The organism is Leifsonia sp. Y862, from assembly GCF_057669585.1.
In genome coordinates this window covers 512,524-555,083 of sequence record NZ_JBYHFR010000003.1, presented here as the reverse complement: position 1 = coordinate 555,083, position 42,560 = coordinate 512,524, and the positions used below count along the sequence as shown (strand labels likewise).

General features: G+C 64.2%; 36 protein-coding genes (1 of these 36 running past the window's edge). 11 read left to right on the top strand and 25 right to left on the bottom strand.

From position 1 onward, the window contains the following. Nucleotides 1-370: 370 nt before the first annotated feature. The 6 genes from AC25Z0_RS16850 to AC25Z0_RS16825 all read right to left on the bottom strand — a co-directional run bounded on the left by AC25Z0_RS16850 (nt 371) and on the right by AC25Z0_RS16825 (nt 8,727). Nucleotides 371-1,657 carry an adenylosuccinate synthase gene (locus AC25Z0_RS16850; protein ID WP_488121250.1) on the bottom strand — a complete coding sequence of 429 codons (1,287 nt, stop codon included), beginning with the start codon at nt 1,655-1,657 and terminating at the stop codon, nt 371-373. Between the two features lie 113 nt (nt 1,658-1,770). Further along, nucleotides 1,771-4,431: a M66 family metalloprotease gene (locus AC25Z0_RS16845; protein ID WP_488133916.1), complete on the bottom strand. Its 2,661-nt coding sequence runs from the start codon at nt 4,429-4,431 to the stop codon at nt 1,771-1,773. A 493-nt stretch (nt 4,432-4,924) separates the two neighbouring features. Beyond that, complete coding sequence (locus AC25Z0_RS16840) at nt 4,925-5,422, bottom strand: DUF3151 domain-containing protein (RefSeq protein WP_488121248.1); 498 nt, start codon at nt 5,420-5,422, stop codon at nt 4,925-4,927. Nucleotides 5,423-5,494: 72 nt separating this feature from the next. After that, nucleotides 5,495-6,067: a TetR/AcrR family transcriptional regulator gene (locus AC25Z0_RS16835; protein ID WP_488121247.1), complete on the bottom strand. Its 573-nt coding sequence runs from the start codon at nt 6,065-6,067 to the stop codon at nt 5,495-5,497. Between the two features lie 18 nt (nt 6,068-6,085). Next, nucleotides 6,086-8,050, bottom strand: a complete 1,965-nt coding sequence (locus tag AC25Z0_RS16830) for a YhgE/Pip family protein (protein ID WP_488133915.1) — start codon at nt 8,048-8,050, stop codon at nt 6,086-6,088. Between the two features lie 2 nt (nt 8,051-8,052). Continuing rightward, nucleotides 8,053-8,727: an ATP-binding cassette domain-containing protein gene (locus tag AC25Z0_RS16825; protein WP_488133914.1), complete on the bottom strand. Its 675-nt coding sequence runs from the start codon at nt 8,725-8,727 to the stop codon at nt 8,053-8,055. Nucleotides 8,728-8,856: 129 nt separating this feature from the next. Here AC25Z0_RS16825 and AC25Z0_RS16820 point away from each other — a divergent pair, with 129 nt between their 5' ends. Together AC25Z0_RS16820 and AC25Z0_RS16815 are read left to right on the top strand one after the other, a co-directional pair. Next, nucleotides 8,857-9,624, top strand: coding sequence for a hypothetical protein (locus tag AC25Z0_RS16820; protein ID WP_488133913.1), 768 nt, complete (start codon nt 8,857-8,859; stop codon nt 9,622-9,624). Nucleotides 9,625-9,651: 27 nt separating this feature from the next. Further along, nucleotides 9,652-11,550, top strand: coding sequence for a YhgE/Pip family protein (locus AC25Z0_RS16815; RefSeq protein WP_488121243.1), 1,899 nt, complete (start codon nt 9,652-9,654; stop codon nt 11,548-11,550). A gap of 23 nt (nt 11,551-11,573) precedes the next feature. Here the strand turns inward: AC25Z0_RS16815 and AC25Z0_RS16810 are convergent, their stop codons facing one another. The 3 genes from AC25Z0_RS16810 to AC25Z0_RS16800 all read right to left on the bottom strand — a co-directional run bounded on the left by AC25Z0_RS16810 (nt 11,574) and on the right by AC25Z0_RS16800 (nt 13,433). Further along, on the bottom strand, nt 11,574-11,942 hold the full coding sequence (locus AC25Z0_RS16810; RefSeq protein WP_488121242.1) for a nuclear transport factor 2 family protein: 369 nt from the start codon (nt 11,940-11,942) through the stop codon (nt 11,574-11,576). Between the two features lie 71 nt (nt 11,943-12,013). Further along, nucleotides 12,014-12,706 carry a TetR/AcrR family transcriptional regulator C-terminal domain-containing protein gene (locus AC25Z0_RS16805; protein ID WP_488121241.1) on the bottom strand — a complete coding sequence of 231 codons (693 nt, stop codon included), beginning with the start codon at nt 12,704-12,706 and terminating at the stop codon, nt 12,014-12,016. A gap of 67 nt (nt 12,707-12,773) precedes the next feature. After that, nucleotides 12,774-13,433, bottom strand: coding sequence for a TrmH family RNA methyltransferase (locus AC25Z0_RS16800; protein ID WP_488133928.1), 660 nt, complete (start codon nt 13,431-13,433; stop codon nt 12,774-12,776). 115 nt (nt 13,434-13,548) lie between these two features. Here AC25Z0_RS16800 and AC25Z0_RS16795 point away from each other — a divergent pair, with 115 nt between their 5' ends. The 4 genes from AC25Z0_RS16795 to AC25Z0_RS16780 are packed head-to-tail and all read left to right on the top strand — an operon-like array spanning nt 13,549 to nt 16,544. Further along, nucleotides 13,549-14,802 (top strand): Nramp family divalent metal transporter, encoded by a 1,254-nt coding sequence (locus tag AC25Z0_RS16795; RefSeq protein WP_488133927.1) that lies wholly within the window; start codon nt 13,549-13,551, stop codon nt 14,800-14,802. A 56-nt stretch (nt 14,803-14,858) separates the two neighbouring features. Continuing rightward, nucleotides 14,859-15,503: a metal-dependent transcriptional regulator gene (locus tag AC25Z0_RS16790; RefSeq protein ID WP_488121240.1), complete on the top strand. Its 645-nt coding sequence runs from the start codon at nt 14,859-14,861 to the stop codon at nt 15,501-15,503. 60 nt (nt 15,504-15,563) lie between these two features. After that, a complete protein-coding gene (locus tag AC25Z0_RS16785) occupies nt 15,564-16,364 on the top strand; it encodes an HAD-IIA family hydrolase (protein ID WP_488121239.1) in 801 nt (266 codons plus the stop codon). Nucleotides 16,365-16,409: 45 nt separating this feature from the next. Beyond that, nucleotides 16,410-16,544, top strand: a complete 135-nt coding sequence (locus AC25Z0_RS16780) for a hypothetical protein (protein WP_488121238.1) — start codon at nt 16,410-16,412, stop codon at nt 16,542-16,544. Between the two features lie 74 nt (nt 16,545-16,618). On the opposite strand, the gene AC25Z0_RS16775 is transcribed toward AC25Z0_RS16780, so the two are convergent. The 3 genes from AC25Z0_RS16775 to AC25Z0_RS16765 all read right to left on the bottom strand — a co-directional run bounded on the left by AC25Z0_RS16775 (nt 16,619) and on the right by AC25Z0_RS16765 (nt 19,259). Then, complete coding sequence (locus AC25Z0_RS16775) at nt 16,619-18,463, bottom strand: hypothetical protein (protein ID WP_488133912.1); 1,845 nt, start codon at nt 18,461-18,463, stop codon at nt 16,619-16,621. Then, nucleotides 18,463-19,011 carry an orotate phosphoribosyltransferase gene (pyrE, locus tag AC25Z0_RS16770; protein WP_488121235.1) on the bottom strand — a complete coding sequence of 183 codons (549 nt, stop codon included), beginning with the start codon at nt 19,009-19,011 and terminating at the stop codon, nt 18,463-18,465. Before pyrE ends, AC25Z0_RS16775 begins: the two co-directional genes overlap by 1 nt. A gap of 98 nt (nt 19,012-19,109) precedes the next feature. After that, nucleotides 19,110-19,259, bottom strand: coding sequence for a hypothetical protein (locus AC25Z0_RS16765; RefSeq protein ID WP_488133911.1), 150 nt, complete (start codon nt 19,257-19,259; stop codon nt 19,110-19,112). Between the two features lie 92 nt (nt 19,260-19,351). Here AC25Z0_RS16765 and AC25Z0_RS16760 point away from each other — a divergent pair, with 92 nt between their 5' ends. Both AC25Z0_RS16760 and AC25Z0_RS16755 read left to right on the top strand, forming a co-directional pair. Further along, complete coding sequence (locus tag AC25Z0_RS16760; RefSeq protein ID WP_488133910.1) at nt 19,352-20,278, top strand: LysR family transcriptional regulator; 927 nt, start codon at nt 19,352-19,354, stop codon at nt 20,276-20,278. A gap of 79 nt (nt 20,279-20,357) precedes the next feature. Beyond that, nucleotides 20,358-21,296, top strand: a complete 939-nt coding sequence (locus AC25Z0_RS16755; protein ID WP_488121232.1) for a hypothetical protein — start codon at nt 20,358-20,360, stop codon at nt 21,294-21,296. Nucleotides 21,297-21,315: 19 nt separating this feature from the next. On the opposite strand, the gene AC25Z0_RS16750 is transcribed toward AC25Z0_RS16755, so the two are convergent. Then, entirely contained in the window at nt 21,316-22,620 is a 1,305-nt protein-coding gene (locus tag AC25Z0_RS16750) for a glycosyltransferase family 2 protein (protein WP_488121231.1), read from the bottom strand. A 242-nt stretch (nt 22,621-22,862) separates the two neighbouring features. On the opposite strand from AC25Z0_RS16750, the gene AC25Z0_RS16745 reads away from it, so the two are divergent. The 3 genes from AC25Z0_RS16745 (at nt 22,863) to AC25Z0_RS16735 (ending at nt 28,252) form a co-directional block, all read left to right on the top strand. Beyond that, nucleotides 22,863-24,221: a nucleotide sugar dehydrogenase gene (locus tag AC25Z0_RS16745; RefSeq protein WP_488121230.1), complete on the top strand. Its 1,359-nt coding sequence runs from the start codon at nt 22,863-22,865 to the stop codon at nt 24,219-24,221. A gap of 91 nt (nt 24,222-24,312) precedes the next feature. After that, entirely contained in the window at nt 24,313-27,228 is a 2,916-nt protein-coding gene (locus AC25Z0_RS16740) for a cell wall-binding repeat-containing protein (RefSeq protein ID WP_488133909.1), read from the top strand. Between the two features lie 25 nt (nt 27,229-27,253). Next, nucleotides 27,254-28,252 carry an NAD-dependent epimerase/dehydratase family protein gene (locus AC25Z0_RS16735; RefSeq protein ID WP_488121228.1) on the top strand — a complete coding sequence of 333 codons (999 nt, stop codon included), beginning with the start codon at nt 27,254-27,256 and terminating at the stop codon, nt 28,250-28,252. Between the two features lie 77 nt (nt 28,253-28,329). Here AC25Z0_RS16735 and AC25Z0_RS16730 read toward each other — a convergent pair whose 3' ends face one another. The 12 genes from AC25Z0_RS16730 to hydA all read right to left on the bottom strand — a co-directional run. Then, on the bottom strand, nt 28,330-29,565 hold the full coding sequence (locus AC25Z0_RS16730; protein ID WP_488121227.1) for a trans-sulfuration enzyme family protein: 1,236 nt from the start codon (nt 29,563-29,565) through the stop codon (nt 28,330-28,332). 165 nt (nt 29,566-29,730) lie between these two features. After that, a complete protein-coding gene (locus tag AC25Z0_RS16725; protein WP_488133908.1) occupies nt 29,731-31,059 on the bottom strand; it encodes a sugar ABC transporter permease in 1,329 nt (442 codons plus the stop codon). After that, complete coding sequence (locus tag AC25Z0_RS16720) at nt 31,056-31,877, bottom strand: ATP-binding cassette domain-containing protein (RefSeq protein WP_488121225.1); 822 nt, start codon at nt 31,875-31,877, stop codon at nt 31,056-31,058. Before AC25Z0_RS16720 ends, AC25Z0_RS16725 begins: the two co-directional genes overlap by 4 nt. Before the next feature lie 94 nt (nt 31,878-31,971). Next, the gene (locus AC25Z0_RS16715) at nt 31,972-33,057 is read right to left on the bottom strand and encodes a sugar ABC transporter substrate-binding protein (RefSeq protein ID WP_488121224.1); all 1,086 of its coding nucleotides are present in this window, start codon (nt 33,055-33,057) and stop codon (nt 31,972-31,974) included. Between the two features lie 193 nt (nt 33,058-33,250). Next, complete coding sequence (locus tag AC25Z0_RS16710) at nt 33,251-34,750, bottom strand: CoA-acylating methylmalonate-semialdehyde dehydrogenase (RefSeq protein ID WP_488133907.1); 1,500 nt, start codon at nt 34,748-34,750, stop codon at nt 33,251-33,253. Between the two features lie 75 nt (nt 34,751-34,825). Continuing rightward, entirely contained in the window at nt 34,826-36,178 is a 1,353-nt protein-coding gene (locus tag AC25Z0_RS16705; RefSeq protein ID WP_488133906.1) for an aminotransferase class III-fold pyridoxal phosphate-dependent enzyme, read from the bottom strand. Nucleotides 36,179-36,356: 178 nt separating this feature from the next. Beyond that, nucleotides 36,357-37,511, bottom strand: coding sequence for an ABC transporter substrate-binding protein (locus AC25Z0_RS16700; protein ID WP_488133905.1), 1,155 nt, complete (start codon nt 37,509-37,511; stop codon nt 36,357-36,359). A 126-nt stretch (nt 37,512-37,637) separates the two neighbouring features. Beyond that, nucleotides 37,638-38,402 carry an ABC transporter permease gene (locus AC25Z0_RS16695; RefSeq protein WP_488133904.1) on the bottom strand — a complete coding sequence of 255 codons (765 nt, stop codon included), beginning with the start codon at nt 38,400-38,402 and terminating at the stop codon, nt 37,638-37,640. After that, nucleotides 38,399-39,250, bottom strand: coding sequence for an ABC transporter ATP-binding protein (locus AC25Z0_RS16690; protein WP_488133903.1), 852 nt, complete (start codon nt 39,248-39,250; stop codon nt 38,399-38,401). The genes AC25Z0_RS16695 and AC25Z0_RS16690 overlap by 4 nt, the downstream gene beginning before the upstream one ends. After that, nucleotides 39,247-40,131 carry an ABC transporter permease gene (locus tag AC25Z0_RS16685; RefSeq protein ID WP_488121218.1) on the bottom strand — a complete coding sequence of 295 codons (885 nt, stop codon included), beginning with the start codon at nt 40,129-40,131 and terminating at the stop codon, nt 39,247-39,249. The genes AC25Z0_RS16690 and AC25Z0_RS16685 overlap by 4 nt, the downstream gene beginning before the upstream one ends. Then, the gene (locus AC25Z0_RS16680; RefSeq protein WP_488133902.1) at nt 40,128-41,144 is read right to left on the bottom strand and encodes a TIGR03842 family LLM class F420-dependent oxidoreductase; all 1,017 of its coding nucleotides are present in this window, start codon (nt 41,142-41,144) and stop codon (nt 40,128-40,130) included. Before AC25Z0_RS16680 ends, AC25Z0_RS16685 begins: the two co-directional genes overlap by 4 nt. Before the next feature lie 11 nt (nt 41,145-41,155). Continuing rightward, a protein-coding gene (gene hydA / locus AC25Z0_RS16675) for a dihydropyrimidinase (RefSeq protein WP_488133901.1) crosses the window boundary here: on the bottom strand, nt 41,156-42,560 show its 3' portion. It continues 56 nt past the right edge of the window; 1,405 of the gene's 1,461 nt are visible here — the last part of the coding sequence; its start codon lies off the right edge, out of view; its stop codon occupies nt 41,156-41,158.

Genomic DNA, 42,560 nt, shown 5'->3' with positions numbered 1-42,560 from the left:
GGACGCACCCGACTTCAGGCCTTACGGCTGTCGCTCCGGGGCAACGATTTGTAACTTTTTCGTTCTGACTCCCAAGAGAGAAACTCTCTTGAAAAACCGAACTCATCAAGCAGCGAATGAACGAATTACTTCGTTTTGTTCTGCTTGGGATTGGCCCCGCTTGAGGCCGGTAAGCTTTCCGCTTTCCGAACCTTTGGGGTGACAAGAGAAAACAATACGCTGATCCCCCGATCCCTGCAAACCAGCGCCACATCCCGGGCGTGTCGACGTGTTCAACGTTGATTTTCCGCGGTTTAACGACCATCGCCCCCTGCCGGCATCTACAGATGACGACAGGGGGCGATTGGGGCTTTCGCGACGAACCGGGTGACTAGTCCACGAGGTCGTGGCGCACGACGATCTCGTCGCGGCCGGGGCCGACGCCGATCACGGAGATCCGGGCACCGCTCATCTTCTCCAGGGCCAGCACATAGTCCTTGGCCGTCTGCGGCAGATCCTCGAACGTCCGGGCTCCGGTGATGTCTTCGGTCCAGCCAGGGAACTCTTCATAGATAGGAGTCGCGTGGTGGAAGTCGGACTGCGAGACCGGCACCTCATCGAAGCGCACGCCGTCTACGTCATACGCGACACAGACAGGGATCTTCTCGATGCCCGTCAGCACGTCGAGCTTGGTGAGCACGAAGTCAGTCACGCCATTGATCCGCGCCGTGTAGCGCGCAACAGGAGCGTCGTACCATCCCGTGCGGCGAGGCCGGCCGGTGGTCGTACCGAATTCGAAGCCCTTGTTGCGCAGGAAGTCGCCTGACTCATCGAAGAGCTCTGTGGGGAACGGTCCGGCTCCGACGCGCGTCGTGTACGCCTTGACCACGGCGATGATGCGGTCGATACGGTTCGGCCCGATTCCCGAACCGGTGATCGCACCGCCCGACGTGGCGTTCGATGACGTGACGAATGGGTATGTGCCGTGGTCGACATCCAGCATCGTTGCCTGTCCACCCTCGAACAGCACGGTCTTGCCGTCGTTGAGTGCGTTGTGCAGCGTCAGCGCGGTGTCGTCGACCATGGGGCGCAGGCGCTCCGTGTAGCTCAGCAGGTCTTCCACGATCTCGTCGACCGTGATCGCACGACGGTTGAACATCTTGACGAGCATGTTGTTCTTCTGCTCGAGCGCGCCCTCGACCTTTTGGCGCAGGATGTTCTCGTCGAACAGGTCCTGGATGCGGATGCCGACGCGGTTGATCTTGTCGGCGTACGTTGGGCCGATGCCTCGGCCTGTCGTTCCGATCTGGCGCTTCCCAAGGAACCGCTCGGTGACCTTGTCGATCGTGCGGTGGTACTGGGTGATGACGTGAGCGTTTGCGCTCACCTTGAGCTTGGAGACGTCGACTCCGCGGGCGCTCAGCGCATCGAGCTCTTCGAAGAGAACTTCAATGTCGACCACCACGCCGTTTGCGATAACCGGCGTGACCCCGGGAGTCAGGATGCCGGAGGGCAGCAGGTGCAAGGCGTACTTTTCAGTGCCGACGACCACTGTGTGCCCGGCGTTATTGCCGCCGTTGAACTTCACAACGTAGTCGACGCGAGGACCGAGAAGGTCCGTCGCTTTTCCCTTGCCTTCGTCGCCCCACTGGGCTCCGATCAGAACGATCGCTGGCATGTGTCGTGCTCCTCCTGATGAACTCGCTGGCCGGCCCCCGAAGCGGCGCCGTGCAGCGCAGAATTCACCCCATCTTACCCGGGCGCTGCCCCCGGCCTGCTGGGGTGGCTCCGCTATGAAACAGGAAGCTTCAGGGAATGCAGCAGCGAAAGCGTGTCAGCGCTCAACAAGACCAGCGCGGGATGCGAGCTCGACGTCAGTCCCTTCCAGATCTGGTTGGCACCACTTTGCCTGCTGTACATCCCGGGCGTGCTCGGGGTCAGGTGCTTGTACAAATCGAGGTAACTCGACGTCGCACTCTTCAGGTGACCGTCGCTTTCCAGAGTCCAGACCTGCGACCCGGTCGTGACAGAGCACGACGTGAGTGTCGCCGGCGTGCCTGCGGTGAGGCACAGACCAGGTAGCGCAGCGTTGTGGATAGCGCCGCGCACGTCCGTGATCCAGCGCTGTTCCTCCACATCGGCACACAACTTACTCGTGGCCGTGGCAACGACGCTGTTCTTCCCGCCGACATCGTCGACGCTCAGGCACCGCCCGCCGTCCACGGTGAGCTGGGCACCCTGTGGCAGTCCAACGGATCCGTTCTCCGTCATGCGGTTGTTGACCAGCACCTCAACCAGCTTGTCCCTCGCTGCCGCATCGCCGGCCACCAGCGCCACCTTGTTCTTTTTCACGAACGATTCAACGTCGCTCGCTGCGACCTGCTGGGACATGTAGCGTACGACCACTTCTGCGGATGTCGCGCTCAAGCCGCTGAGATCGCTCGCCCAGCTGGAGAGCTGGAGAGCCGCTGGTGCGGGCAGGATAGGGACGGCTGCGCCGACCAGCTTCTGCAACGACGTCTCAAGTTCGACGATCTCGACCGCTCGGAGTGCGCTGTAGCCCTGGGCTTCGCCCACGATGACGGCCGGGCTTAGCGCCGCGAGGTCGGTAGCGATCGTGATCGAGTCGCCCAGCTGGGTGGTTACGCCATCCGTGCGGCAGTTGATTCCAGCACCGGTCGGCTTGTCGCCGTCTGCGATGTTGACGTTGAACTGTTTGACGCCATCGGTGGCCAGCAGTGCACTGTTCTCTACGTGTCCGTCGAGGAAGGACACGGAGATCCAGCACTGGCGCGTCGAATTCATCACGGTCGTGTCTACTGACCCTGCAGCCGGAGTGAAGACGTTTCCGTAGTTGCTGCGGAAGGCCGGGTACATCACGGTCTGGTCGTCCGTGGCCGGGTTGTATCCGCCGAGCAGGGTGAAGACGGGAACGCCGACCTTGCTGGGCTTCGGCGAGCTGAACGTCGGGTTCTGAACCTTGGCATCGACATACGTGCCGGTCGTGGTGTCCCAGTCGCGGTATCCGCTCGGGTAGGCAAGGTCGGGCACCACAGTCTTGAGCGAGCGCTGGATGATGTCAGCACTGTAACCCGTGTAGTGGGTGTACTCCGAGAGCGTGCTGGTGACCCAGCCACCGGCCATCGAGTCACGGTTGTAGTTGTAGGCGCCCAGGTAGTTCTGCAGGAACGGATCGCCATTCACGTCGAACCCACCGGGCAGGAATGCGCTGCTGCCCGCCAGATTGGACCGCATCCGATCGCGGTAGGCGATGTAACCCCAGCCGCTTTCGCTGTGGTGACTCGCGTTGATGACCTTGTCATCACCGGTCTTGGAACTGTCGACTCCGGGGAAGTGGCCGAGACCGTAGGAGTGGCCGAGTTCGTGGCTGAACTCGTTGCCCATGGAGTCGTAGAGCGTCGCCATGCCGTTGCCACCGCTCAGGCCATGCGTCTGCACACCGTTGGAGTATTTGCCAGCCGAGTGGTGGATGATCCGCTCATTGAACGTGCCCGGCTGCACCTGGTTCATGCTGGAGCTCGACGTGCCGAAGTTTGCGAGGTTGATGCCTGTGCTCACCTGGGCCTTGCCCACGTTCTCACGCAGGTCGCCGCTGTAGACGTCGCCCGTTCCTGTACTGGCATCGGTGTAGATCGCGCCGCTCGCCACGATGACCTTCGAGAGGCTCACTGGTTCGTACTTGGCGACGATCATCTTGGCGACGGGAACTGTCTGGAAGTAGTCTGACCCGGCTTCTTCCGGTTCGTTGAGCAGGTAGTGGCCACTGGACTTCGGCGCGTCAGTCAGCATTCCGAGTTCGATGGAGCTGAGGATGAGCTCAGTGGGAGCGGCGAACTCGAATTTGTCCGCAGCCAGCACGCCTGTCTCGCCGGTATCGGTTGTGAACTTCAGGGACAGGCCGGTCTTCATCACGTCCCACGGAAGCTCGGTTGTCCAGGCCATCCGCGTGTAGACGACGTCTTCCCTGTTACCCGTGATGTCCATGTCCGAGCGCGGAATCCTGGTGGGGTCGTCGAGTGCGATCGTGCGGGTGACGACACCACCGATACTGACCTCGACTTTCACTGAACGTGCAGCCTTCGCCGGGGAGAACAGCAACAGTGCAGCACGCTGCGTGACGAGGGTCGGCATGTTCTTCGCGCGATTGCCATTCGCGTCGATCGTGTGGCTTTGGGCGAACTGCACCTGGCCGCTCAGCGCCCCAGACAGGTCGTTGCGAAGCACTCGCTCAGCACCGGTGGCCGTGGTGTCGTAGAACCCAGTGGCAGCAAGCGTCGACAGGTCGTAGCCGTCAATCGGTGCAGGGGCCGGCGTCGGAGCCGGCGTCGGCGTCGGAGCCGGCGTCGGAGTCGGCGTCGGTGCTGGACTTGGAGCCGGCTCTGGAACAGCCGTCGCCGCAGGGCTCGGGGACGCACTCGGCGCCGGGCTCACCGTCGGTTGCGTTGTGGGTATCGCGGTCGGCGTGGTTGTGGGGCGTGGCGCTGGCTTCGCGTGTGGCCTCGATGGGGATTTCGGGGCCCCCGTCGGCCCCGGGCGCGATGCGGCCGAATTGGCGGCGGCCTGTGTCACCGATTCCGCGTTGGACGATGAGACGTCAGTGGCGCCATCCGATGCAATCCCCGAGCACGCGCTCATTCCGAGGAGAAGCGCTCCAGCACCGGCAATGGAGACGATCCGTCTGGTCAGACGGGTGTTGAGATGTGAGTGGCGGGGCATCGGTGTCCTCGGGGCTCGGATCCCTCGCACTCATGAACGCTGGGGAGTCAGTCATAACTGCTGCAGCAGCAGCACGGACGTTAGTATGACGTCAGACAATGGATGCCAACAATACCCCTACCCCGTATTTGGGGGGTGCTGCATTTTCGTCGGCCGGGTACACCGTAGTGGCCAGTCGCTACCGAAGCAGCCGGAGCCGGCGGGGCGCCTAGTTCGAGGAATCGGCCTGGTCGAGGGCGGAAGCCAGCTCTTCTGGCCTGATCACGGAGATCAGCTGCGTGCTGGTGTGCAGCGATTCAATGCGAGCGATCGCTGAATCGTCGGAATCATTGAGAAGAGCGGTCAGTCTCTCAACCTCATCGAGCTCACCAATTTCCCTGGCGGCCCTGCGAAGCGCGAAGAAGGCCCGCAGAACGCCACGGTTGGGCTCGTGGCTCCAGGGAATCGAGCCTGCTCCACGCCATCCGGCCTTGCGCAGCGCGTCGAGTCCGCGGTGGTACCCGACTCTGGCATACGCGTACGACTCGAGGTAGCGCCCCTCAGAGTGCGCGACATCGGCAAGCTCCGCCCATGCCATCGGTGACGTCGGATGCGCGATGACAACAGCCGCCACATCATCGCGGGTACCCGCGCTCAGCGCCGCTAGTACGTCAGCCTCAGCGGGAAGAAGGGTCTCTGGCTTGTCGAGCAGATTTTTGCCGGTCACCTGCTCAGGCTACCGCGCCACCCTGTGAATGCTGGCGGTTGATTCTTCGTGAGCGCTCGAACACGCGACAGATCAGGGTTTCAGGCTCCCGCTGAGTGAGCTCAGGATGATCGCAGCCACGTCGTCGCGTGACCGCTCCGATTCGAACACCAGCCATTCGAGTCCGCCCATCAGCACCGCACCGAAGACGCTGCTGGCCATCAGGTCACTCGTCGAGCGCGCCTCTGACTCCGGCAAAGCTTCCGCGATGGCTGACGCAAATTCACCCAGCGCGTTGTGGCGAAGGGCAAAGAGCGTTTCCTGCCAGGCCCGATCCGTTCGGAAGATCTCCGCGGCCATCAGTTTGGCCAGCGCCGTGTTCTCTGAGATACGGAGCAGCAGGGTGTCGACGAGTACTTCAATGGCTTCCCAGCCGTGCAGGCCGGAGCGGGCCTCGCGAAGAATCTCCGCGAGGGCACCGACTCCTTCCTCCAGCAACTCCTCGAACAGCTGGTCCTTGTTCGTGAAGTTGTAATACAGGCTGCCTTTGGCCACGCCGGCGAGCTCGGCGACCTCGTCCATGGTCGTTCCGGTGATGCCTTTCGACGCCGCAATCTGAAGGGCTGCGTCGAGGATGGCCTTCTTGGTTCCGCTCACCCGTGGCATGGCAGCACCTTTCCGCGCTTAGATCGTGAGTTCGGGGTGCAGGCGAGCGATCGTCCACATCCGCTGCCTGGCTGCACTCCACGAGCTGATGGCAAGTGAGGCGACCAGGAGCACGGCGAGTAATCCCACCGAAAGCCACAGCCTATAGTCGATCCCGCCGGTGATCAGTTCCCGCAGCCCACTGACGACCCATGACGCCGGCATGTACGGGTGCAGCACCTGGAAGAACGTCGGCGTCGTTTCGACAGGGTATGTGCCACCAGACGAGCTGAGCTGGAGCATCAGGAGCACCAGGCTCACCACACGGCCGGCCGCAGAGCCAAGCAGGATGATGAACATCTGCTGCAGGGCGAGGAACGCGAGCGTTGTCAGATAGATGAACGCGCTGGTCGCCAGCCAGTACACGGGTTCGAGGCCGACCCCGTAGACCAGCACGAGCACCATGATGATGACCTGGCCAAGGCCGATCGCCATGGCCGGGAGGAACCCGGTCATCACTGTGCGGAGTCCACTGGCGGATGTCGCCAGGGCGCGGGTGGGCAGCGCCCGCAGGATCAGCCACGAGATCAAGGCACCGACGAACGTGGCGAGTGCGATGAAGAACGGGGCGAAACCTTCACCAAAGGTCGATGACTCGTTGTCCCAGGTTTGGTCGAGGGTGACCGGGTCGGAGATGATCGACGACTTCTCGTTGATGAGCGATTCTGAGTCATTCGGAATCTGTGCTGCACCATCGGTGAGACCGTCGGCCAGGGTGTGACTGCCATCGACGAGTTGGGTGGCTCCGCTCTCCAGCTGGCTTCCGCCGTCGAGCAGGGCCTCGGAACCGTCGACGAGCGTCTCGGTTCCGGTGAGCAGGCTGTGGGCGCCTGTAGCCAGTGTTGCCGCACCAGACTGGGCGGTCGAGATTCCGGCCGATACCTGCTGTGCACCAGCGCTGAGCTGGCTCGCACCGGTCGCCAGCGTTCCGCTGCCGGCTGCCAGCTGTGCTGCGCCGGCATCCGCTTGCGCCGCGCCAGCCTCAACCTTCGCCGCGCCCTGCTGCAACTCGGTGAGCTTCGGCACGATCGCTGCCGCCGGAGTGCCAGCGGGGAGCGAGTTGATGGTGTCGATCATGGCCTGCACACTGCCCGCAACCTGGGCGGTTCCGGCAGCAACCTGTCCGGTGCCGTCCTTGAGCGTTTCCGCCCCGGACGCGAGGGTGCCCGCACCGGCAGCGAGCTCACCAGACTTGGCGGACAGAGTCGACGCGCCGGTCGACAACGTGCCAAGGCCATTCGACAGGGAATCTGCTCCCGTGGCGAGCTTGCCGGCGCCGTCGTTCAGGGACACGGTGCCATCAGCCAGGGTGGACAGGCCGACAACCAGGTCACCGGCGCCCGCCTTGGCCGTATCGAGGCCGTCGGCCAGCTGGAGCGCACCATCGGCTGCATCCTGGAGACCGGCTCCTGCATCGTGCAGCCCGACGAGAAGAGTGTTGACCGTCTGGTCACCGATGGTGAGGGCGACCGTGTCGCGCAGCTGCACCATGGCCTGCTTGCCGAGCGTGGAGGCCAGGAAGCTGTTGCTGTCGTTGTAGTTGACCTGCAAGACAGACTGCGTCGGACTGTCGGTGCCCGCAGAGATGGCGTTCTCGGAGAAGTTCTCCGGGATGGTCACCGAGAAGTAGTATCCGCCGTCTGACACACCAGCGGCCGCGTCGGCCGCATCCGTGACCTGCCAGTCGAGGTCGTGGCCGTCGAGCAGCTTGTCGACGAGGTCGTCGCCCGCAGTGAGAGGGTCACCCTCACGCTCGGCACCTGCGTCTTCGTTGACGAGGGCAACGGGCAGGTTCGTCAGCTCATCGGTTGGAGCCCAGAACGCCCAGAGATAGAGGGCGCCGTAAATGAGTGGGATAAAGAGGAGCACGGCCAGCGAGATCTTCGGCAGGGTGCCCTTGCGGAACCGTTGCAGTTCGGTGCCGGAGGAAAGGAAGGCAAACACGGTTAGTTCTCCTCGCTGATCGCGATGACGGTGGGGATGTCGCGCAGGGTGGTCCAGAGCTCTGGCTCTCCTGCGGTGGCCGCAACGACGACGACTGTGCCGCGTTCCGCGATGGCCGCGAGGCTCTCCCAGAGAATGCGGCGAGATGCGGATTCGTGGAGCTGCTCGATTTGGTCGACGAAGAGGACTTCGGGGTTCGACAGCATGGCCAGGGTGATGCGGAGCAGAAGGGACTGCAGCTCGGTGAGGTCCCAGATGGTGTCACTCACCTTCGGCAGCGGTGCTGAACCGAAGATCGGCGTGGCCATGGCGGCGAAACGCCGGTCACTCGGCTTCGATATGAACTTCCACCAGGGTGAGATCCAGGATTCGCGCTCACGCACGGCCGCGCCAACGCTCACGGACTCCTCGAGGGAGTCGATGCCGTCGAAACCGGCAATGGCAGTGCGTTTCTGCACGCCGCGGGCAGCACCCGGAAGTGAGTGGCCGAGAACCTCTGCTGAGCCAGACGACTGCTTCATTCGGCCGGCAAGGGTGAGCAGCAAGCTGGTGCGGCCACTGCCGGATGGACCGCAGAGGGCGGTGACGCCCGACCCGATGTCGAGGCTGACCGGCCCGAAAACGGCGCCACGTTTGGCTTGCACTGCAAGGCCATCCGTCCAAATAGTCGACTGCACGTCGAATCCTTCTTTCTTTTGTACTGACCAGTCAGTCTAACCCCACTACCACCAATGTCAATGCGGGACTACTCCTAACAAGTTCGACAACGCCCGCCTAGGCTGAGTGCACTGCAGGTGGGAGGGCGCATGATTATCACGCTCACCGGGGTGAGTAAGGGCCGCCGAGGATCCGCGCTGCCCGAAACCTCAATCGAGTTCAGCAGTGGGCGTGCGAGTCTCGCGGTGGCCGAGACCGCCCAGCGGCCCAGCGTCCTCGGCCTCCTCGCCTCTGGCCGCATGCGACCAGACACCGGCGAGGTGTCCATCGATGGTCAAACCGACTACGCCCAGATGCGCAGGCGAATCGCCCTGATTGACGCACCGGACGTCAACGACCCAGACGTCGACGTCACCGTCTACGCCATCGTTGCCGAGGAGCTGATGTTCGCAGGGCGACCGGCCGGACCTGTCTCTGTGCGTCGCGCCATCTCTGAACTCGGCTACCACGACTGGCAGAGCTGGACCATCGGTACCGTTCCCGCCATCGTGCGCATTCGACTGCTGACGGAACTGGCCACCATGCGCCAGGACGTCGACGCCCTCGTGATCACGGCCCCCGACAGGCACGGCGGAGACCCGGCAGATTGGTGGACACGGGCGACCGATCTTGCCGCCAGGGGCTTTGCCGTTCTTGCCATCGCCGGCGTGGCCTCCGCAACCGCTCTCGGACTGCCGACGATCGCGGGCGGGGTCTTTCATGCGCCGGCCCTGGGCGCGAGCAGCCCCCAAGCCATCGCGACACGCGAAGCCCAGCTCGCCCTTGAGCGCGATCGCGAAGTGGAACTCGAACACGAACGGCCAGGTCTGTCCGACCAGTCGGACTACACCGCCAGGGATGCAGATACCGAGCAGTAACGTCAGCAGCATCAGCAAGGAGGAGTCATGAAGATTCCAGCCATGATCGCGGCCGAATTTCGTCGCCTCACCCGCACCCCCATGGCCGTGCTTGCCCTGATCGCCCTCGGGATCGTGCCACTTCTGTATGGCGGTCTGTACCTCTGGGCCAACCAGGATCCCTATCAAAAACTCGACGAGATTCCTGTCGCCCTCGTCGTGGAGGACACGGGCGCATCCGTCAACGGCACCGAGACGAACTACGGCGATGAGATCGCCACCGAACTGCTGAAGGGCAAGGTCTTCGACTGGCATCGGGTGTCGGCCGAGGACGCCCAAAAGGGTGTCGACAACCAGAAGTACGAGTTCAGCCTCACGCTGCCAGCCGATTTCTCACAGGATATTGCGTCATCGTCCGGGGATTCCCCGACGCAGGCGCAGGTGATCCTCACCACTGACGATGCCAACAGCTATTTGGGCACCACTATCGGCGAACAGGCGGTGAAGACCATCGAGGCCGCCATCGTGGCGAAGGTCAACGAGGAGGCCGCCCTCCAATTCCTTGATGGACTCGCCACCATCAGGGTCAGCCTTGTCGAGGCAGCGGATGGCACGCAGAAGCTCGTGGACGGTGCCACGACAGCGGCAACCGGAGCAGCGAAGCTGGCCGCCGGCAACGCTGAACTGGCGACCGGATCGGCGACCCTGCGGAACGGACTGCAGACACTGGCGTCTGCAACCGCCACGCTTCCATCCGAATCCGCAGAGCTTGCCAGCGGGGCGGCCCAAGTCGCCGCCGGCGATGCGCGGATCGCCACGGTGGGGAACGACGTGGGTGCGGTGTCGCAGGATGTCGTCAATCGGCTTCCGCAGGCGCGCGCGGATATCGCGCAGCAACTGACCAATTCGGGAGTGCTGACGGCGGACCAGATCAACCAGGTCCTTGCAACCCTTGACGAGTTCGGCACGCGGGTGAAAGAGGGAAACTCCCGCGTGCAGGGGGTCGTCGGCCAACTCAATGAACTCTCCGGTGGGGCAGCAGAGGTGGCCTCTGGTGCTCGAGAACTCGCCAATGCTGCTCCAGCGCTGACCCGCGGCATAGCGACGGCGGCATCCGGTTCGAACACCCTGGCCACCGGTGCAGCCCAGGCGAGCTCTGGCGCCACCGAGCTGTCCAACGGCCTCCCTGAACTGGTCAGCGGACTGAATACGCTGCTGACGGGGCTGAACTCTGGGATCGAGAAGATTCCGGATTCATCGCCGGAGCTCCGCGCGGCGCAGGCCAAGAACATCGCGAACCCCGTCGACGTGCAGACCTCGACGATTGCGCAGGCCGGTACCTACGGCGCCGGCCTCGCGCCGTTCTTTGTGGCCCTGGCGGCGTGGATCGGAATCTATTCGCTGTTCCTCATCGTCAGGCCAGCATCACGTCGAGCGATCACCGCGCTGCACTCCCCCATCAAGATCACCCTGGCTGGCTGGCTGACCCCCGCCGGAATCGGGGCGCTGCAGATGGTCGCACTCTTCTTCGTCGTGTCGGCCGTACTCGGCTTCAAGGTCGAAAGTCCGTGGCAGACGTATCTGCTCATGGCGCTCTTCTCTGCCACCGCAGCTGCGATCATCCTTGCCCTCAATATCTGGCTGGGCAGTGTGGGCCAATTCCTGGGGCTGGTGTTCATGGTGGTGCAATTGGTGACAGCCGGCGGCACCTTCCCCTGGCAAACGCTGCCCACCCCGCTCGCAGACGTTCACCATTTCCTGCCGATGTCGTTCGCGGTCGACGGCCTTCGACAACTCATGTACGGCGGCAATATGGCCTACGCCATGAATGACATGGCGGTTCTGGCCATCTGGCTGGTCGGCGCCCTGGTCATCGCGGCTCTCGGCGTGGCACGGATGACGCACTTCCGCACCCTGCGAGACCTGGAGCCGAGCCTGATCGAGTAGGTCATGGCGAGCACCGCAGCGGGCTACAGGGGCGTCTGTTGGTGTGCCGCGACTTTCCAGCCACCGCCCTCGTACAGGTAAGTCGTCGACATCCGGAACTGGCGCGTGTCATCCCCGCGGCTGGCGATGGCGCGATAGACGACGACACCTGCGTGAGTTCCGAGGCGGATGATGGCGGGCTCCATGAGCTCGTAGCTATCCCATGGCACGAACGATTCGAATGCTTTTCCCACTCCCTCGCGGTCGTAGACGCCATCGGGGACGATGGTCAGGGCATCCTTCGTCATGAGGCGCTGGTAATAGTTGCCACCGCGACCGGCGAGAATCGCCTGCCATCCGGCATGTTCCTCGTTAAGAAGGCGGGCGGGCAGATCATCAGTGATCTCAGTCATAAATCCACGCTAGCGCAGCAGGTCGCCGTCGGCTCAGTTGATTCTCACAAACCTCAGGAAGGCTGCCGACTCTACTCCTGGGCGCGAGCCCCTGCAGCCGAAGCTTCAATGCCGTCGAAGATGACAGACAACGAATTCAGGAAGGTGCTGTGGTAGTCGAGCGCGATGAGTCGGGCCCACAGGGCAGTGGCGTTCGGATGCTCGTCACGACTGAGCATGGCCGCCGGCTGAACCCAACCAGGCACGCTGGCCTGCGTGCGTGGAGCCAGTAGATTGCGGGATGCTGTTGCACAGAACGCGAAGGTGAAGCTGGAGTACGCCGCGTAAAAGCGCAGCATTTCGCTGTCGTTCAGCCCGGCCGCCCTCAGAGCGCCAAGCACCGCTTCCATCATGTCGAGCTCGGCAGTACCGACGGTTCTTCCCGCAGCAGCTTCGGCGCCCAGGCACGGATACTCGAGAAAGACCTCAAGGCATGTCTCTGCGCCGGTCGTCAGCAGTTCTCGCCACCGTGCCGGGTCAACGGTGACTCGTTCAATGACGATGCGAATGAGACGGTCGAACAGGGCTGCCGTGAGATCGTCATGATCCCTGAACTGCTTGCTGACAGTGCCTGCATCCAAGCCGATTTCCGCGGCGATATCCCGAAAGCGCACTGCCTTGGTTCCCTGGCGCGCTGCAATGACCATCCCCGCGTCAATGAGCATCTCACGACCAACCGGTGCACTCGTCTTCACGAGTCGCCGCGTCCCCCAGCCAACAACCATGGTGCCTATTGTGCCCCACAGGAACGCACCCGTAGAACGACACGTCTAGGCGGCTCACGAACAACACTCAGAAGGTGACGTGCTGCATGACCCAACTGTGCATCGTCACTGCCGCAGCGGCCGATGCATTGATCGAGCGAGTGGAGCCGAACTGCGTGATTTCGACCACGGAATCAGACGCCGCGATTGCCTCGTCGGAGAGGCCAGGGCCTTCCTGTCCGAACACCAGGACGCACCGTTCAGGGAACGCGAATGTCTCGATCTTTACGCAACCGGGCACGTTGTCAATGGCGATGACCGGGAGGTCCTCACTCTTCGCCCAGGCCAGGAAGTCCGCGACATCCGGGTGGTGCAGCACGTGCTGGTAGCGGTCGGTGACCATGGCGCCACGCTTGTTCCAGCGCTTACGCCCGATGATGTGCACGGTGTCGGCTGCGAACGCATTGGCGCTGCGCACGATCGACCCGATATTCATGTCGTGCTGCCAGTTCTCAATGGCAACGTGAAACGGATGCCGGTGCTCGTCGAGATCCGCGACGATGGCCTCCATCGTCCAGTACCGATAACGGTCGATCACGTTCCGAGTGTCGCCCGTCCGGAGGAGTTCGGGGTCGTACTGCGGCTCGTCCGGCCATTCGCCTTGCCACGGGCCCACTCCATGGGTCGACAGTTCCGCGGTCGGGTTGGATTCGGCACTCGGATTCTGGGGCTGCTGCACGTCTGTGATTTCCACAGTTCAACCGTAGCTGGCCCAGCTGAGCCGCTGTACCGAGGCATCCTCACCCCTTTTCGGTGTCCCTAAATCAGGTTAGGCTTTCGGTATGCCTAAATCTGCCCAGACCATGGAAGAGTCTCCTGCCACGGGCTCGCCCGTCCGCAGCACGGCATCCGTGCGCCTCGTCTGGCTGCTTGGTCCTGCGCTGGTGGCCGGGGTCGCCTACCTCGACCCCGGTAACGTCGCCAGCAACATGACGGCGGGCGCGGCCTATGGCTACCTGCTGGTGTGGGTGGTCATTGCCGGAAACATCATGGCCTGGCTGATCCAGTACCTCTCGGCCAAGCTGGGCATCGTCACCGGCAAGAGCCTGCCCGAGATCCTCGGCCTGCGCATCCGTCGCCCAGCCGCCCGGCGGCTCTACTGGCTGCAGGCCGAACTCGTCGCGATGGCAACCGACCTCGCGGAGGTGATCGGCGGGGCCGTCGCTCTCAACCTGCTGTTCAACGTTCCGCTCCTGCTCGGCGGCGTAATCACGGGCACCATCTCCATGCTCGTGCTCACCGTGCAGAGTCGCCGGGGTCCCCACGTCTTCGAGCGCGTCATCATCGCGCTGCTTCTCATCATCGCCGTCGGCTTCACGGCCGGCGTCTTCGTCTCCCCACCGGATGTCGCTGGCGTGGCGTCAGGGCTCGTCCCCCGTTTCGAAGGCACCAACTCCGTGCTGCTCGCGGCGTCGATCCTCGGCGCGACAATCATGCCGCACGCCATCTACGCGCATTCCGCGCTGGCCCGCGACCGATTCCCCCAGTTCGTCGGGCGCTCTGACACGCGTCGACTGCTCTGGGCGACCAAGTGGGACGTCTCGATCGCCATGCTGATCGCGGGAACGGTGAACCTCGCCATCCTGCTGCTGGCCGCGTCGGCGCTCCAGGGGGTTGCGGGTACAGACACCCTCGAGGGCGCATACCAGGCGCTCTATACGACGCTCGGACCGGCCATTGCGACGATTTTCGCTGTCGGTCTGCTGGCATCCGGTCTCGCATCGACGTCTGTAGGCGCCTATGCAGGAGCCGAGATCATGCATGGGCTGCTGCGCATCCGGATTCCGCTGCTGCTCCGCCGCCTGGTCACACTGATCCCTGCACTGTTCATACTCGGTTCCGGCTTCGATCCCACTCAAGCCCTCGTGCTCAGCCAGGTGGTGCTGTCATTCGGCATACCGTTTGCCCTCATCCCGCTCGTGTGGATCACGGCCAAGCGGGGCATCCTCGGCGCGTTCCGCAATCGCTGGTACACGACAGCGGCCGGCGCCATCGCCGCGGTGCTGCTCGTTGCGCTGAACGTCATGCTGCTCGTCCTCGTATTCAGCGGCGCATAGCAAACCCGCGCGCCGAGCGCCCTAGCTAGTCTGAGAGTCAATGAAACCGAGGGCCAATGAAGCAGACCACCCCAGCCGCTGAGGATTACCTCAAGACCATCTACTCCCACACCGAGTGGCAGACCGAGCCGATCACGCCCTCAGCGCTGGCCACCCGACTGGGAGTCGCCCCGTCGTCGGTGACAGAAATGGTGAAGAAACTTGCAGCGGCGGGCCTCTTGACGCACGTGCCATACGGTCCGCTCACCCTGACAGCTGCCGGACGCCAGCAGGCGACAGCCGTCGTCCGTCGCCACCGCCTGATTGAAACCTGGCTGGTGAGCGAGATGGGCTATGCCTGGGACGAAGTCCACGACGAGGCCGAGGTTTTGGAGCACTCGATCTCAGACCGGCTCCTCGAATCGATGTCGGCCAGACTCGGGCATCCGTCGTCTGACCCGCACGGCGACCCGATCCCAGCGTCAGATGGCACGGTGCTGTTGCCGACAGCGATCGTGCTGACGGATGCCCCGCTCGGCCACTCCGGTACCGTCCTGCGGGTGAGCGACAGGGACCCAGCGGTGCTGCGGCTACTCGCTTCCGCGGGGGTCAGCCCCAGCACGCCCGTCACCGTGGCCGATGCCGGAACGCTGAGATTGGCATCCGGAACCACAGTGAACCTGCCCGCGGAGGCCTGCGCGGCTATCTGGGTTTCGGCCTAGCAAACGTCACAAGGGCGAAACCATCCGCCGATAGGCTGGGGACCGACGAGAGGAGCTCCCATGGCACGCCGTGACGAGATCGAATGCTGGCTCACCGACATGGACGGTGTACTGGTTCACGAGAACAGCCCACTGCCGGGAGCCGCAGCGCTACTGGCGCAGTGGACCGACTCCGGAACCCCGTTCCTGGTACTCACCAATAACTCAATTTTCACCCCACGCGACTTGAGTGCGCGCCTCCGGGCTTCAGGGCTGATCGTTCCAGAGGAACGCATCTGGACCTCTGCGCTCGCGACAGCCGATTTCCTGCGCTCGCAGAAGCCGGACGGCAGCGCCTTTGTCATCGGCGAGGCTGGGATCACGACTGCCCTGCACGAAGCCGGCTTCATCATGACGGAGACCAGCCCCGACTACGTGGTGGTTGGCGAAACGCGCAACTACTCGTTCGAGGCGATCACCAAGGCCATCCGCTTGATTCTTGGCGGCTCCCGATTCATCGTGACGAACCCGGATGCCACCGGCCCGAGCGCCGACGGCCCGCTGCCGGCGACCGGCGCGATTGCCGCACTCATCACGAAGGCCACCGGCATGGAGCCGTACGTGGTCGGCAAGCCGAACCCGATGATGTTCAGGTCGGCCATGAACCGTATCGGCGCGCACTCCGAGAACACCGGCATGATCGGTGACCGGATGGACACCGACATTGTGGCCGGAATTGAAGCCGGCCTCCACACCATCCTGGTGATGACCGGAATCAGCGACGAAGCAGAGATCAACCGTTACCCGTTCCGCCCAGACGAGATTCTGGACGGCGTTCACGTGCTGGTTGCCAAAGAGCCCGTAGAGTCAGACGAAATCTGAGTCTGACGAAATCTGGGCCAGAGATAACTTACGAAGGGCGACGCCATGAGCAGCGATGACGACACCACGATTTACAGCGACAAGCGCAAGCGACGCCAGCGCGTCATTGTCTGGACGATCGTGATCGTGCTGGTGCTCGGCAGCGGCGGCGCGACCGTGCTCAGCCTCATTTTCAACTAGCCACACGCACGTACTGAAACGCCCCCGTCTCCATCGGAGATCGGGGGCGTTTTGTGTCAGACGGATGCCGTGGGTCAGGCCGTGGGGCCAGGACCGGCAACACTCCCGGTCAGCGGCTCACCAGATGAACGGGTGATGAAGCAGTAGTAGCTTCGCTCGCCATTCGCCCACTGCTCGGCTGTGATGGGGTAGGTGCCCTGCAACTGCAGGTCGGGGAAGGCACCTGCCGCGCTCATGTCGATGATGCCTGGCACGGTGCAGAGCACATTGATCTGGGCGGCCAGGGCTGCGTCGCCCGGGAACTCGGCTGCCGGGTCTTCGCCGAATGAACCACGGGATACCAGCTGGGCCGAGTGCGATTCTGCACAGTCGACGACCGTGAACTCTTCGTCCCACGGCGATCCGAATGGCTGCAGGCACTCTGTGCCGAACATGGTGTTCCACGCGTGCACGCCAGGTGCCTGCGGCGCGGTGACCGCCGGCGTCTGGGTGGGTGTCGGTGTGGGAGTCGCGGTCTGAGTCGCTGGCGCAGTGGGCGTCGACTCCGCGATCGGGTCGCCGACCACGCGTTGCCCCAAGAAGAAGAGCCCGACCAGAACGAGCACGCCGACGAGCGCAGCCGCAACGCTCAACAACAGAACGGTGTGTTTTGCGGCTGGCGGCTTCTGGCCCCCACTTCCGGAATCGCCCGCAGGAATACCGGGACCTGATGCGCCTGCGCCGTTACCAATGCCGCTGCCGTTGCTGCCCACCGGCGTCAGGGGTGTGGGCGTCATGAGCTTCGTGGCAACCGGCATGGCGTCGACGGTGGCCGACGTGACTACGGGAACGGCGGGCATGACCGTGGTCGCCGCCGCAGGTCGCTCAGGGGTCAGTCCGAACGGTGAGAACGTAATGGGCGCCTCTGCTGTGCCAGCGGCCGAGGCATCATTGCTCGCCGCGGTGTCGATCGCACCGAACTCGACGGCCGGCCCTGCCAGCAGCGCGCTGAACGGGTCCAGGTCATCCGTGCGTTGGTTGCTCTGCGGGGAGTCAGCCGCGATCTGTGCGGCAGCAGGAACCGCATCGAGGATTTTGGTCTTCTCGGCCTCAGCGTCGGCCTCAGCCTCGATCCCCGCCGTCAGTGCGGTCTCGGCGGTTGCATCTGGAGTGGCGTCGTCAACAACCTCGGCCTGCGCTTCGGCCTCGATCCCCGTCTCAATCGCGGCCTCGGCCTCGATCTCGATCTCGGTCTCTGCCTCGATCTCAGCTGCTGGCTCGAGTGGACGGCGTCGTCCGAAAAGCCCGACCTTGGCAGCGGGGGCAACCGCGGCAACAGGCGCGACGTAGAGCGGTGGCACCGGTGCGCCACCGCGACGGGCAGCCTCCTCCTCAGGGGTGAGAACCAGTGGGGCCCTGGCGGCAGTGGTCCACCACGGCTCTGGGTCAGCCGCGACGGCACGGATGCCGGGTGCCGGCTGGTCAGCCACCTCGAAAACAGGAGCGGTCGCTTCGACCGACACGGCTACGTCGGCGGGCACAGGCATGTCAGCGGGCGGAGTGACCGGAGGCTGAGTGAGAGAAGACGCAGCGGGAGCAGATGCAGCGGGAGTCGACGCTACGGGAGCAGATGCAGCAGGAGCGGGGATCTGTCGCGGCACGGCGATCTGCCCTGGGCCCCACGGCTGAGGCGCCGCGGCGCTCGGCGATGGGGCCGCTGCCGGGACATGAGGAGGAGCAGGAACAACTGGAACAACCGGGGCTGCGACTGCCTCGACAGGTGCAACGGTCTCTGCACCGTCATCAGCCTGAGCTACCTCTGCTGCATCTGCTGCGCCTGCAACATCGGCCGCGTCGTCGACGCCGTCGCCTGCGCCTGCGCCCAGCTGAGCTTGCAGCCAGGCGAGGTCGCCGGGCTCCCGTTCATGCCCCTCCGGCACTAGCTGAGCCCCAGGTCTTCCAACCCGATCGCAGCGTAGTACGGGTAGCCGGCTGCTTCGATGATCTCCTTGGCGCCCGTGTTGCGGTCAACGACCACGGCGACGCCGGCAATTATCGCTCCGACCTTCAGCAGCGCTTCGATGGCCGCAAGCGGCGACCCACCGGTGGTCGAGGTGTCCTCGAGCACGATGACGCGCTTCCCGTTCAAGTCAGGTCCTTCGACCTGCTTGCCGCGGCCGTGGTCCTTGGGCTCCTTGCGTACGACGAAAGCGTCATAGCTCGCACCGCGGGCTGCGCCCTGGTGCAGCACGGCGGCGGCAACGGGATCTGCGCCCATCGTCATGCCGCCGACGGCGGCGACATCCGGAATATCGGCGATCAGGTCGAGCATGACCTGGCCGATCAAGGGTGCCACTTCGTGGTCAAGGCTTACTCGACGCAGATCTACGTAGTAGGTGGCCTTCTTGCCGCTGGTGAGCGTGAAGTCACCATGGAAGACTGCCTTGTTCGAGATGTGGTCGATGAGCTGGGTGCGTGCGTCTGTCACGTCCACAACTTTAGAGTACGAAGCAGCGAGATGCGCCGCGTTACGCGGGCATGCGACACGCGCATCGCCACAGAATCGAAGACCCGGCGCAATCTCGGCTAGTAGATGCGAACGAGGGGACGCTCAGGGGCAGCTCGGTAGCCGTCTTTGCTCACTTCAATGACGCTGAGAACGATTGCTGCAACAGCGATGAGGCCGAGGGCCGAGAAGAAAACAACCACGAGAATGCCTTTCAGAAGTCTGCGCATGTCGAGGGTTCTCGGCGCATCCCTCTTATTTGAGCAGCAACAACTGTTTACGACAATCGAATTATTTTGCACTCATTGTGTAGCTTGGCTACATGGATGTACAACGCCTCGAGCTACTGCGTGAGCTCTCTGAGCGCGGCACGGTCACCGAGGTCGCCCGCGCTACCCACCGCACGGTGTCAGCGGTGTCGCAGCAGCTCAAGGTGCTTGAGCGCGAGGCCGGTGTTCCCCTTACAGAGCGGGCAGGTCGAGGCCTCGTTCTCACGGATGCCGGTCGCGCGCTGGCCAGGAGCGCGACCGATGTGGCCGTTGCCCGCGAACGCGCAACGGCACTGTGGGACGAGTTCCGCAACCATGCCACCGGCGAAGTCAGTCTCGTCACCTTTCCGACCGCAGGGCAGATGCTGCTTCCCGGCGTCCTGAACGACCTGGCAGCGACCTCTGACCTGATCGTCCACTGCACAGACCAGGATCCGGAACTCGCCGACTTCCCCGCCCTCACCTCCGACTTCGACATCGTGCTCGCGCACAGCATGAGCGGACATCTGAGCTGGGGCGGGAGGGGGCTGGCCGTCATCCCGCTCATGACAGAGCCACTCGACGTTGGACTGCCGGCCGATCACAGGCTGGCCGCTCGCGCCTGGGTGAATTCAGCGGATGTAGCGGGCGAAACCTGGATCGGTGTCCCCGACGGGTTCCCCTTCCAGCGAATCCTGCACGAGGTCGAGCAACTGGCAGGCACACGCGTCACCGTGTCGCAACGGTTCTCCGACATGCGCATCATCGAGGCCTTCATCATGGCCGGGCTCGGCATCGCGCTGGTCCCTCGGTACACGTCGGGCGGGAGCCAGCCAGGCAAGATCGTGCTGAAGCCGTTGCGCGGGGTCAGTTCAGAGCGCCAGATCGTCGCCTTGATGCGACCAGACAAGGCCGAGCGTCTGGCGGTGCGCACTGTCGTGCGCGCCCTCCAGGCCCGCGCCGCCGCGGTCCAGGCTGAACATACGGTGCCAGCGCCCTGAGCGGCCATTGCCACTCCACGCGGAAGAACCTAGATTCATCAGCGAAGCCGGATGGCTGCCAACAGGATGAGGTAGGTGCATGGGACCGCTCTTTGGTTGGCTGCGTCGGCATCCGCTGCCCGCCATCGCTGGCGCGGTGCTTGCTGTTGCGATGGTCGTCGCTCTCACGCTCGGCATCACGTCTGCCTTGACGAGGAGTGCCACGACGCCAGAAGCGGAGACAGAGGCTCCGACCGCGTCACCCAGCGAGACTCTGCCGCAGACGAGCGCCAGCCCCGCTCCGCCCCAGAGCCCCACCCAGACCCCGACCCCCGGCACTGCCACACCGAACCAGCCAACCCCTGAGCCCGCAGTGAGCGCGAGCCGCATCTACCCGGTGCACACCGGCATCGTGGCCACCACATTCTGGGTGGGCGAGATCTTCGACCCGAGCGCCAGCGATGGCAGCCAGATGCTGTCCACCTACGACGGCTCATGGTTCGCGAATTACGGCGGCTGCGATGGGATCACCACGGCCGGCGGATGCCAGACAGAGGCCAGGACAGCAGCCAATGGCTACTTTCCAACGGCCATGACGCCCCGGCAGAACCCGTTCTACCTCGACCTGCCGTATGACGACCTGAACAATGCGGCGGCCTTCGCGAGCCGGAGCACCACCATCCCCTGGGCCGGCGACCCCGGCTATGCGGGGCACGAAACCGACAGCTCATTTTCGTACATGAAGAACCGCTGGGTTCGCATTACCCTCGGCAACCAGACGTGTTACGGACAGATACAGGACGCGGGTCCCGGCCAGTACAACGACGTCGCGTACGTGTTCGGCAGCACCGACGCGCGGCCGGCCAATACCGAGTTCAACGGCGCCGGCATGGATGTCTCCCCGGCTTTGAACGGATGCCTTGGCTTCCGTGACCTCAATGGCGAGAATGACGTCGTCAGCTGGCAGTTCGTTGAGGCGTCCGACGTGCCCCCAGGCCCCTGGCTCAACGTCGTCACGACGAGTGGAATCACGAACTAGCCGAGCCTCGACGCCTCGGCTACGACGATGCCCGCCGCACCGGGCTCGTCCACACCCCAGACGAGCGGGCGTACCACGCACGCGGCAGCGACCGCAGGCAGATCCACGCGTCAACGACTCGCATGAGCGGGAAGAAGATGCCATACAAGAGGTAGAGGGGCCGCTTCAGAATGAGTGCGGTGACGGCGGTGAGGATGTAGTCGGGCAGGATCACCCCGATCAACACATGCTCAGGCTTCAACACGTGCGAGAACCACACCAGCGTCTCACTGGGATTGGCCGCGACATCCGCCAGTATTCCGGCGGTCAGCGTGAGCAGCAGCAGCGGAACCAGCAGAATCAACATGACGCTGCTCGTGATCAGTTCGACGATGTGCAGCCCCAGCGCCACCCAGAAGGTGCGAGCCCGAAAGTGGTGCCGGCGCACGGTCTGCCAGAAGCCCAGCGTCCACCGATTCACCTGCTTCACGTATTCGGGCAGCTGATCTGGATCCTGGGTGTACGCCACAGCCGACTGCGGATGAAAGGCAATGCGACCGAGCTGCTTGTCGTGGATCTCAAACGTCATGTTGAAGTCTTCGATCACGAGGCCAGGTGCTCCGATGTCGATCTTCGACAGCACGTTCGCCCGATACATGCTGGCGAAGCCGGGCACGATCGAGATGGCGTTGACGCGCTTGGCGGCTTGTCCGTATTTCAGCATGAGCTGCACGATGACGTAGAGACGCTCCCGGTAGGCCACCAGAAAACGGCCGAGCAGGGTCGACGGATGCGGCCTTTCCATCGTGCTCACCCTCCCGGCAACGGCCACCACGGTCGGATCGGCGAACGACGGCAGGCCTGTGGTCAGGTAATTGGGAGAGAGCCGGGTATCCGCGTCCAGCAGGAGCACGACTTCAAACCGGGTACCGAGTTCGAAATGCTCGATACCGGCAACCAGCGCTCCCGCCTTGCCCCTGTTTGGGTTGAGCTCAAGCACCTGCGCGCCGGCCTCCCGCGCGACCTCTGCCGTATCGTCGCTCGATCCATCCGAGATGACATGGATGTTCTCCAGCGGAACCAGGGCGACTGCCGAGCGAATAGTGTCCCCGATCACCAGAGCTTCGTTGTGCGCGGCAACGATGACGGCGACCTCCGCCGGCGTCGGAATCGCGCCCTGGATCGCATGAGCGGCGTGGGCGCCGTGGACAGCATCCGCTTCACCCGGAATCGCTGCGCTCGGCCCCCCGAGGAACGTGTGCTCTGCGAGGAAACGGAGCCCCCCAACGACCAACCAGAAGGTGGTGCTCACCCCCAGGGTCAGCACCAGCAGGAGAACGGTCATTGTCTGCCCCTCATGGCCTGTTACTCCCGGTCGGACCGCCGAAACTCCGTGGGGGCCGGGGTCATGTTTGACCAGCTTAAGACCAGTACCGCCTACCCCAACCCCCCGTTGTGGGGGTAATTTTCCCACTGGGTGGCCGTGGTGGCCGGTGGTACTTTTCATCGCACAACTAAGGATTGCTCATTTATCTGGAACCCGAATCCCGGTGTGACATGAGCACTCCTAGACAAGGTAGATCCCCCATGGTCATTCAGACTTCGGAATTCACCACAGTGCGCCCGCGCAATTGGTTCCCCACAACAGAGACCCGGTTCGCGGGCGATTCCGATGCCACGGAAACCCCGTTCGCCTTCGACGTTGCCATCCTCGGACTGGGATATGTCGGCCTTCCAACCTCCCTTGCATTCAGCGAACGCGGCTCACGCGTTCTCGGTCTCGACGTGAGCGAGAAACGCCTCGCGACCATCAGGGAAGACCGCGCCGACCTGCTGAGCGAAGACAGGGAGCGACTGGCTCGCGCCCTCGACGATCCGTCGTTCGAGATGTCGAGCGACCTGTCCATGCTGCGCAATGCCGCGGCCGTGATCGTGTGTGTGCCGACCCCGGTTGACACGTATCTGGTGCCGGACCTGGCGATCCTGCGGGCAGCATGCGCGAGCGTTGTCGAGCACGCCGTCCCCGGCCAGACCATCATCCTGACCTCCACGACGTACGTCGGGAGCACCAGGGACATGATCCTCGGCCCGCTCGCAGACCGCGGCCTCATCGCCGGCGTCGACCTCTTCGTTGCCTTCAGCCCCGAGCGCATCAACCCTGGGAGCGACGGATTCGCGCATGAAGACGTCCCACGTGTCGTGGGAGGCGCAACACCAGCCTGTTCCGAATCAGCCGGCGCGGTACTCGGCGCATACGTCAAGCTCGTGCACACCGTTGGCTCGATGGAGGCCGCGGAGATGACAAAGCTCACCGAGAACATCTTCAGGGCCGTCAACATCGCCCTGGCCAATGAGCTGGCCGACGTCTGCCGGGCCCTCGGGCTCGACGTCGTCGACGTCATCGACGCGGCGGCCACCAAGCCCTATGGGTTCATGCCGTTCTATCCGGGGCCCGGCGTCGGCGGCCACTGCATTCCGTGCGACCCGCACTACCTGCTGTGGCAGCTTCACAAGGCACGACTGGGCGCCCCGATCATCGAACAGGCTATGACGGCGATCGCCGCGCGGCCACGTCGAGTTGTGGATCGGGTGCGACAGGTTCTCTCCGGCCACAGCAGGGGCATAGCGGGAATACGCGTGCTGGTTGTGGGCGTCGCCTACAAGCCAAACGTTGAGGACGTTCGGGAATCCCCCGCGTTGGAGATCATCGAGGAGCTCATCGACGAGGCGGCAATTGTCGGGTACTACGACCCGCTGTGCCCCGCGATCACGCTCCCGAACGGTAGGGGCCTCGACAGCGTCGGCGATCCGCAGAGCTTTAACGCCGACGTTGTCGTGCTCCACACCGACCATGACTCCGTTGACCTGTCGTGGCTGCATCGTGTGCCTGAGGTCATCGACACGACGTTCCGCCTCACCGGTGTCCCTCAGGCCGTACGCCTCTGAGTGAGCGGCGCCTGTCGCCGTGTGTTTTCTTGCTACACCTGTGCGTTCCCTGCTCCACTTCCCGCCCCACCCGAATTCGACGGAGAGCCCGATGAAACTCGTCCACAACCACCCCGCTGCAGGTTCAACCTCGACAGAGGTGGTCGGCCATCATTCGGCCAGACGAGCCAAACGTCGGCTGAGGCTCCTCGCCTCTGGAACAGTGCTTGCCGTCGTGGCATCCCTCTGCGCGGCAGTCGGATTCGCCTTGCCGGCCCAGGCAGCTGCCGGCGACACCGTCGTCTCGCTGACCTTCGACGACGCCAACGCAGATCAGCTGGCCGCCGCCCAGACCATGAAGGCGAAGGCGCTCCCCGGCACGTTCTTCATTCCCACCGGGTTTGTTGGATCGGCGGGGCATCTCACCCAAGCGGATGTCGCCACGATCGCCGGTCTCGGAAACGAGATCGGCGGACACTCGGTCACCCACCCAAATCTGCCCACGCTGCCCACAGCCGACGCCAAACGTGAGATCTGCAACGACCGGGTAGCACTGACGGAGTGGGGCTACAGCGTCACGAGCTTCGCGTATCCGTTCGCAGAAGTGAACCCCGCGGTCGAGACCCTTGCCGCAGAATGCGGCTACAACAGCGCGCGTGGCCTCGGCGACTTGCGAACCGCAGCCGGCGGAACCTGCGCTGACTGCGCGTTCGGCGAGAGCGTACCTCCGGCAGACCCCTTCCTCACGAAGGCAGCTGACCAGGTCGACTCCACATGGACACTGGCCGACCTGCAGCGCTACGTGACGCAGGCATCAGACAACAACACAACGGCTGGCAATTGGGTCCAGTTGACCTTCCACCACGTCTGCGAGAACCAGTGCGACGGTGCCACGCCGTCGCTGGCGATCACACCCGCCCTGTTCGGTGAGTTCACCACCTGGCTTGCAGAGTGGGAGAACGGAACCAACCACACCGTGAAGACGGTCAACGCGGTGGTCGGCGGAGCCGTCAAGCCGACGGTCACCGGCCCTCCGCTCGTACTTCTTCCGGCACCCGGCGCCGGAGTCAACGGCGTGCAGAACCCGAGCCTCGAAACAGCAGGAACCGCCGGGTTCCCCCAGTGCTGGAGCAGCTACCCCTCAGGAAACAACACGTCCACGCTCGCGCCAGTGACGCCGGGTCACACCGGCTCCGTCGCGGTCACAGCTACAGTCGCCAACCGAGTGGACGGGGACGCGAAGGCAATGCAAACGTCACCGTCCTGCTCGCCAGGTGTGACGGCCGGCGCAACCTATTCACTCCGTGCCTGGTACAAGTCTGACGTGCCAACCCAGTTCGCCCTGTACTACATCGATATCAACGGTCGCCTCGTCTACGCCACGGCCAGCCCATGGTTCGCGGCATCCGCTACGTACACGCAAGCGGAGTGGATCACACCAGCTATCCCGGCAGGCACCGCGGCCATCAGCTTCGGTCTCAGCCTGTTCAGCAATGGCACGCTCACGACCGACGATTACGCGATGTACAACACGGTTGGCGCTCCCGTTATTGGCCTTCCGTTTACGACCACATCGGCGCCCACCATCACCGGAACCGCACAGGTCGGATCCGTCCTCACCGCCGCGACCGCGCCCTGGGTCCCTGCAGCGGACAACGTCGCGTACCAGTGGTTTGCCGGCGGCGCTCCCATCACGGGTGCGACCGCAACGACATACACACTGACTGCGGCAGAGGTTGGTAAGACCATCACGGTGACAGCGACCGAAACCAAGGTCGGATACGACACGGCGACGACGACCAGCGCCGCAACTGCCGCCGTCACCGCCGCCGCGATTCCCACCGTGGTGCCTGCCATCCCGACGATCAGCGGAACCGCGAAAGTGGGTTCAGTGCTGACGGCCGAGCCTGGGGCCTGGGGACCGGCACCGGTTATATTCGCCTATCAATGGTGGGTCGGCGGCGCACCAGTGGCCGGAGCAACGGCCGTTACGTACACCCCGACACCGGCCGACATCGGCCAGCCCGTCGCCGTCGCCGTCACCGGCACCAAGGCCGACTACACCGGCGCGACAGCATCGAGCGTGAACACAGCTGCAGTAGTTGCGGCCACCACGACTCCCCCGCCAACGCCAACGGCGTCGCGACTGTCCGGCTCTGACCGCTTCGGCACGTCAGCCGCCATCTCGGCCGCGAACTTCGCGACAGGGGTTGCGGTGGCGTACATCGCATCCGGCACTGATTTCCCCGATGCCCTCTCAGGGTCTGCCGTCGCCGGCAGGGAGAAGGGACCGGTGCTCCTCGTCACGAAGACGTCGATCCCGCCCGTCATCGCTGCCGAACTGAACAGGCTCAAGCCCCAGAAGATCGTGCTCCTTGGGGGGCCGGAAGCAGTGTCGAACGCGGTCCAGTCAGCACTGACAGCAGTTGCGCCCACAAGCAGGGTGTCAGGGGCTGACCGGTACGCCACATCGGCGGCAGTGTCGGCGGCGAACTACACGACGGGAGTTGAGGTCGCCTACGTGGCATCCGGCACGAACTTCCCCGACGCCCTCTCTGGGTCGGCCGCGGCGAGCGCCAACAAGGGACCGGTGCTTCTCGTCACTGGCTCGTCGGTTCCACCCGTCATCGTCGCTGAGCTGAACAGGCTGAAGCCGAAGAAGATTGTTGTCCTCGGTGGTCCTGACGCCATCAGCAACGCCGTCCAGTCCGCGCTGACCGCCATTGCTCCCACGAGCAGGACATCGGGATCTGACCGGTATGGGACATCGGCGGCGGTCTCCGGCTCAATGTCCAGCACCGGCGGGGTCGTCTACATCGCTTCAGGGGGCGACTTCCCCGATGCGCTGTCAGGCGGCGCCGTAGCCGGCACCCACGGCGGCACGGTCCTGCTCGTCACGAGCACGAGTATCCCGCCCGTCATTGCCGCTGAACTGACCAGGCTCAAGCCAACGAAGATCGTGATCCTCGGTGGACCGAATGCCATCAGTAGCGGCGTGCAGACACAACTCGACGGCTATGTCCGTTGAGTCGATTCGACAGGAGAACCACGACATGCACACTGTAGTAACCGGAGGGGCCGGCTTCATTGGCGGGCACCTCGTCGAGCACCTGCTGGAGCGCGGCGACTATGTGACCGTCCTCGATGACCTCTCCACCGGTTCCCTCGACAACCTCCGCGCCGTGAATGGCCACCTTCGGCTGCACGTGGTGATCGGGTCCATCCGTGATCGCGCAACGGTCAGACAGGTCATGCACGGTGCCGACCGGGTGTTCCACCTCGCCGCAGCAGTCGGCGTCCGGAACATCGTCGACCATCCGCTCGAGAGCCTGCGCACCAACATTCATGGCACAGAGGTTGTTCTCGACGCGACGTTGGAAGTCGGCGCCAGCCTGCTGCTCACGTCGACCAGTGAGATCTACGGGAAGAACACCTCCGACAGCCTCTCAGAGGATGCCGACCGCATTCTGGGCTCACCGTTGAAGTCGCGGTGGACGTATGCGGCGGCCAAGGGGATCGATGAGGCATTCGCGCATGCGTATTGGCGCGAGCTCGGGTTGCGGGTTGCGATTGTGCGGCTCTTCAACACCGTGGGGCCCCGCCAGACCGGGCGGTATGGCATGGTTGTGCCCAACCTGGTCGCTCAAGCACTGCGCGGTGATCCGTTGACCGTCTTCGGGGATGGCCAGCAGACCAGATGCTTCTCGTTCGTGACTGATGTGGTGCCGGCCATGGTGCGCATCGCAGAGGAGCCGTCAGCGATTGGACAGGCATACAACCTGGGCGGCACCTTCGAGGTATCGATTCTCGACCTCGCCAGCCGAATCATCGAAGTACTCGGCAGTCGGAGCAGCATCCAGTTGATTCCATACGACCAGGCATACGGCGACGGCTACGAAGACATGCGTCGCCGGGTGCCAGACAACTCGCGTGCACGCGCTCTCGTCGGCTTCCACCCGAACACAACGCTCGATGAGCTCATCCTGAGCGTGGCGTCCGGTCTGCCGCGCGAAGACCTGGCTGAAACCGGGTTACTGGTGGAGCACGCATAGTCGGGTCACCCGAAAGGAGGACGGCCGCGCCCTCGGCGCGGCCGTCCTTGTGTGTGGACTGCGCCGCAACGGTGCGGCTAGCCCATGTGGTTGAGCATGGGGAGGATGCCGCTGTCCTGGGCATTCTCCGACGAGCGTGCCGCCTGCTCGAGTGCGAAGAGAATGTCGTCGGCCAGGTCGTCGACGTGTTCGAGGCCGATCGACAGCCGGACGATGCCGGCTCCTGGCCTGGCGTCGGGGGCGACGGGCCTGTGCGTGAGTGAGGCCGGGTGTTGCACCAGCGAATCCACCCCGCCGAGTGAGACGGCGTGGGTGATGAGCGTGCACGACTCGGCGAACCGACTGGCAGACTCGTAGCCGCCCGCGAGCTCAAGGGTGATGAGTGAACCGGGGCCGTCGAGTTGTCGCCCCAGCAATCCCCTGGGGTCCTGGCCCTCCAGCCCCGGATAGAGAACTCGCGTGAGAGCTGGGTGCCCCTCCAGCCGACGGGCGAGCTCGAAAGCGGTGGCTTGCTGCGCCCGGACGCGCACGGGCAGCGTCCGCAGCCCCCTGTGCAGCAGGTATGCCGCAAACGGATGCAGCAATCCACCCGTCAGGGCGCGAATCCCGCGCAGGCGCCGCGTCCATTCCATATCGGTGGCGATCACGCCGCCCATGACGTCTCCGTGCCCGCCGATGTACTTCGTCGCGCTGTGCAGCACGAGTGTGGCCCCGTGTTCGATCGGGCGCTGCATGATGGGCGTGGCGAACGTGTTGTCGACCAAAACCGGTACACCATTCGCCTGCGCGACGACCCTGCTGATGTCGATGAGTTCAAGCGTCGGGTTGGCAGGGGTCTCGAAGATCACGAGTCCGGTGTCCGGACGAATCGCGGCAGCGACGCCATCTTCATCGACCCAGGTCACCTCTGTGCCGAGCAGCGATGAGTCGAGCACGTGGTCCGTCCCGCCGTAGATCGGTCGCAGCGCGACGATGTGTGGTTTGCCAGCAGAAACGGATGCGATGAGGCAGGCACTGAGCGCCGCCATCCCTGTCGCGAATGCCACTGCCCGCTCGCTGCCCTCGAGTGCCGCGATGCCGTCTTCGAGGCGCGCAACCCCTGGCTGCCACAGTCGCTGATAGACGGCGGAGTCTCCCGGCCCGAGGTCGCCGCCTGTCGCCAGGTTCTCGTACGAGTCACCGCCGCGCTCGACGTCGGGAAGCGGATTGGTCGTCGACAGGTCGATCGTCGGAACGTGGGATCCGGATTCGCCGACCCCCGCCATTCCGGCGTGCACGGCAACAGTCTCAATTCGAAGGTTCGGTGACTTCATTCGGTCAATCAAGCAGATGCTGCGAGTTTGGTCAACTGGTCGTGAAGCTCCTGCATAAGTAGCGGCTCAGGCCACACACCCTGCGCTCGATTGCCGGTGGTAACCCGCGAGCTGCAGGATCTTTCGCGCTGTCGCGGGCAGGGCGTTGCGCTCGTGCGTCGACAGCTAGGCGCGGCCGTGCGAGACGCGCGTTCGCCGTGAGAGCGAGTCGATGATCACGGCGAGCAGCAGGACGACACCGGTGACCATGTACCGCACCGACGAATCGAGGTTCATCAGGGTCAATCCGCTGGAGATGGACTGGATGACGAGGATGCCGAGCAGCGCGGAGAACGCGCTGCCGCGACCACCGAACAGGCTCGCACCGCCGATGACCGCAGCCGCGATCGCGTTGAGGTTGGTGTCGCCACCACCGCTGCCCTGATTGGCGGCCGCCAGCCGCGCAGCGGCCAGGATGCCGCCGACTGCCGCGAAGGTGGAACAGAGCACGAATACCGATACATAGATCCGGTTGACGCGGATACCCGCGCGCCTGGCGGCCTCGACATTCCCGCCGACCGCGAAGACTGACCGCCCCCATTTGGTGCGCGTCAGGAAGAAGTTCATGATCACCACAAGCGCCAGGAAGAACAGGAACATCACCCCGACGCCGCGGGCCTGGTTGAGATACCAAGCCGGCACACCGAGCAGGATCAGCAGGCCAACGCACCGCACGATGATCGATGTCATCGTCATCTCAGAGAGGTCTGCCCGCCCCCGGCTCCTCGCGGTGACGAACAGCTGCGCCCCGTACGCCACGACGACGACCACGACGATCACATAGGACAACCAGGCTGGGAGGAACCACTGCTGCGCGAACTGGACGATCCAGGAATCAAACGGGATGTTGATGGAGCCGGTGTCGCCGAGAACCCAGAGCTGCAACCCCAGGAAGCCGAGCAAACCGGCCAATGTGATCACGAAGCTCGGCACCCCGAACCGGGTATAGAGGAAGCCGTAAAGCAGTCCGACCAGGATTCCAGCGATGACGGCTGACAGGAGGGCGATGGCCAGCGGCCAGCCAAGGGTGACGAATCCGACGGCGAGGATTGCGGAGGCCAGCCCGCTGACGGAGCCGACCGACAGGTCGATTTCACCGAGCAGCAGGACAAGGACAACCCCAATGGCGATCGTGCCTGTCGCGGCGGACTGCAGAGTGAGGTTCACCAGGTTGATACTGGAGAGGAACGTTGGGTTGATCAGCTGGAAGACGATCCAGATGACGACGAGCCCGACGATGACGGGAAGCGATCCGAGGTCACCGCTTCGGATGCGGGTCCGGAAGGCCGCGAGCGATCCGCGAATACCGTGAGACTGGACGAGTCGCTCGTCCTGAAGATCGGCGGCGACCGCGGCCGGCGGCTCTTCCTCATTGACGCTGGACACCTTGTTGACACTGGATGGATTCGGCCCTTCTGGAGCGTCTGGAGCGCCAGGTGCTGTCGGGATCGTCATGGTTTCGGCTCCTCTGCGGCTCGTGCGCTGGCCCGCCTGCTGACTGCGTTGTCTGTTGCCCCTGTAATGGCAGCAATGATCTCTTCTGAGCTGACCTCACCGACCTTGAACTCACCGTTGTTCCGACCAAGTCGCAACACGACTACCCGGTCGGCAACAGCCTGGACATCCGCCATGTTGTGGCTGATCAGCACCACGGCGAGCCCGCGCTCCCGCAGGCGTTCGATGAGGTTCAATACCTCAGCGGTTTGTGCGACGCCGAGGGCGGCCGTTGGTTCGTCGAGGATCACGATTTTCGGTTCGCCGATGAGCGACCTGGCGATCGCCACGGTCTGGCGTTGCCCACCAGACAGCGAGGCAACCGCGATGCGCACAGAGGGGATCTTGGCCGAGAGCTGCTTGAGCAGGCTCCAGGAGCGCTTCTCCATCTCGACCTCGTTGAGAGTAGCGCCCCTTAACTCGTGGCCGAGGTAGAGATTGGCGACCACGTCGAGGTTGTCGCACAGCGCGAGGTCCTGGTAGACGGTGGCAATGCCAAGAGCGCCGGACTCGGCCGGATTGGCGATCGTCACCTGCTTCTCACTGGTGCGGATTTCACCACCGTCCTGCGGGTGCACGCCAGCCAGGATCTTGACGAGCGTCGACTTGCCTGCACCGTTGTCGCCTACGATCGCGACGACTTCACCGCTGTAGATGTCAAAGTCGATGTCGGTCAGCGCCTGGACGGCACCGAAGTTCTTATCGATGCCACGAAGCGAGAGCACCAGCTCGCCACGCGGCACAGCGACTGGGGGAACGGGGACTGGCATGCTCATCATGACTCCTGGAAGCCTGTTCGGACCGGAGTCCACCATGTCGGTGGACTCCGGCCCGTTATCTCATGCTGCGTGGTGTGCTTGTTGTGCGCCTGGGCTACTCAAGCCCGGCGGTCTTGCAGGCTTCGGCGTAGTCCGGGGTGCAGATCTGCTCCACGGTGTAGAAGCCGTCCTTGATGACAGTGTCCTTGATGTTGTCGACGGTGACCACGACCGGTGTCAGCAGGGTGGCCTGAACGCCGTCCACCGTGGTGTCCCCTGTCAGGGTCTTGCCATTGGCGAGATCTGCGGCAAGCTGCGCAGCCTGTTCAGCCTCAGCCTTGATCGCTTTGTACACGGTCATGTATTGCGTACCGGCGACAATGCGCTGAATACCGGCCAGCTCCGCGTCCTGCCCCGTGACGGGCGGGATGGGGGTGACGCCCGACGCCTGGTAGGCGGCAATCGCGCCACCTGCTGTGCCATCGTTTGCCGCGTAGACCCCCTGGATCTCCGTGCCGAACTGGGTGATCTGGCCAGCAGCCCAGTCCTGGGCCTTGTCCGGGCTCCAGTCTGGGGTGTCATACGACGCCAGAATCGGGATTCCGCTCGGCTCGATCACCGACAGCGCGCCCTTCTTGAAGAGAGCGGCGTTCCCGTCGGTGGGTGAGCCGTTGATCATGATGAGCCCACTGACCGTGTTGTCGGCCTTCATCTTCTCGACCAGCGCGGTGCCCTGCAGCACGCCCACCTCCTCATTGTCGAAGGAGATGTAGTACGCGAGGTCTTTGCTGGTGACCAGGCGGTCATAGGAGATGACGGGCACGTTCTGCGCCGTGGCTTCAGCGACGATACTGGCTGCGGCGGCCGCATCGACCGGGTCGAGCACGAGAACCTTCACACCCTGGGTGAGGGCGGATTCAGCCTGCTGTTGCTGCTTGGCGGCATCCTGGTCTGCGTTGGCGTAGATGACCTCAAAGTTTCCGAGGGAGGTGAGCTTCGACTCGAAGAGTGGCCGGTCAAAAGCCTCGTATCGCGCAGTCTTGGTCTCGGGCAGGAGAAGCCCGATCTTGATGGCATCGCCGGAGGAGCTCGACGTCGATTCGCTCGAGCCGCCGGACGTGCACCCTGTCAATAGTGTGGCAGTTGCGATCAACGCGACTGCCAGGACGGCAAATCGTCCCTGTGGTCTTCTCATTGCCATGCCTCCACTCTGAGCGCCCAATCAGCGTGGTACGAGCCTGCTCTCGGGGCTGAAAGTGGTCAAGGCGTTGGCAACAAGAACGTTATCGGGCCGACATCCCGCGGCTCGCCGGGCTCCTGCGCCCTGCCGGCCAACCGCGTTTGCACGGTTGGCCGGCGGGCCTCGCGGGTCACGACTGCGAGCGGATGCCGCGCTAGTGGTTCTGCGGGAAACCGAGGTTGATTCCGCCGTGGCTCGGGTCGAGCCAGCGGCTGGTCACAGCCTTCTCGCGGGTGAAGAAGGCGACGCCGCTTGGACCGTATGCCTTGGCGTCACCGAAGGAGGAATCCTTCCAGCCACCGAACGAGTGGTATGCGACGGGCACGGGAATCGGAACGTTGATGCCGACCATGCCGACCTGCACCTCGTTCTGGAACCGCCGTGCGGCGCCGCCGTCGTTGGTGAAGATGGCCGTGCCGTTGCCATACCGGCCGTTGTTGATGATGTCGAGGCCCTCTGTGTAGCTCTCCACTCGCACGACGGAGAGCACAGGGCCGAAGATCTCGTCCTGGTACACCGCGGAGTCGAGGCTCACCCTGTCGAACAGCGTCGGGCCGAGCCAGAAGCCTGTCTCCTCGCCGTCCACCGCGATGCCGCGGCCGTCGACGACGACATCGGCGCCGTCCTCGAGGGCGATGTCGATGTACGTGGCGACCTTGTCGCGGTGTGCCTCTGTGATGAGCGGGCCCATGTCGCAGCCGCGCATGCCGTCGCCGACCTTGAGGCCGCTCATCCGCTCGGTGATCTTGGCGACGAGTTCGTCGGCAACAGGCTCAACGGCCAGGATGACGCTGATGGCCATGCAGCGCTCGCCGGCGGATCCGAAGCCGGCGTTGACTGCGGCATCCGCTGCCAGGTCGAGGTCGGCATCCGGCAGCACCAGCATGTGGTTCTTGGCACCGCCGAGGGCCTGCACGCGCTTGCCGTGGCTCGATGCGGCCTCGTAGATGTAACGCGCGATCGGGGTGGAGCCGACGAAGGAGATCGACTGCACGTCTGGGTGCACGAGCAGGGCGTCGACGGCTTCCTTGTCGCCGTGCACGACGTTGAAGACGCCGTCGGGCAGACCGGCCTCTGCAAAGAGCTCAGCCATCCAGTTCGAGGCCGACGGGTCCTTCTCGCTGGGCTTCAGCACGACGGTGTTGCCGGCGGCGATAGCGATGGGGAAGAACCACATGGGCACCATGGCGGGGAAGTTGAACGGGCTGATGATGCCGACAACGCCGAGCGGCTGGCGCAGCGTGTACACGTCGACGCCGGTCGAGACGTTCTCGGAGAACTCGCCCTTCGACAGGTGCGGCATGCCGAGCGCGAACTCGACGACCTCGATACCGCGAGCGATCTCGCCGAGCGCGTCTGAGGTCACCTTGCCGTGTTCGGCGGTGAGGATGTCGGCGAGCTCGCCCTTGCGGGCATTCAACAGTTCGCGGAAGTTGAACATGATGCTCTGGCGCTTGGCCTGTGAGGTGTCGCGCCAGCCGGGGAACGCGGCATGGGCTGCGGCGACAGCAGTGTCGACGTCGCCGGTGCTGGCCAGGCGGACATTCTTGGCAACACGGCCAGTGGCCGGGTTGAACACGGGAGAGGTGCGAGTGGACGCGCCATCGTGTGAGGCGCCATTGACCCAGTGGCTGAGGGTGGGGATGTCGTTCATGGGAGTGCTTCTTTCGTTACGTTCGGCGTGTTGTGGTCTTACGTGGAGTGGTTTCGAGACGGCCTGGCGGCCTCCTCAACCAGCGAGGGTGAGGAGATCGAGGCTCAGAACCTCGTCGTAGATCGCCAGGGCCTCAGCGACCTCTGCGTCGGTGACGACGCACGGCGGCACGACATGGATTCGGTTGTCCTGGAGAAATGGCAACAGGTTGCGCGACAGCAGTTCAGCCTTGATCCGGCCCATCACCGCGGCGCTCACCGGTTCCCGGGTGACACGGTCGGCGACGAGTTCCAGAGCCCAGAAGACACCGAGGCCCCGTACGTCGCCGATGATCTCGTGCTTCTCCTGCAGGGCGGCGAGCCCCGGCGCGAGCACGTCACGGCCGATGCGGGCCGCGTTCTCGACGATGCCCTCGCTCTCCATGGCGTCGAGCGCGCCGACGATGGACGCCATGGCGAGCGGATGCCCGCTGTACGTCAGTCCGCCGGGGAACACGGTGCTGTCGAAGTCGGCGGCGATGGCGTCAGAGATGATGACGCCACCCGTCGGCACGTATCCGGAGTTCACACCCTTGGCAAAGGTGATGAGGTCGGGGGTGACCCCGAATTCCTCGAAGGCGAACCAGTGGCCCGTGCGGCCGAAACCGGCCATCACCTCGTCGAAGATGAGGATGATGCCGTAGCGGTCGCAGAGCTCACGCACTCCGGCCAGGTAGCCGGGCGGCGGCACCATGATGCCAGCCGTTCCCGGAATCGATTCCAGCAGCACGGCAGCGATGGAGGTAGCTCCTTCGCTCTGGATCACTCGTTCGAGGTGATGCAGCGCGCGCTCGGACTCCTGCTCTGGAGTCTCAGCCCAGAATTCGCTGCGGTAGAGGTATGGACCGAAGAAGTGCACGTGGCCGCGAGCGAACTCGTTGGGGATCCGGCGCCAGTCCCCGGTGGCGACAATCGCCGCACCGGTGTTGCCGTGGTACGACCGGTACGTTGACAGCACCGTGTCGCGCCCGGTGTGGAGTCTGGCCATCCTGATCGCGTTCTCGTTGGCATCCGCACCGCCGTTGGTGAAGAAGACCTTGTTGAAGCCGTCAGGGGCGCGGTCAACGATGCGCTTGGCTGCTTCGCCGCGCACGAGGTTGGCCGTTGCAGGTGCGACCGTGGTCAGCGTCTTCGCTTGTTCGGTGATCGCATTGATGACGGCAGGATGCTGGTGACCGATGTTCACGTTGACCAGCTGGCTGGAGAAGTCGAGGTAGGTGCGGCCGGCGTGGTCCCAGACACGGCATCCACTGCCGCCTGCGATGACGAGCGGGTTCTGCACCGCGGCCGCTGCCTGCGCGGACCAGGAGTGGAAGACATGAGCCCGATCGAGCTCAACTGTTCGTGCATCGAGAGCCTGGCCAGAGCCAGAGGCCGGGGATTCTGGCATGGTGTCATTCACAAATATCGTGGTCCTTTTCTCAGATGGTTCATGGTGCGGATGGTGCGGATGGTGCGGATGGTGCACTGAGCATGATGCTGGTTGTTCGGTTTCGAGCCGGTCGTGCGATCGTGCTGGTGGTGCAGGGTGGGCGGCCGCGTGGCCGCCCACCCATGGGTGAGACTGATTACTCGCCGCCCTCCTTCAGGGTGACGGTGAGCGGCGTGAAGTCGGCGCCGGTGACGTCGACTCCGTCTGCGGTGAGCTCGTCGAGCGCCTTCTGCACATACTCGTTGGAGTATGCGGTTGCGGGCGGGTCTGCGGTGATGATCGTTGCGCCGGTCTCGTTCTTGGTGTTCATGGCGATGTCGACCGTATTGACCCATGCAGCCTCGTCGATCAGGCCGATGCCGTTGGTGGACGGCCAGATCAGCTTGTTGACCTCGTTGGTCATCCACAGCTGGTGGCCGGCTGGGAGCGTTGAACCGGCGCCAGCGACGATGTCGGCTGACTCCTGCGCGTTGTCCCTGGCGTAGATCCAGCCCAGGATGGAGGCCTTGATGAACTTCACCGTCTGGTCGGCGTATGCCTCATCCTCGGCGAGCTTGTCTGCGTTGGCCCAGATGGCATCCTGCAGCATGGCCGTTCCGACGTCGTTCCAGTTGATGACGTTGAGTTCATCGGGCTGGTACAGCTCGCCCGTTGCCGGGTTGATGGTCTCAAGCACCTGCGCGTACTCGTTGTACGTCATGGCCTGCGCTGCATCGATGTCGCCGGAGAGGAACCCGTTCATGTCGAATGCCTGCTGGACCAGCGAGATGTCGTCTACTGCGACACCCTCCTTCTGCATGCCGGCGAAGAGCTCCCACTCGTTGCCGTAGCCCCAGCTGCCGACGTTCTTGCCCTTAAGGTCGGCCGGCGTCGTGATGTTCTTGTCCTTGAACGAGATCTGCGTGGTGGCGCTGCGCTCGAAGATCTGGGCGACATCGGTGATGTTGGCGCCCTGCTCGATCGAGCCGAGCACCTTCGGCACCCAGGAGATCGCGTAGTCGACGTCGCCGGCCGCCAGAGCATCCTGCGGGACGATGTCGGCGCCACCCTCGACGATGGTGACGTCGAGGCCCTCGTCTTCGTAGAAGCCCTGGTCAACGGCGGCGTAATAGCCGGCGAACTGGGCCTGTGCGACCCACTGCAGCTGCAGCTTCACCGGGGTGAGCTCGCCGGAGGCGCTGGTTGACGTGTCGTCGCCGCCGCTGTCACCGCTGGTGCAGCCGGTGAGGGCGAGGGCGCTGATTGCTGCCATGGCGCCGAATGTTGTGAGCCATCGTGTGCTGTGTTTCATGACTTCCTCCAGGTGAGAGATCGTGGGAAATGCTGCTCGTGGTGGTGCGATTCATGATGGTGCGTGTGTTGGTGCAGTGGATTGATGCAGTGGATTGGTGCGGTGGTGCGTACCGGCACAGGCCGTTTAACCGCCAGATCGGCGGCTTACCAGCTTCTCCAGGCCGAGGGCGGCCGAGTAGAAGAGGAGTCCGAGCAGGATGGAACCGAGCACGTATGCCCAGGCCAACCCGTAGTTGCTGCTGGATGCGGATGAGGTGATGGAGCGGCCGAGGCCGCCGACAGGTCCGCCGAAATACTCGGCGACGAGCGAGGAGATGACGGCCAGCGACGACGCGATGCGGAGGCCGGTGAAGACATACGGCACCGCGGTCGGCAACGTCACCGTGCGAGTGGCCTGCCAGCGGGTGGCTGCATAGGAGCGCATCAGGTCGCGATGCACCGGACGCACCTGGCGGAGGCCCTTCAGCGTGTTGAAGAACACCGGCACGAAGACGGCGAGCGCAGCCACGATCTGACGTGCGGTCTCGGCTCCTGCCCCGAACATCGTGTACAGCACGGGTGCGAGTGCCACGATTGGCACGACGGCGAGAGCGGCGACGATCGGGGCGAACATGGCGTCGGCGACCCTGACCAGCGCGGCGATGATCGCGAAGGAGACGCCGAGGATCGACCCGATCACGAGACCGACGAACGCATTCCAGCCCGTCACCGCAACACCGGTCAGCACGCTGGCGAAGTTGTTCACGAACTCAGTGGAGATCTGGAATGGGCCAGGCAGGATGAACGGCTTGATGGCGAACGCCGTCACCGCGCCCTGCCAGAGCAGCACGGCAAGGACGCCCAGGATGATGGGCGGCCAGATCGTGCGACCGAACGCTCCCTGCCTCATCGCGTCTCTACCCCACGGATGCCGGTGGGCGCTTCCCCATGCAGCAGCTCGCGCACCTGGCTGACGCCCTCGAAGAAGCCAGCCTCTTCGCGCAGGTTCTCGCCGCGCTGGCCGGTGTCACCGAGTTTCACGCTCAGGATGTCGCGGATGCGGCCGGGGCGCGGTGACATGACGACTACGCGGTCTGAGAGGAATACCGCCTCAGGGATCGAGTGGGTCACGAAGACCACGGCGGCTCCCGTCTCGCCGCAGATTCGGACGAGCTCGTTCTGCATCCGCTCGCGCGTCATCTCGTCGAGGGCGCCGAACGGCTCATCCATCAGCAGCAGGCTGGGGCGCTCTGCGAGCGACCTGGCGATGGCCACGCGCTGCTGCATTCCGCCAGACAGCTGGTCTGGGTAGTGGTTCGCGAAGTCGGTGAGGCCGACAAGCTCCAACAGCTCGACTGCTCTGGCCTTGCGGGCCGCCTTCCCCACCCCGTGCAGCTCGAGCGGCAGCTCGATGTTGCCGGTGACCGTGCGCCACGGCAGCAATCCGGCCTGCTGGAAGGCGATGCCATATGCCTGGTCGAGGCGGGCCTGGCGAGCGGACGTGCCGAACACCTCGATGCTGCCCATCGTGGGGGTGTCGAGATCGGCGATGAGGCGCAGCAGGGTTGACTTGCCGCATCCGCTCGGCCCGATGAGCGAGACGAACTCGCCGGGAGAAACGGTGAGGCTCACGTTGTCGAGGGCGGTGACCGCCCCACGCTTGCCGGGGAAGACTCGGCTGACGCCGGTGACCTGCACGGCGAACGTGGCCTTGGGGGTGGCCGAAGCCGCCGCCGTTGTCGGTGTCTGCACGCTCATGCTGCAACCTCTCCCCTACGGAATCGACGAAGGAACAAACCAATCAGCCCGACGAAGCCGGCCGCGACCAGTCCGACCAGGATGGAACCGAAGATGGGCGCCCATGGCTTGCCAGGGTCGCCGCCCGCCGCTCCGGCGTACTCGATGATGAGCCGGCCGATGCCGCCCCGCAGCCCGATGGACACCTCGGCGACGACAGCGCCGATCACGGCGCTAGCCGCGGCGAGCCTCAGGGCCGGCAGCAGGTAGCCGACGCTGGCCGGGAGCCTCAGCCGCCACAGCGTCTTCCACCAGCCGACCGCGTAGCAGCGCATCAGGTCTTCGTGGGCAGCCTCTGGTGAGGCCAGGCCTCGCAATGCGCCGACGGAGACCGGGAAGAAGGCGAGGTAGCTCGCGATGAGAGCGACCGACATCCAGTTCTCCCAGGAGAACTCGCCGAAGTGGATCTGCGCACCCCAGCGGCGAACAAGCGGGGCGATCGCGATGAGCGGCACGGTCTGGCTGAGGATGATCCACGGCAGGATCGCCGCTTCGGCAACCTTGAACCGCTGCATCAGCAGCGCGAGGGCGAGTCCAACCGTCACGCCGACCAGCCAGCCGACGGCCGCGATGCCCAAGGTAAATAAGGACGCGGACAGTACCGCCTGCCACATCGGCACCGCGTTGGCGGCGCCGGTGACGGGTTCGAGCACGCGCTCCCACATCGTCCAGAGGTGCGGCATGGCGATGTCGCTCGTGCGCGGCAGGATGGTCAGCCCGCCGACGACGACGCCATCCGCTGGGCCGAGGAACTTGTAGAGCTCCCAGATCACGCCGAGCAGCACAATGCCGAGCGCGCCCCAGAGGAGACGCCCGCCCCATGCACGCTGGCGCTCTGTCATGCCTTGGCCACGATGTGGTTGGCGAGTGCCGGGATCACCGTTTCCCCGTACACGCGCAGGGTTTCCTCCTTGTTGTCGTGCTGGAGGTAGCCTGCGAACTGGTCGACGCCGATGTCCTTGAGCGCCTTCAACTTTTCGATGTGCTGCTCTGCAGTGCCGAGCAGGCAGAACCTGTCGACGATCTCATCTGGCACGAAGTCAGCGTGCGAGTTACCCGCACGGCCATGCTCGTTGTAGTCGTAGCCTTCGCGACCCTTGATGTAGTCGGTCAGGGCTGTGGGCACCTCTGAATCGGCACCGTACTTCGCCACGATGTCGGCCACGTGATTGCCAACCATCCCGCCAAACCAACGGCACTGGTCGCGCATGTGCTCCCAGTCATCGCCGATGTACATCGGAGCTGCGACGCAGAATTTCACGGACATGGGGTCACGGCCGACGTTGGCTGCGGCATCCCGAACCGTCTTGATCATCCACTCGGCCACGTCGAGGTCGGCCATCTGCAGGATGAACCCGTCGCCGACCTCACCCGCCAGCTTCAGGGCGAGCGGACCGTATGCCGCCACCCACATGTCGAGGGTTGAGCCGGTGCTCCAGGGGAACTGCAGTGTGGCGCCGTTGTACTCGACGGGGCGGGAGTTGGCCAGCTCGCGGATGACGTGGATCGACTCCCGCAACGTCTTCAGCGTGGTCGGTGCGCCGTTGGTGACGCGCACCGCAGAGTCGCCACGGCCGATGCCGCAGATGGTGCGGTTGCCATACATCTCGTTGAGCGTCGCGTACGTGGATGCCGTGACGGTCCAGTCGCGGGTGGCAGGGTTGGTCACCATCGGCCCGACGATCACCTTGCGCGTCTGGGCGAGAATCGCGCTGTAGATCACATAGGGCTCCTGCCACAGCAGGTGTGAATCGAAGGTCCAGACATGGCTGAATCCGTGGTTCTCCGCCAGCTGGGCCAACTGAACTGTCCTGGCCGACGGTGGATTGGTTTGGAGCACTGCGCCGAAATCCATCTGGTTCCGTCCTAGATCAGGTACTGGCTCAGACCGCGCTTGACGTACTTGCCGTCGCCCGTGGTGCCGAGGTACTGGTTGTTGTCGATGATGACCTTGCCGCGGGAGAGCACGGTGTCGACGTGGCCGTCGATCTCGAAGCCCTCCCAGGCCGAGTAGTCCATGTTCATGTGGTGCGTGCGGCCGGTTGGCTGACCATTGGCATCGACGGGCAGGCCGATGGAGGTGTGCCCGTTCGGGTCGTAGATCACCACGTCGCCGTCTGCACCTGGCTGGATGACGCCCTTCTTGCCGTACATGCCGAACATGCGCGCCGGGGTGGTCGAGGTGACTTCCACCCAGCGTTCCAGGGAGATCTTCTTGTCGACGACGCCCTGGTAGAGCAGGTCCATCCGGTGTTCGACGGAGCCGATGCCGTTGGGGATCTTGGAGAAGTTGCCCAGGCCCATGTCTTTCTGGCCCTTCATGCAGAACGGACAGTGGTCGGTGGAAACCATCTGGATGTCGTTCGTGCGGAGGCTCTGCCACATGTGGTGCTGGTGGCCCTCTGCCTTGGAGCGGAGCGGCGTTGAGCACACCCACTTCGCGCCTTCGAAGCTGCCCCATTCCTCACTCTGGGCGCCGAGCTGGTCTTCGAGGGAGAGATAGAGGTACTGCGGGCACGTCTCGCCGAAGACGTTCTGGCCGTTGTCGCGGGCGATGGCGATCTGGTCGACGGCCTGTTTGGCCGAGACGTGCACGATGTAGAGCGGGGCACCGGTGAGGTTGGCCAGCATGATCGCGCGGTGGGTGGCCTCCTCCTCTGCCTGCCACGGACGCGTCACGCCGTGGTAATAGGGAGAGGTGTTGCCCGCCTCGAGCGCCTGCTGCACGAGCAGGTCGATCACGCTGCCATTCTCGGCGTGCATCATGATCATGCTGCCGTTCTGGCTCGCTCGCTGCATGGCCTTGACGATCTGGCCGTCGTCAGAGAGGAACACGCCCTTGTATGCCATGAACAGTTTGAAGCTCGAGACGCCTTCTTTGACCAGCTCATCCATCGCCGTGAGGGAGGAGTCCTGCACGTCGGAGAGGATCTGGTGGAAGCCGTAGTCGATCGCGCAGTTGCTCCGCGCCTTCTCGTGCCACAGGTGGTACTGGTCGAGCACGTTCTCCCCGGCGTACTGCACGACGAAGTCGACGATGCTCGTGGTGCCGCCGTGCGCCGCGGCCCGGGTGCCCGTCTCGAAGGTGTCTGAGGCCTCTGTGCCACCGAACGGCATCTGCATGTGGGTGTGCGCGTCGATGCCGCCGGGGATCACGTATTTGCCGCGAGCGTCGATGACGGTGTCAACGTTGTTCTCGATGTCGAACCCGAGCAGCGTCGACCCCGGCGCCAGCACGGCCGCGATGGTTTCGCCGTCGATGAGCACATCG

Bases quoted from the DNA above. Each gene is read 5' to 3' on its own strand.
- AC25Z0_RS16695 (WP_488133904.1), bottom strand. From the start codon at position 38,402: ATGAGGCAGGGAGCGTTCGGTCGCACGATCTGGCCGCCCATCATCCTG.
- AC25Z0_RS16755 (WP_488121232.1), top strand. From the start codon at position 20,358: ATGGGACCGCTCTTTGGTTGGCTGCGTCGGCATCCGCTGCCCGCCATC.
- AC25Z0_RS16835 (WP_488121247.1), bottom strand. From the start codon at position 6,067: ATGCCACGGGTGAGCGGAACCAAGAAGGCCATCCTCGACGCAGCCCTT.
- AC25Z0_RS16715 (WP_488121224.1), bottom strand. From the start codon at position 33,057: ATGGCAATGAGAAGACCACAGGGACGATTTGCCGTCCTGGCAGTCGCG.
- AC25Z0_RS16785 (WP_488121239.1), top strand. From the start codon at position 15,564: ATGGCACGCCGTGACGAGATCGAATGCTGGCTCACCGACATGGACGGT.
- AC25Z0_RS16705 (WP_488133906.1), bottom strand. From the start codon at position 36,178: ATGCCAGAATCCCCGGCCTCTGGCTCTGGCCAGGCTCTCGATGCACGA.
- AC25Z0_RS16690 (WP_488133903.1), bottom strand. From the start codon at position 39,250: ATGAGCGTGCAGACACCGACAACGGCGGCGGCTTCGGCCACCCCCAAG.
- AC25Z0_RS16685 (WP_488121218.1), bottom strand. From the start codon at position 40,131: ATGACAGAGCGCCAGCGTGCATGGGGCGGGCGTCTCCTCTGGGGCGCG.
- AC25Z0_RS16720 (WP_488121225.1), bottom strand. From the start codon at position 31,877: ATGATGAGCATGCCAGTCCCCGTTCCCCCAGTCGCTGTGCCGCGTGGC.
- AC25Z0_RS16725 (WP_488133908.1), bottom strand. From the start codon at position 31,059: ATGACGATCCCGACAGCACCTGGCGCTCCAGACGCTCCAGAAGGGCCG.
- AC25Z0_RS16735 (WP_488121228.1), top strand. From the start codon at position 27,254: ATGCACACTGTAGTAACCGGAGGGGCCGGCTTCATTGGCGGGCACCTC.
- AC25Z0_RS16680 (WP_488133902.1), bottom strand. From the start codon at position 41,144: ATGGATTTCGGCGCAGTGCTCCAAACCAATCCACCGTCGGCCAGGACA.
- AC25Z0_RS16700 (WP_488133905.1), bottom strand. From the start codon at position 37,511: ATGAAACACAGCACACGATGGCTCACAACATTCGGCGCCATGGCAGCA.
- AC25Z0_RS16740 (WP_488133909.1), top strand. From the start codon at position 24,313: ATGAAACTCGTCCACAACCACCCCGCTGCAGGTTCAACCTCGACAGAG.
- AC25Z0_RS16730 (WP_488121227.1), bottom strand. From the start codon at position 29,565: ATGAAGTCACCGAACCTTCGAATTGAGACTGTTGCCGTGCACGCCGGA.
- AC25Z0_RS16790 (WP_488121240.1), top strand. From the start codon at position 14,859: ATGAAGCAGACCACCCCAGCCGCTGAGGATTACCTCAAGACCATCTAC.
- AC25Z0_RS16760 (WP_488133910.1), top strand. From the start codon at position 19,352: ATGGATGTACAACGCCTCGAGCTACTGCGTGAGCTCTCTGAGCGCGGC.
- AC25Z0_RS16810 (WP_488121242.1), bottom strand. From the start codon at position 11,942: ATGACTGAGATCACTGATGATCTGCCCGCCCGCCTTCTTAACGAGGAA.
- AC25Z0_RS16765 (WP_488133911.1), bottom strand. From the start codon at position 19,259: ATGCGCAGACTTCTGAAAGGCATTCTCGTGGTTGTTTTCTTCTCGGCC.
- AC25Z0_RS16710 (WP_488133907.1), bottom strand. From the start codon at position 34,750: ATGAACGACATCCCCACCCTCAGCCACTGGGTCAATGGCGCCTCACAC.
- AC25Z0_RS16805 (WP_488121241.1), bottom strand. From the start codon at position 12,706: ATGGTTGTTGGCTGGGGGACGCGGCGACTCGTGAAGACGAGTGCACCG.
- AC25Z0_RS16750 (WP_488121231.1), bottom strand. From the start codon at position 22,620: ATGACCGTTCTCCTGCTGGTGCTGACCCTGGGGGTGAGCACCACCTTC.
- AC25Z0_RS16780 (WP_488121238.1), top strand. From the start codon at position 16,410: ATGAGCAGCGATGACGACACCACGATTTACAGCGACAAGCGCAAGCGA.
- AC25Z0_RS16795 (WP_488133927.1), top strand. From the start codon at position 13,549: ATGGAAGAGTCTCCTGCCACGGGCTCGCCCGTCCGCAGCACGGCATCC.
- AC25Z0_RS16850 (WP_488121250.1), bottom strand. From the start codon at position 1,657: ATGCCAGCGATCGTTCTGATCGGAGCCCAGTGGGGCGACGAAGGCAAG.
- AC25Z0_RS16815 (WP_488121243.1), top strand. From the start codon at position 9,652: ATGAAGATTCCAGCCATGATCGCGGCCGAATTTCGTCGCCTCACCCGC.
- AC25Z0_RS16745 (WP_488121230.1), top strand. From the start codon at position 22,863: ATGGTCATTCAGACTTCGGAATTCACCACAGTGCGCCCGCGCAATTGG.
- AC25Z0_RS16820 (WP_488133913.1), top strand. From the start codon at position 8,857: ATGATTATCACGCTCACCGGGGTGAGTAAGGGCCGCCGAGGATCCGCG.